The organism is Peribacillus sp. YIM B13477, from assembly GCF_042787955.1.
Taxonomy (GTDB): Bacteria; Bacillota; Bacilli; order Bacillales; family DSM-1321; genus Peribacillus; species Peribacillus frigoritolerans.
The window spans coordinates 865,074-922,744 of the sequence record NZ_JBHZPD010000001.1; the positions used below are offsets into that span (position 1 = coordinate 865,074).

52 protein-coding genes and 7 pseudogenes (2 of these 59 cut by a window edge) are annotated in these 57,671 nt (G+C 39.2%); 40 read left to right on the forward strand and 19 right to left on the reverse strand.

Annotated features, from left to right (window positions below):
* The 5 genes and pseudogenes from araA to ACFX4H_RS04335 form a co-directional block, all read left to right on the forward strand.
* Positions 1–906, forward strand: the 3' portion of a protein-coding gene (gene araA / locus ACFX4H_RS04315; protein WP_377434108.1) for an L-arabinose isomerase. The gene continues 519 nt to the left of window position 1, outside the view; 906 of the gene's 1,425 nt are visible here — the last part of the coding sequence; the start codon falls outside the window, past its left edge; the stop codon is at positions 904–906.
* A 308-nt stretch (positions 907–1,214) separates the two neighbouring features.
* On the forward strand, positions 1,215–2,609 hold the full coding sequence (locus ACFX4H_RS04320) for a sugar porter family MFS transporter (RefSeq protein ID WP_063590904.1): 1,395 nt from the start codon (positions 1,215–1,217) through the stop codon (positions 2,607–2,609).
* A 255-nt stretch (positions 2,610–2,864) separates the two neighbouring features.
* Positions 2,865–3,920, forward strand: a complete 1,056-nt coding sequence (locus ACFX4H_RS04325; RefSeq protein WP_377434111.1) for an aldose epimerase family protein — start codon at positions 2,865–2,867, stop codon at positions 3,918–3,920.
* Positions 3,921–4,734: 814 nt separating this feature from the next.
* Positions 4,735–5,418: a C40 family peptidase gene (locus ACFX4H_RS04330; RefSeq protein WP_034307347.1), complete on the forward strand. Its 684-nt coding sequence runs from the start codon at positions 4,735–4,737 to the stop codon at positions 5,416–5,418.
* A gap of 210 nt (positions 5,419–5,628) precedes the next feature.
* A pseudogene (locus ACFX4H_RS04335) lies at positions 5,629–5,751 on the forward strand (hypothetical protein); the annotation flags it as partial.
* Between the two features lie 745 nt (positions 5,752–6,496).
* Here the strand turns inward: ACFX4H_RS04335 and ycaC are convergent.
* Together ycaC and ACFX4H_RS04345 are read right to left on the reverse strand one after the other, a co-directional pair.
* Positions 6,497–7,141 (reverse strand): isochorismate family cysteine hydrolase YcaC, encoded by a 645-nt coding sequence (ycaC, locus tag ACFX4H_RS04340; RefSeq protein WP_034307344.1) that lies wholly within the window; start codon positions 7,139–7,141, stop codon positions 6,497–6,499.
* A gap of 161 nt (positions 7,142–7,302) precedes the next feature.
* Positions 7,303–7,872, reverse strand: a complete 570-nt coding sequence (locus ACFX4H_RS04345) for an NADPH-dependent FMN reductase (RefSeq protein ID WP_034307342.1) — start codon at positions 7,870–7,872, stop codon at positions 7,303–7,305.
* Between the two features lie 268 nt (positions 7,873–8,140).
* Here ACFX4H_RS04345 and ACFX4H_RS04350 point away from each other — a divergent pair.
* The 10 genes and pseudogenes from ACFX4H_RS04350 to ACFX4H_RS04395 form a co-directional block, all read left to right on the forward strand.
* Positions 8,141–8,486, forward strand: a pseudogene (locus ACFX4H_RS04350) (low temperature requirement protein A); the annotation flags it as partial.
* A pseudogene (locus ACFX4H_RS04355) lies at positions 8,474–8,708 on the forward strand (alpha/beta hydrolase); the annotation flags it as partial. The pseudogenes ACFX4H_RS04350 and ACFX4H_RS04355, both read left to right, overlap by 13 nt.
* A 379-nt stretch (positions 8,709–9,087) precedes the next feature.
* Positions 9,088–9,924 (forward strand): alpha/beta fold hydrolase, encoded by an 837-nt coding sequence (locus tag ACFX4H_RS04360; protein WP_034307338.1) that lies wholly within the window; start codon positions 9,088–9,090, stop codon positions 9,922–9,924.
* 1,047 nt (positions 9,925–10,971) lie between these two features.
* A pseudogene (locus ACFX4H_RS04365) lies at positions 10,972–11,505 on the forward strand (FecCD family ABC transporter permease); the annotation flags it as partial.
* Positions 11,506–11,772: 267 nt separating this feature from the next.
* The gene (locus ACFX4H_RS04370; protein ID WP_069202748.1) at positions 11,773–13,602 is read left to right on the forward strand and encodes a sensor histidine kinase; all 1,830 of its coding nucleotides are present in this window, start codon (positions 11,773–11,775) and stop codon (positions 13,600–13,602) included.
* Entirely contained in the window at positions 13,580–14,746 is a 1,167-nt protein-coding gene (locus tag ACFX4H_RS04375) for a response regulator (protein ID WP_034307335.1), read from the forward strand. Before ACFX4H_RS04370 ends, ACFX4H_RS04375 begins: the two co-directional genes overlap by 23 nt.
* Positions 14,743–16,020 (forward strand): ABC transporter substrate-binding protein, encoded by a 1,278-nt coding sequence (locus tag ACFX4H_RS04380; protein ID WP_377434116.1) that lies wholly within the window; start codon positions 14,743–14,745, stop codon positions 16,018–16,020. The genes ACFX4H_RS04375 and ACFX4H_RS04380 overlap by 4 nt, the downstream gene beginning before the upstream one ends.
* A gap of 147 nt (positions 16,021–16,167) precedes the next feature.
* Complete coding sequence (locus ACFX4H_RS04385; protein WP_034307331.1) at positions 16,168–17,631, forward strand: glycoside hydrolase family 68 protein; 1,464 nt, start codon at positions 16,168–16,170, stop codon at positions 17,629–17,631.
* Between the two features lie 134 nt (positions 17,632–17,765).
* Positions 17,766–19,274 (forward strand): glycoside hydrolase family 32 protein, encoded by a 1,509-nt coding sequence (locus tag ACFX4H_RS04390; RefSeq protein ID WP_376708032.1) that lies wholly within the window; start codon positions 17,766–17,768, stop codon positions 19,272–19,274.
* Between the two features lie 408 nt (positions 19,275–19,682).
* Positions 19,683–19,860 (forward strand): annotated as a pseudogene (locus ACFX4H_RS04395) (SPFH domain-containing protein); the annotation flags it as partial.
* A 204-nt stretch (positions 19,861–20,064) separates the two neighbouring features.
* Here the strand turns inward: ACFX4H_RS04395 and ACFX4H_RS04400 are convergent.
* Both ACFX4H_RS04400 and ACFX4H_RS04405 read right to left on the reverse strand, forming a co-directional pair.
* Positions 20,065–20,337 (reverse strand): hypothetical protein, encoded by a 273-nt coding sequence (locus ACFX4H_RS04400; protein WP_053535268.1) that lies wholly within the window; start codon positions 20,335–20,337, stop codon positions 20,065–20,067.
* 198 nt (positions 20,338–20,535) lie between these two features.
* Positions 20,536–22,155, reverse strand: coding sequence for an ABC-F family ATP-binding cassette domain-containing protein (locus ACFX4H_RS04405; protein WP_034307325.1), 1,620 nt, complete (start codon positions 22,153–22,155; stop codon positions 20,536–20,538).
* A gap of 343 nt (positions 22,156–22,498) precedes the next feature.
* Here ACFX4H_RS04405 and ACFX4H_RS04410 point away from each other — a divergent pair, with 343 nt between their 5' ends.
* Positions 22,499–22,900: an RDD family protein gene (locus ACFX4H_RS04410; protein WP_377434119.1), complete on the forward strand. Its 402-nt coding sequence runs from the start codon at positions 22,499–22,501 to the stop codon at positions 22,898–22,900.
* Between the two features lie 213 nt (positions 22,901–23,113).
* On the opposite strand, the pseudogene ACFX4H_RS04415 reads toward ACFX4H_RS04410, so the two are convergent.
* A pseudogene (locus ACFX4H_RS04415) lies at positions 23,114–23,296 on the reverse strand (IS5/IS1182 family transposase); the annotation flags it as partial.
* Positions 23,297–23,798: 502 nt separating this feature from the next.
* Positions 23,799–24,038 (reverse strand): hypothetical protein, encoded by a 240-nt coding sequence (locus tag ACFX4H_RS04420; RefSeq protein ID WP_057277417.1) that lies wholly within the window; start codon positions 24,036–24,038, stop codon positions 23,799–23,801.
* A gap of 348 nt (positions 24,039–24,386) precedes the next feature.
* On the opposite strand from ACFX4H_RS04420, the gene ACFX4H_RS04425 reads away from it, so the two are divergent.
* Positions 24,387–26,645: a HelD family protein gene (locus ACFX4H_RS04425; protein ID WP_377434121.1), complete on the forward strand. Its 2,259-nt coding sequence runs from the start codon at positions 24,387–24,389 to the stop codon at positions 26,643–26,645.
* Between the two features lie 40 nt (positions 26,646–26,685).
* Here the strand turns inward: ACFX4H_RS04425 and ACFX4H_RS04430 are convergent, their stop codons facing one another.
* The gene (locus tag ACFX4H_RS04430; RefSeq protein ID WP_241636397.1) at positions 26,686–27,207 is read right to left on the reverse strand and encodes a GNAT family N-acetyltransferase; all 522 of its coding nucleotides are present in this window, start codon (positions 27,205–27,207) and stop codon (positions 26,686–26,688) included.
* Positions 27,208–27,348: 141 nt separating this feature from the next.
* On the opposite strand from ACFX4H_RS04430, the gene ACFX4H_RS04435 reads away from it, so the two are divergent.
* Positions 27,349–27,540 carry a hypothetical protein gene (locus ACFX4H_RS04435; RefSeq protein WP_034307314.1) on the forward strand — a complete coding sequence of 64 codons (192 nt, stop codon included), beginning with the start codon at positions 27,349–27,351 and terminating at the stop codon, positions 27,538–27,540.
* A 78-nt stretch (positions 27,541–27,618) separates the two neighbouring features.
* Positions 27,619–28,032, forward strand: coding sequence for a hypothetical protein (locus ACFX4H_RS04440; protein ID WP_241636396.1), 414 nt, complete (start codon positions 27,619–27,621; stop codon positions 28,030–28,032).
* Positions 28,033–28,126: 94 nt separating this feature from the next.
* On the opposite strand, the gene ACFX4H_RS04445 is transcribed toward ACFX4H_RS04440, so the two are convergent.
* Positions 28,127–29,317: an alanyl-tRNA editing protein gene (locus ACFX4H_RS04445; RefSeq protein ID WP_377434124.1), complete on the reverse strand. Its 1,191-nt coding sequence runs from the start codon at positions 29,315–29,317 to the stop codon at positions 28,127–28,129.
* 396 nt (positions 29,318–29,713) lie between these two features.
* Here ACFX4H_RS04445 and ACFX4H_RS26815 point away from each other — a divergent pair.
* The 3 genes and pseudogenes from ACFX4H_RS26815 to ACFX4H_RS04460 all read left to right on the forward strand — a co-directional run.
* Positions 29,714–29,836, forward strand: a pseudogene (locus tag ACFX4H_RS26815) (histidine kinase dimerization/phospho-acceptor domain-containing protein); the annotation flags it as partial.
* 67 nt (positions 29,837–29,903) lie between these two features.
* Positions 29,904–30,311, forward strand: a complete 408-nt coding sequence (locus ACFX4H_RS04455) for a response regulator transcription factor (RefSeq protein WP_483878264.1) — start codon at positions 29,904–29,906, stop codon at positions 30,309–30,311.
* A gap of 121 nt (positions 30,312–30,432) precedes the next feature.
* Positions 30,433–31,305: a CvfB family protein gene (locus tag ACFX4H_RS04460; RefSeq protein WP_328138294.1), complete on the forward strand. Its 873-nt coding sequence runs from the start codon at positions 30,433–30,435 to the stop codon at positions 31,303–31,305.
* 44 nt (positions 31,306–31,349) lie between these two features.
* On the opposite strand, the gene cotJC is transcribed toward ACFX4H_RS04460, so the two are convergent.
* Genes cotJC through ACFX4H_RS04475 form a run of 3 tightly spaced genes read right to left on the reverse strand, consistent with a single transcriptional unit; the run spans position 31,350 to position 32,432 of the window.
* Positions 31,350–31,919 (reverse strand): spore coat protein CotJC, encoded by a 570-nt coding sequence (cotJC, locus tag ACFX4H_RS04465; protein ID WP_230137225.1) that lies wholly within the window; start codon positions 31,917–31,919, stop codon positions 31,350–31,352.
* A 12-nt stretch (positions 31,920–31,931) separates the two neighbouring features.
* Entirely contained in the window at positions 31,932–32,198 is a 267-nt protein-coding gene (locus ACFX4H_RS04470; RefSeq protein ID WP_063234474.1) for a spore coat protein CotJB, read from the reverse strand.
* Positions 32,199–32,432 carry a spore coat associated protein CotJA gene (locus ACFX4H_RS04475; RefSeq protein WP_063234475.1) on the reverse strand — a complete coding sequence of 78 codons (234 nt, stop codon included), beginning with the start codon at positions 32,430–32,432 and terminating at the stop codon, positions 32,199–32,201.
* A gap of 256 nt (positions 32,433–32,688) precedes the next feature.
* Here ACFX4H_RS04475 and ACFX4H_RS04480 point away from each other — a divergent pair, with 256 nt between their 5' ends.
* From ACFX4H_RS04480 to ACFX4H_RS04495, 4 genes are all read left to right on the forward strand, one after another.
* Positions 32,689–33,522 (forward strand): LysM peptidoglycan-binding domain-containing protein, encoded by an 834-nt coding sequence (locus ACFX4H_RS04480; protein ID WP_377434130.1) that lies wholly within the window; start codon positions 32,689–32,691, stop codon positions 33,520–33,522.
* Positions 33,523–33,678: 156 nt separating this feature from the next.
* Complete coding sequence (gene recQ, locus ACFX4H_RS04485; RefSeq protein WP_377434724.1) at positions 33,679–35,805, forward strand: DNA helicase RecQ; 2,127 nt, start codon at positions 33,679–33,681, stop codon at positions 35,803–35,805.
* Between the two features lie 124 nt (positions 35,806–35,929).
* Positions 35,930–36,136, forward strand: a complete 207-nt coding sequence (locus ACFX4H_RS04490; RefSeq protein WP_377434133.1) for a cold-inducible protein YdjO-related protein — start codon at positions 35,930–35,932, stop codon at positions 36,134–36,136.
* 856 nt (positions 36,137–36,992) lie between these two features.
* Entirely contained in the window at positions 36,993–37,187 is a 195-nt protein-coding gene (locus tag ACFX4H_RS04495; protein WP_034307294.1) for a cold-shock protein, read from the forward strand.
* An 83-nt stretch (positions 37,188–37,270) separates the two neighbouring features.
* On the opposite strand, the gene ACFX4H_RS04500 is transcribed toward ACFX4H_RS04495, so the two are convergent.
* Positions 37,271–38,185 carry a YitT family protein gene (locus tag ACFX4H_RS04500; RefSeq protein WP_222619851.1) on the reverse strand — a complete coding sequence of 305 codons (915 nt, stop codon included), beginning with the start codon at positions 38,183–38,185 and terminating at the stop codon, positions 37,271–37,273.
* 373 nt (positions 38,186–38,558) lie between these two features.
* On the opposite strand from ACFX4H_RS04500, the gene ACFX4H_RS04505 reads away from it, so the two are divergent.
* The 7 genes from ACFX4H_RS04505 to ACFX4H_RS04535 all read left to right on the forward strand — a co-directional run bounded on the left by ACFX4H_RS04505 (position 38,559) and on the right by ACFX4H_RS04535 (position 46,848).
* Positions 38,559–40,691, forward strand: a complete 2,133-nt coding sequence (locus tag ACFX4H_RS04505) for a PAS domain S-box protein (protein ID WP_377434136.1) — start codon at positions 38,559–38,561, stop codon at positions 40,689–40,691.
* A gap of 64 nt (positions 40,692–40,755) precedes the next feature.
* Complete coding sequence (locus tag ACFX4H_RS04510; protein WP_084737711.1) at positions 40,756–41,952, forward strand: MFS transporter; 1,197 nt, start codon at positions 40,756–40,758, stop codon at positions 41,950–41,952.
* Positions 41,953–42,432: 480 nt separating this feature from the next.
* Positions 42,433–43,227 (forward strand): SGNH/GDSL hydrolase family protein, encoded by a 795-nt coding sequence (locus tag ACFX4H_RS04515; protein ID WP_377434138.1) that lies wholly within the window; start codon positions 42,433–42,435, stop codon positions 43,225–43,227.
* A complete protein-coding gene (locus tag ACFX4H_RS04520) occupies positions 43,224–44,135 on the forward strand; it encodes an ABC transporter ATP-binding protein (protein ID WP_048678272.1) in 912 nt (303 codons plus the stop codon). Before ACFX4H_RS04515 ends, ACFX4H_RS04520 begins: the two co-directional genes overlap by 4 nt.
* Entirely contained in the window at positions 44,128–45,108 is a 981-nt protein-coding gene (locus ACFX4H_RS04525; RefSeq protein ID WP_034307282.1) for an ABC transporter permease, read from the forward strand. The genes ACFX4H_RS04520 and ACFX4H_RS04525 overlap by 8 nt, the downstream gene beginning before the upstream one ends.
* A 391-nt stretch (positions 45,109–45,499) precedes the next feature.
* A complete protein-coding gene (locus ACFX4H_RS04530) occupies positions 45,500–46,336 on the forward strand; it encodes an MBL fold metallo-hydrolase (protein WP_328138300.1) in 837 nt (278 codons plus the stop codon).
* Between the two features lie 80 nt (positions 46,337–46,416).
* Positions 46,417–46,848: a CBS domain-containing protein gene (locus ACFX4H_RS04535; RefSeq protein WP_105718815.1), complete on the forward strand. Its 432-nt coding sequence runs from the start codon at positions 46,417–46,419 to the stop codon at positions 46,846–46,848.
* Between the two features lie 42 nt (positions 46,849–46,890).
* Here the strand turns inward: ACFX4H_RS04535 and ACFX4H_RS04540 are convergent, their stop codons facing one another.
* Positions 46,891–48,864: a S9 family peptidase gene (locus ACFX4H_RS04540; RefSeq protein ID WP_377434140.1), complete on the reverse strand. Its 1,974-nt coding sequence runs from the start codon at positions 48,862–48,864 to the stop codon at positions 46,891–46,893.
* A 168-nt stretch (positions 48,865–49,032) separates the two neighbouring features.
* Positions 49,033–49,353, reverse strand: a complete 321-nt coding sequence (locus ACFX4H_RS04545) for a YckD family protein (protein ID WP_249597693.1) — start codon at positions 49,351–49,353, stop codon at positions 49,033–49,035.
* A 277-nt stretch (positions 49,354–49,630) separates the two neighbouring features.
* On the opposite strand from ACFX4H_RS04545, the gene ACFX4H_RS04550 reads away from it, so the two are divergent.
* Positions 49,631–49,777: a lmo0937 family membrane protein gene (locus ACFX4H_RS04550; RefSeq protein WP_106027466.1), complete on the forward strand. Its 147-nt coding sequence runs from the start codon at positions 49,631–49,633 to the stop codon at positions 49,775–49,777.
* Positions 49,778–50,061: 284 nt separating this feature from the next.
* Here ACFX4H_RS04550 and ACFX4H_RS04555 read toward each other — a convergent pair whose 3' ends face one another.
* Both ACFX4H_RS04555 and catR read right to left on the reverse strand, forming a co-directional pair.
* Entirely contained in the window at positions 50,062–50,979 is a 918-nt protein-coding gene (locus tag ACFX4H_RS04555; protein ID WP_034307272.1) for an NAD(P)/FAD-dependent oxidoreductase, read from the reverse strand.
* Between the two features lie 138 nt (positions 50,980–51,117).
* Entirely contained in the window at positions 51,118–51,441 is a 324-nt protein-coding gene (gene catR, locus ACFX4H_RS04560; protein WP_034307270.1) for a catDE operon transcriptional regulator CatR, read from the reverse strand.
* Positions 51,442–51,704: 263 nt separating this feature from the next.
* On the opposite strand from catR, the gene ACFX4H_RS04565 reads away from it, so the two are divergent.
* The 3 genes from ACFX4H_RS04565 (at position 51,705) to ACFX4H_RS04575 (ending at position 54,782) form a co-directional block, all read left to right on the forward strand.
* Entirely contained in the window at positions 51,705–52,784 is a 1,080-nt protein-coding gene (locus ACFX4H_RS04565) for a nitric oxide synthase oxygenase (RefSeq protein ID WP_377434142.1), read from the forward strand.
* Positions 52,785–52,846: 62 nt separating this feature from the next.
* Positions 52,847–53,119 carry a hypothetical protein gene (locus tag ACFX4H_RS04570; RefSeq protein WP_377434145.1) on the forward strand — a complete coding sequence of 91 codons (273 nt, stop codon included), beginning with the start codon at positions 52,847–52,849 and terminating at the stop codon, positions 53,117–53,119.
* A gap of 724 nt (positions 53,120–53,843) precedes the next feature.
* Positions 53,844–54,782, forward strand: coding sequence for a magnesium transporter CorA family protein (locus ACFX4H_RS04575; RefSeq protein ID WP_377434147.1), 939 nt, complete (start codon positions 53,844–53,846; stop codon positions 54,780–54,782).
* Positions 54,783–54,994: 212 nt separating this feature from the next.
* Here the strand turns inward: ACFX4H_RS04575 and ACFX4H_RS04580 are convergent, their stop codons facing one another.
* A complete protein-coding gene (locus ACFX4H_RS04580) occupies positions 54,995–55,186 on the reverse strand; it encodes a hypothetical protein (RefSeq protein WP_241665090.1) in 192 nt (63 codons plus the stop codon).
* 95 nt (positions 55,187–55,281) lie between these two features.
* Between ACFX4H_RS04580 and ACFX4H_RS04585 the strand changes: the two genes are divergently transcribed.
* Complete coding sequence (locus ACFX4H_RS04585; RefSeq protein ID WP_161922473.1) at positions 55,282–55,446, forward strand: hypothetical protein; 165 nt, start codon at positions 55,282–55,284, stop codon at positions 55,444–55,446.
* A 125-nt stretch (positions 55,447–55,571) separates the two neighbouring features.
* On the opposite strand, the gene ACFX4H_RS04590 is transcribed toward ACFX4H_RS04585, so the two are convergent.
* The gene (locus ACFX4H_RS04590; protein WP_095392115.1) at positions 55,572–55,706 is read right to left on the reverse strand and encodes a YuzL family protein; all 135 of its coding nucleotides are present in this window, start codon (positions 55,704–55,706) and stop codon (positions 55,572–55,574) included.
* A 98-nt stretch (positions 55,707–55,804) separates the two neighbouring features.
* Here ACFX4H_RS04590 and ACFX4H_RS04595 point away from each other — a divergent pair, with 98 nt between their 5' ends.
* Positions 55,805–56,056, forward strand: a complete 252-nt coding sequence (locus ACFX4H_RS04595; RefSeq protein WP_034307261.1) for a YkuS family protein — start codon at positions 55,805–55,807, stop codon at positions 56,054–56,056.
* 55 nt (positions 56,057–56,111) lie between these two features.
* Here the strand turns inward: ACFX4H_RS04595 and ACFX4H_RS04600 are convergent, their stop codons facing one another.
* The gene (locus ACFX4H_RS04600) at positions 56,112–56,561 is read right to left on the reverse strand and encodes an OsmC family protein (RefSeq protein ID WP_377434150.1); all 450 of its coding nucleotides are present in this window, start codon (positions 56,559–56,561) and stop codon (positions 56,112–56,114) included.
* A 407-nt stretch (positions 56,562–56,968) separates the two neighbouring features.
* Here ACFX4H_RS04600 and ACFX4H_RS04605 point away from each other — a divergent pair, with 407 nt between their 5' ends.
* Positions 56,969–57,671, forward strand: partial view of an SDR family oxidoreductase gene (locus ACFX4H_RS04605; protein WP_048679861.1) — the 5' portion only. The gene runs 59 nt beyond the window's last position; the window shows 703 of its 762 coding nt (coding positions 1–703); its start codon is at positions 56,969–56,971; the stop codon falls past the right edge of the window.

Here is a 57,671-nt window from a genome sequence, read left to right on the forward strand (position 1 = left end):
TTCAACATTAAGGTCGCTCGCTTTGGAGACAACATGCGTAACGTTGGAGTAACCGAAGGGGATAAGGTTGAAGCGCAAATCCAATTTGGGTGGACAGTTGACTATTTTGGAATCGGAGACCTTGTTCAATATGTAAATGCGGTTACTGATGAAGAAATTGATGCTTTATTTGCAGTATACGAATGCCATTATGAATTTGATTATGGTACCTACAGTAGGGGAAATTGGGAGAAAAGCGTAAAGGTACAGGCAAGCTATGAAATTGCGATTAAACGTTTCCTTGATGATGGTGGTTACACGGCCTTCACAACGAACTTCGAAGATTTATATGGGATGAAACAACTTCCTGGTCTTGCCGTCCAACGTTTGATGGCACAAGGATATGGCTTTGCGGGTGAAGGAGATTGGAAGACGGCAGCACTTGATCGCTTACTGAAAGTGATGAGCCATAACCAATCAACTGGATTTATGGAAGATTACACATATGAATTAGCTGCAGGACAAGAATCAATCCTTCAATCACATATGCTCGAAGTCGACCCATCTTTAGCAAGTAACAAACCAAAAATTGTCGTATCTCCATTAGGTATAGGTGATCGTGAAGATCCAGCACGTTTAGTATTCGACGGCAAAGCAGGAGACGGTGTCGTTGTTTCCATGGCTGACTTTGGTACAAACTATAAACTTTTGATTAATGAAGTTTCTGCATACGAGCCAACAGTTCCAGCACCAAACCTGCCAGTGGCCCGTGTACTTTGGGAAGTGAAGCCAAACTTCCAAGATGGAGTGAAAGCTTGGCTTGAGAATGGTGGCGGTCACCATACAGTTGTGTCATTGAATTTAACAACAGACCAAATCATAACCTATGCCAAACTTGTTGGGTTGGAATACGTAGTTATAAAGTAATGTCTCTCCCTCCAAGGAGGCTCCGCTTCATTGGAGGGGAAAAATAGGTAATCCAGAAGTTGAAGAATGGAAATAGTGACCATTAGTATGATCCCTTTATTTTCGTAAGCGTTTTCGTGGTTTTTAGGGGAAAGATGAAAGCGTTTTAATAGACAATGACGACACGGAATTCATCCTAATATATAACTTTTACGATGGAAACTGGCATGTATTTGTGGTTGAAAACACTATTATTATTTCTCAAAAAGCAATCAATATTTTTAGTAGTGGGATTAAATATAATTTTAAAACCTTTAGGGGGAACTTAAATGGTTAATGAAAAGAAAATCTCAAGTGGATTCATTTATTTTTTTGGGGCTTTTGGAGGCATTCTCTTCGGTTATGATATCGGCGTTATGACGGGTGCTTTGCCTTTTCTGCAACATGATTGGAACCTTCAAAACAACCCAGGTGCCATTGGCTGGATTACCTCTTCGTTGATGTTTGGAGCTATTTTTGGAGGTGCCATGGCCGGACAACTTTCCGATCGTTTAGGACGGCGCAAAATGATTTTAATATCTTCTATCATTTTTGCTGTTGGATCCATTTTGGCAGGAATATCCCCTCATAACGGGATCCTTTTTATGATTGTTGCCCGGATTTTATTAGGCTTGGCTGTTGGAGCTGCTTCTGCGTTGGTCCCAGCCTACATGTCGGAAATGGCGCCTGCACGTTTACGTGGACGTCTGTCAGGAATTAATCAAACAATGATTGTCTCAGGAATGTTACTTTCGTACATTGTCGCTTATTTATTGAAAGACTTACCAGGAACAATGGCATGGCGGTTGATGCTTAGTTTGGCTGCCGTACCTGCTTTGATCTTATTTATTGGAGTGTCCAGGTTACCCGAATCACCACGTTTTTTAATTAAGAACAATAAAATGGATGAAGCTCGTAGGGTGTTAGGTTATATTCGCCCTAACAAAGAACAAATTGATTCTGAAATAACACAAATACAAGAAACTGTTAAAGAGGAAGCAAAGGTAAATCAAAAAGCATCATGGGGTACTCTTTTAAGTAATAAATACCGTTATTTAGTAATGGCTGGTGTGGGTGTTGCTGCGTTTCAACAGTTCCAGGGAGCAAACGCAATTTTTTATTACATTCCTATGATTGTGGAAAAAGCAACAGGGCATGAAGCTAGCTCAGTATTGATGTGGCCAATTATTCAAGGGGTTATTCTCGTACTAGGTTCATTAATATTCTTAATGATTGCTGATAAATTTAATCGCCGTACTTTATTAACAATCGGCGGAACGATTATGGGGCTATCCTTTATTTTGCCGGCCATATTGAATGTATTAATTCCTAATGCAAACCCGATGATGATGGTTGTTTTCTTAAGTATCTATGTAGCTCTTTATTCATTCACTTGGGCTCCATTAACTTGGGTCATAGTTGGAGAAATTTTCCCGCTGGTAATTCGCGGGCGGGCGTCAGGAGTGGCTTCATCATTTAACTGGATTGGTTCTTTCTTGGTTGGCCTGCTATTTCCGATCATGACCGCTTCGATGTCTCAAGAAGCTGTTTTTTCAATCTTCGGTGCTATTTGTTTACTTGGTGTTTTATTTATTCGGACATGCGTTCCTGAAACTCGAGGTCATACTTTGGAGGAAATTGAAAAAATTGGGGAAAGTAGACAAGCTAAGGGGAAAAGTGCTTAAATTAGACCTATTAAGGTTTGGAGCGGAATTAAAAGAAGCTATACCAGAATAGAAGAGATTTTAAATCAGGGGGCAATAAGGAAAATACTTCATTAAGAATATGTTGATTTACTCATATGATTCCTTTTCTTAGGCCCGAGGTTGCTACTTCGGGCTTTACAATTATTAAAAATGTTAGCTGAACTTTTTATGCAATTTATGGTGTTTTAGCTTTTATTTATATGAAGGAATTTAATAGGGAAGGAGCCGATAAAAATGAAAGTAGCACAAACCTCGTTTGGAAATGATGTCTTGCTGTTTACGATAGAAAATGATCATGGAGTAAGAATGGAAGTTACAAACTTTGGTGCAAGAATCGTCAATCTGTTCGTCCTAACGGAATCGGGTCGTAATAATATCGTATTGGGATTTGACTCGATTGAGGATTACAAAAAAGAAACGTATTATGGAGCAACAATAGGAAGAGTCGCTGGAAGAATAAAAAATGGCGAATTTTCAATTGGTGAATCACGTTACCAAACGTCTGTAAATCAATTAGGGAATACATTACACGGTGGCAGCCCTGGATTCGATGAAAAAATCTGGGGTTATGAAGTGAAGGAGACGGATGAAAGTGCTTCGATCATCTTTTCAACCGACTCACCTGATGGCGAGAATGGTTTTCCGGGGAATTTGAAAGTAAGTGTGACTTACACATTGGACAACTTAAATATTTGGTCAGTGAGCTATCAAGCAAAAAGTGATAAAGACACAGTTTTTAATCCAACCAATCACGTCTATTTTAACTTAACGGGGCATCCCAGCCATCCAATCGATGATCATTTCTTACAAATCTTTTCTGAAGAATTTGCACCAGTAAATGACGATACCACGGTAACTGGGGAAAAGCGAAGCACAATTGGCACGCCTTATGATTTTCGAACCCCGAAGAAATTAAAATCAACCTTTGAAGCCGCGGACGCAGAAGTTAAAAAGGTTCAAGGGATCGATCATCCATTCTTCCTTACGTGCCCAGGGCTTCATCAAACTGCAGCCAAATTAATTAGTCCTGACCAGAAAATAACAGTCGAGGTATACACAGAAGAGCCTGCGGTTGTCATTTACACGGCAAACTTTGTGAAAGGTGTGCCACTTATGCACGGAGAAAAATTAATTCAACACGGCGGAATAACGTTTGAAACCCAAGCTGCTCCAGGAGCGATTGAGTTTAAAGATTTTGGAGATATTCTTCTTTTAGCAGGCCAAAATTATACTTCCCAAACAAAATACAAAATTGAGGTCAGTACCCACTCATCTGAAGGTTCCAGTTAGTGTTAAAGAGTAGAATTGGTTGATTTCATTTCAATAATTTTACATAGATTCGGTTGCTAGTTGGGATCAACATCCGTGACTGTCAGAACGATCGAGCATAGCTCGTGACATGTAGCAGGTAGGATTCCCGCCGAATAAGAGTCAGCCATTCACTCGAACTGAGTTTTCGAGGATAGAGGATAACTTATATCTTTAAGCGTAAACAGTTAGATAGTGGGCTGTAAAACTAAGGTTAAAGATAAGCCCTCATTTAAACAGCACATATTCTATACGTAGCACCTCCTGATACTATCCTTGTATCAAAGGAGGTGCTTTTCCTATGCCACAAAAAAATTAACGATTGTTGCCGACAAATCATTCACCTGATTGTTTTGTACGAAACACGGCAGAATTGTCCAAGAATGGAATGACATCACGAAAATTATTCAGGCAGTTATTGTCGTGAGCGATATGCCTTTATTAGACACCACCTAATTTAAGGTTGAGAGGATTAAATCGAATATCCCAAATTAATGTCAGAACTTCGATGTATTTAATAAGCTCAAGGATTTGTAACTAGTGAAAATAATAAAATGTAAGGAGTGAAAAATATATCACAGTACGAGGAGGCTATCCAAACCGGATGGTTACTACTATAAAAAGCAAGGAATTTACTCTTAATTACTATCTTTCGAAAGAATAGAAATATTTTGGTTATTTTGTATTTTATACTCACTTTATGTATGCATTTGTAATAATAATGTAAAATTAGGTAAATATGTGTGTCACTTAAAGATGATAAAATGATAAAAAAGTGATTTAATCGGGGGAGAAAATGAAAAAAATCATAGCATCTTTTGTTGTTTCTGGATTGTTACTATCAAATCCGTTGGTTGGTAATGCTGCATTGGGCGATCGTACATTAAAAAGTGGAATGACTCATACAGAAGTAAAACAATTACAAGAGGTTCTAAAGAAAAAACAATATTTTAAGAGTAATAATACAACTAAATATTTTGGGACCGTTACTAAAAGTGCAGTCGTAAAGTTCCAAAAAAGTAAAGGTTTAAAAGCTGATGGTATTGTCGGTCCGAATACATATAAAGCTTTGGGAGTAAAAAAGAAGACCTCCAACGTAGCTAATGTAAATAAAACAAGCAATAAATCTACTGCGATAGTGAAGGAAGCAAAAAAACATTTGAATGTACGGTATGTATGGGGTGGAACTACACCAAAAGGTTTTGATTGCAGCGGATTCCTAAAATACGCTTTCGATAAAGGCGCAAATGTCACATTACCAAGAACGGTATCGGAAATTTATAAAAAGGGGACAAAGGTGTCCAAACCACAAGTTGGAGATGTGGTCTTTTATGAAACCTATAAACCTGGTGCCTCACATGCTGGTATTTATATAGGCGGCAATCAATTCATACACAGCTCCTCATCAAACGGTGTAAGCATTTCCTCCATGGATAATAGTTATTGGAAGAAAAGATATGTAGGAGCAAAAAGAATGTAATAGGGAAGGTTGCCAGTTCTTTTTTGAAGAGACTGGCTTTTCTAGTTCTACCAATAGGTTAGGATACTAAGAAGTCCTATGGATGGTAGAATCGGTATTGATACATAAAATATTTTTAAGACACAATTTTAGCTTTTATTGCTCCCGGAAACACTTGGGTATAATGGATACTCTATATACCACATATAATTTCTTTAATTCTCACATAAGACAGTCGAGGAATTTTATAAAAACCATGAAAAGTTTTCCCAGGAGGTACAGAGGGTAGCCTCGCTGGACTTAGCTAAAGTTGGACTCTTTATCGTAGCGTTCACCATTAAAGATGTTTGGGATTTTTATATACCTTATGTACACGATATATTAATAGTGTACATAAGGTATTTTATCTTTTAATAGTAAGAATGAATAGGTATACAAGTTTAAGAGGTGTATACTTTACAAGAAATATCTAATGCAGCCAATTATGTTCGATAAAGGTGTTATCGTTTGATTTATCACAGAATCTTCGACTTACTTAATGAAAATCAAAAAGATGGCTTTCACCATCAGGGTTCCTGTTGGGGGTATCGGGGCGATCTCCCCGTTTAATTCACCATATACAAGGTAGCTCCTGAATTGGCAGCGGGAAATACAATTGTGTTGAAGCCGGCATAAATGACGCCACTCATTGCATGCAAGATCGCAGAAATTTTTTCTGAAGCTGGATTGCTGCAGGTTTTCTGAATGTGGTTTACGGGTTTGGGCAGGAAACAGGTAAATACCTTTTGGAGGATGAACGAATTGCGAGGTTCACTTTTATAGGGAGTCCCGGTTAGGGTGGCATATTAAGAGCAGTCGGGAATTCGTAAGGTAACTTTGGATCTCCGGAGTTAACAATTCTAAATTACTCATAATAAAACACTCCTTTTTTAAAATTGTTTCATCTAAAAGGCAATTATAAGTTTCAGCTGTAATCGAAAAAATAAAAGCCTTGCTATACTTCTAATTTAAAAAGGAGCGCTGATTAAATCAGCGCTAAATTTATACTATCCATTTTTAAAAAAAGTGATTGATTTATAGCTATTTCTTAGGAATAAATTTATGCATTTTGTTTACTAAGATCTCGCTGAGCTCCCATATAGCTTCCAATTACATTTTGATAACCTGGAAGATTACTAGCAAGTAAATTGCCAAAACCTTCGACATCGTTGCGCCAATCGCGTTGTAGTTCGCACGCTACGCTAAACCAGTTCATAAGTTGCACGCCATTATGTGCCATACGCGTATTGGCAGCTTCTGCAACTTGTTTACTGAAAGTTCCTGAAGCATCCGTAACAGCAAAAACTTCATACCCAGCTTTTATAGCGGAAAGTGCAGGGAAGGCAACGCATACATCCGTAACTACGCCCGCGATAATAAGTTGTTTTTTTCCAGTTTTTTCGATTGCTTTTACAAAATCGTCATTATCCCATGCGTTAATTTGTCCAGGACGAGCTATTTTTGGAGCGTTAGGAAAAAGATCAACCAATTCTTGCATAAGTGGTCCATTAGGTCCGTTTTCAAAGCTTGTTGTTAAAATAACTGGTAAATCAAAAAACTTAGCAGTATGAGCAAGAGCCAAAACATTGTTCTTAAATTCATCAACACCATAGTCACGAACAAGTCCAGCCATAAGGCCAGTTTGATGATCCACTAAAAGAACGACAGCTTCATCTTTATTAATACGAGAATAGAGATCAGACATTATGTATTCCTCCTAAATTAAAGTAATGAAGAAAGTTTAAACATTGGATTATTTACCATAAATTTCTTCATTTTCCGCAATCACTTTATAACTAAACTAATATTTATGCCAATAATTTTCTTGAAAATCAGAAAAAACGTCAGATTTATTTTTAAAAATGCTTACTCTACTTCTTTATCTAAAACAAGAGTTTTATCTATCCAATTTATAAATTGTTGTAAATAACGCTGAAGATAACGTTTTGTTTGTTCGTCAGTAAGCACTTTCTGATCGGAATCAATCTTTTCATGTACTTGAGAAATCAGTACTTTTTGAAATGGAAGAACATGAACTTGCATAGTTTCTAGTATTTCTCTGATTTGCATCTGAGCATAAACAGTACCTAACCCCCCAGGAGTTGCTCCGATTAGGCCAACCGGTTTTCTGCTAAGAACTGCGGATTCCCGGGGTCTTGATGCCCAGTCCAATGCATTCTTTAATACGCCTGGAATTCCAGAATTGTACTCTGGACTTACAATAATGATACCGTCAACGTCCTGGATAGCAGATTTAAATGATGTCACTGTTTCTGGAACACTTATTTCTAAGTCTTCATTAAACAAAGGTAGATTATTTATCTCTATCCAACGAAATTGATGGGAATCATCCATCTCTGTTAATGATTGAGCAATGATTCGATTATAAGAGTTTTTTCGTAAACTACCACAAATAAGGCCTATGGTTTTTGTCATATATTTCCTCCTCTGTTAAAATCACCTCATCATACCATGATATACCAACGTAAAAAAAGTGGCTTTATGCCTAATCATCAAACTGTTTAATTTAATGAGGTGTTTAGTACAAATAATCTAGGATGTAAGGGTTTCTTATTAGTTTTCTTATTATTGGCTTGTGTTTGCAAGCTATGGCAAATAGACTATGTCTATATTATTCCTTCTTTGAATAACCATATATTTCCATAATACTATTAACTATAAAAAAATTGGAGGGAGTGCAGAAATGGAAGAAAAGAAAGTTGCGTGGTTAGAACTATTTTAGATTTGTTGTTTGTGGCGACGGTTGCGGTTGCAACTCATGTTTTACTTCATGTTGAAGATGGTCATATCCATATAGAGTATTTAGTGAAATTCGTCTTAATTTTCATTCCGATCTGGTGGGTTAGGGAGAGGCAAACCATCTTTGTTAACCGTTTCGGAAAAGATTTATTTTATTAACGAATCTTTTTGATCCTGCAAATGTTTTTGTCCTAATAATGACATCAAGCTTGTCAGCAGATTTTGATCCTTATTATCTTTCTTTTTTAATAGGTTATATTAGGTTAAGGGCCGTGACCATCACCCGATGGTACCGAAAAAAAGGAATTGTTCTTCCTGATTTGTCAGGAAAATCAGTATTTATTGCTGCTGGTAAAAATGATCCTATATGTTCGCCGATGGAATCTACTGAACTTCAATCCTTATTTGAAAAGGCTAATGCAAAAGTTGAAATTCATTGGGAAAATAGGGGGCATCAATTGACTGTTGATGAAGTTGAAGCTGCGGCTTACTGGTATCGTAGGGTCTTTTAAACTTTAGTAATACAAATTAATTTTTTTGTAAATAACTTAAAATTTGCAGAGTGAAATCGATAAATAAGCCTTGATGTTTTAGGAAGGGCTGTGATTCCTAATTCCAACTTAATTGGAGATACCCCAATTGGAGTTGCTTAGAAATCTTTAATTCGATTTTTCAGTTTAGTTTTTTCAATATTATTTAATAATTTACACACCTTGGTTTAAACAAATAAATTGTAATCTAATAATATTTTTTGAATAATTTTACAATTTAGATAGTAGGGAATATAATAATCCTATAAACATTTTTGCAAAAAATATGTTAAGTGTTTTGGAGTGAAGAGTTTTTTTAGAGAAGCAAAAATATAGGTTTAATTCATGGGAGGAAATTTATATGGCAAAATTTACTGTAGGTAATGAAAATCATGCTCCAATTGAACTTTATTATGAGGACCAGGGTTCAGGGAAACCTGTTGTCTTAATACATGGTTGGCCTTTAAGTGGACGCTCTTGGGAATATCAGGTGCCAGCTCTTATTGAAGCAGGTTACAGAGTCATAACATATGATCGTCGAGGATTCGGAAAATCATCCCAGCCATGGGAAGGATATGAATATGAAACATTTGCTTCCGATTTACATAAACTGTTAGAACATTTAGATCTTCAAAATGTCACACTTGTTGGTTTTTCTATGGGTGGAGGTGAGGTAGCTCGATACATTAGTACGTATGGAACAGATCGTATTGAAAAGGCTGTTTTTGCTGGAGCAGTTCCTCCTTATTTATACAAATCAGCGGATAATCCTGAAGGAGCATTAGATGATGCAACAATTGAAGAATTCAAAAGTGGCGTGATAAATGACCGCCTTGCATTTCTTGACAAATTTACGAAGGGATTTTTCGCGGCGGGTAATCAAACAGATTTAGTTAGTGAGCCATTCCGTTTATATAACTGGGATATTGCAGCCAGTGCCTCACCTAAGGGTACGCTCGATTGTATAACGGCCTTTAGTAAGACAGATTTTAGAAAGGACTTGGAAAAGTTCAATATACCTACTCTTATTATTCACGGAGACTCTGATGCAACTGTACCTTTTGAGTTAAGTGGAAAACGTACATATGATTCCATTCCTGGCAGTAAGCTCGCTCTAATAAAGGGTGGACCGCATGGGTTAAACGCAACTCATCCAAAAGAATTTAATGAAGCATTACTAACATTTTTAAAAGATTAATAAAGTAATGACGATCCTATTTCAAATGAGAAGGAGGGGCAGTCTTTCTTTTTATAAGGTTGTAGGAAAACTCTTAATATGAGGCAGAAGTAGAGTGTTGCTAACTTTTAGTATAAATGACTCGTAGCCATTATTATTACACTGATATCAGGGGTTTATTGGATAATTCTACACTTTTCAATACCCTTTTTGTTAACTGCAATTGCATTTTTGGGTTCTGCTAATAAAAAAGTTAGCTGTGATATATACAGTATTATAGCTATTAGCAGATCTAGGGCACCCCGAGATGTACTTGACCTTAATTGTTATAAATGTATTTCTAAAGGAAAAAGGCAGTCTAATACTTTCCTAGTTAATAGAAGAAACTCGTCAAAAAAGGAGCCTTTGCCCATAGTGGTAAAGGCTTATTTCTATATTTATTTCCCATTTCCGTCCTTGCATCGAGACCGTGCTTTAACTGAAAGAGTGAATGACTTTTTCTTCTTTCAGTCTCTCTATCAACTGTTTATCAATTCTATCTCTACTTTGAATTATTCGATTTGTTTTAAAGTTATATTTATGTGAATGTTTATTTAATTATTTTATTTAAACTAACAGCTACTCCTATAAGTGTTAATAGAATCTTCGATATTCAAATGCATACTTGTAGGAAATTTATACTTTGTATAAAACACTACAGCCGTTCCCCATACTAATATAGTCCAGACATATCCTTTTCATAATTCATCATATTTTGACCAATATTTCTAAAGTTAAGGTAAATGGAAGATGAATTTTGCCTTAATATAGTTACTGAGTTAATTAATTTATTCTCGTAACTATAACAAATGAAGGGGAAACAGTATTGGATTGTTTTATGGGTTCAGGATGAACAGGGGAGGCTACTATAAATCTAAATCGGAACTTTATTGGTTTCGAATTAGACAATGATTACTTTAACGAAGCTTCGAATGCTTTACATAAAGATACGACAAGTTAAATGATGTTGTTGCTGTTTGAAACCTTCTGAAGCCATCGAATTACCACCTCTTGTGACAATTACGAAGAAGGACTGCGGGAATGCAGCCAGTCAATCTTGTATTAACCGGGGTGGGATTTTGTGTGGCCCTTTCAGGTCTGATGCTTGTCCTTATGTTATCTGCTGATTGACAAAAGGTGGATTTTATTGCAAATTGGCTGTCAGGGAACATATGGGGTTCAGACCTGCTATGCTCATTTCCTTTACACTGTACAAAGCGACTCGGCTGAATCTTTTTGGGTTGAGTGAACCTGTGCCAATAGGCTTAGGTGTATCAGTTGAAAAAAAGGGCGATCCTGTTGCTGACATCGGTTGCGCTTGCAGCAACAGCTGTCTTTGCCACAGGAGGCAGCGCCTTCGTCGGGCTCAGGGTCCGCACTTTACAAAAGCTCTGGTCGGACCTCGAAATCAGCTCTTCCTGCCGGTAGCGATTCTGATCCGTGCCTAGCTGCTGCTTGTGGCAGATACCATTGGAAGAAACATACTTGAACCCAAAGACATACCTGCGGGGATTATGATTGCTTTAATAGGGGGCTCCTTATTTAATGTATTTGTTAATGAAGAGTAGGAGAAAAAGCATACTTTTTGTAAAAGCTGAAGATGTCTTCAGCTTTTTTTTGATTTTGCCTTATCATCTTCAAATCTCTGGCGCAGCGCAAATTGGAACATAATATAAGCCCGAACTGCGAAATATAACGATACATGCACTTACACGAATCCTACTTAAGCATGATTGACTTGGTTTTTGATTTGATATAGTTTTAGGATGCTAAAGTGAGAAGATAAGGTCAGACTAAAAAAATAGCCTTCTGCGAAAGGGGGTGCCTCCTTTGAAAAGCATACAAAGCCGTTTATTGATCATGCTGTTGATTTTCATCGTTCTGCCCTATTTCCTGTCCGTTTTTTTCATCTACACTTATACAAAAAACAGTGTGGAGCAGTATGAACTTGAAAACAGCCGGGAGCAGCTTCAGAAGAATGCGGATGAACTGGAGCAGTATTTTGACGACATGATTGATTTTCCATATATTCTGTACCGCAACCCTGATCTGTTTCGGATTTTTAAAAACGGCTTCGAAGACTCCATATATTTCAACCCTATGACCATGGAAAAGAGTCTCGAAACCTTTTATCTAATGAGAAACGAATTCCGGCAAATCCGTTTCTATATTGCTAAAAACAATGAGTCATTTACTGTCTATAATGCAATGATCAGCACACACAGGTACCAGCCGGATTTTCTGAAACAGGACCCGATCAAACAGCTGTATACATCTGACTCACAATATTTGATTGAGCCGCCCCACCCTCTTGAGAATTACAATAATGCAGCCATTGTTCCAAAATCGGACAAAACGATGGTGATGACTTTTCACCACAAAATTATAGACGTTCTTTCTAAAAAGTTTCTTGGGATGATTACAATCGACATTGATTTGGGCGAGTACGCCCGCATTTGCAATAACCTTGTCCAGGGAGACGCATCTTCAGTTTTGCTTATTGATTCAAAAGATCGCGTCATGTATGCAAATGATCGTGCCCTGATTGGAAAACCTCTTCCTGCCGATGAAAAGCAACGTCTTGACGGGAATAGGAGCCGGCAAGATGATGATATTCTCTTATCAAAAGAGTTATCAGGGTCACTGAACGGCTGGAAATTGATTAAGGTCATGTCGAGCCAGGCTTTATATGAAGATGTTAGGAAAACCGCCTATACCAATATCCTTGTCGGCATCGGCGTAGGAATACTGGGTTTGCTGATGATAGGCATTATCTCAAATAGGATTACCCGTCCCATTACGAGGCTGAGCAGCAAAGTCCGTTCCATTGAAGGCGGAAATATGAATGTCCCTTTTGATGATACCAAAAGCGATGAAATTGGCCATTTGGAGTCACACATGAAGGACATGATGAACCGGATCAATTCCCACATTGACCGTGAATATAAGCTTGAAATTGAAAACAGGAAGAACCAGTTCAGGGCGTTAAAATCACAGGTTAATCCTCATTTTTTGTTTAACGCTTTACAATCCATCGGCGCTGTTGCCCTCAGGTCGAATGGACCAAAGGTCTATCAATTGCTGACTTCGCTGTCCAAAATGATGCGCTACTCAATGCAGGCAGATCAATGGGTAAGGGTTCGGGATGAAGCTGAGTATACAAAAGCGTACCTCTCCCTTCAAACAGAGCGTTTTGGTGAAAATGTAAGGTACTCGGTCAATATCGATGAGTCCATTTTGGACATGACTATTCCAAGTATGATTCTGCAGCCCCTGGCAGAGAATTTCTTTAAACACACGTATGAGGAAGGTTACAGCGACGCTCATTTGTCCATTAACGGGGAAAAACAAGGAAACGATCTGTGCTTTACTGTCGAGAATGATGGTCCGGGTCTGACGGAAGAAGAGCTTCAGACTCTACGGGAACATATCTATACAGCCCCTTACGAAGGGACTTATTCGCATGAACATATCGGCCTGAAGAATATTCGTGACAGGCTGCTTCTAGGGTATGGACCAAGTGCAGAAATGAAAGTAGATTCGAATGACGGACTGGGGTTTTCCGTCAGCATGAGGATCCCGATAAAGAGCCCCTTGGGAATGATAAAGACTTACTTCAGGAAAGGAGATGAACACGGTGAAAGCACTGATTGTCGATGATGAATTCAATGTGCGGGACGTCATACGCCATTTAGGCCAGTGGGAAACTCACGGCATCACCAAGCTATTGGAAGCCAAAAATGGCCATGAGGCAAAATCACTGATTGAAAAAGAACGCCCGGAGATTATCTTTACAGACGTGAAAATGCCCGGTATGGGCGGAATCGAACTGATTGAGTGGCTGGATTCCATTTCCTATCCTGGGAAAGTTATTTTCATTACTGGTTATAACGATTATTCCTATATGCGCAAAGCCATTCAGCACAGCAGCTTTGATTACCTGCTGAAGCCGATTGAGTATGAGGCGTTCAATCATACACTGGAAAAATCGGTACAAGCCTGGAAGGATGACTTTGAACATGCTGAAGTGCTGGAAGATGTGAAAAAACTGCGGAGAAACCAGTTAGCCACTGCGATATGTCTCGGGGACCGTTCAGATTCAATCAGCCTTGCCGAGTTTCTTCCTGAATCGGAGGGCTATATGCTGACGCTGCTCTCCTTTTACCAGATGCACAATCCTGATCTCTATATCGAAAAGCTTTCAGATGAGCTTACGGACCGCAAATTAGGAAATGCGTTTTCCCTGCAGACGGATCTTAACCTCTGCCTTGTTATCACCATTCGCGATCAATGGCTCTCCGTTGAGGAATGGATCAGCCAGGAGTTCGATATCCCGGTAAGGCTTGTAACTGAAGAGCAGGTCGAAACTTTATCGGATATCAGGACCTCGTTTCAGGCTCTGCAGAAAAAGCTCGAGGAACAAAACTTCCGTTCCATCCACCGTCTGGATGAAATAGATGCCGCTCGCCGCATGGAAGACATGGTTTCCTATGTTGACATGTATTATATGGAGGATTTGAGTCTGGAAAAGCTGTCGAATGTTTTCTTTTTAAGCCGCGAGCATATCTCAAGAAAGTATAAGCAAGAAACCGGAATGACCCTGTCAAAATACATCACGGAGCTTAGAATCAGCCAAGCAAAGTCGTGGCTGAAACAAAAAGACAAAAGCATTTATTCCATCTCTACCATGCTTGGCTATCAAGATGAAATCTACTTTTCAAAGCTATTTAAAAAGGTCGTCGGCATGACGCCTTTTGAGTTCAGGAACAGGAACGATCAACATGAATCTAAAGGGGTGACATGATGAAAAACAGGCTTTTATCCCTTTTGTTAATCGGAGCCGTCAGCCTGCCTCTTTCTGCATGTCAGGATGAAGCCCCACCAGAAAAAACAGAAAAGACAGAGCGGAAAATCACGCTGGATTTAAGGAATCCGAAAGTGGAAATCTCCACTCAATTTGAAGAAATGACGCGTGCCTATGAACGGGAAAATCCTCACGTCAATATCAGGGTACATACTGTTGGAGGGGCAATGGATGACCTCGCCGACCTAAAAGCCGAAATGGCGACCGGCACTGGTCCGGATATCTTTACTAACAGCGGCTATGAAAATGCCAAGCTGTGGCGGAACTATCTGGAGGATCTTTCAGGGGAGCCCTGGATTAATCAAGCATACAAAGAATCCCTGACGCCAGTCACATTGGACGGGAAAATTTACGGAATGCCGGTTAACCTCGAAGGGTATGGCTTTATCTATAATAAGGATCTATTTAAACAAGCCGGCATTACTAACCAGCCCGCCACTCTTTCTGAATTGACAGCAGCTGCCGAAAAGCTGCAGAATGCGGGCATTACTCCCTTTGCAACAGGCTACTATGAAGACTGGAAATTGGGAGACCATCTAATGAATGTTGCTTTTGCCCAGCAAAAGGATACTGATGCTTTTATAAGAAATTTAAATAACGGAACGGAAAAAATCAGTACCAATCAAACATTTAAGGATCTCCTTGCCCTGCTGGATCTCACCATAAAGTACGGAAACGATAATCCACTGTCTACGGACTATACAATGGAAGTGAACCTGTTTACCTCCGAAAAAGCAGCCATCATTCAGCAAGGCAACTGGATTCAGCCGATGATCGATCAAGCTTCGCCTGACATGAACATCGGTTTTATGCCGATTCCGATTAATGACCGACCTTTAAAGGAAGCCCTTGTCGTCAGCGTTCCAAATTATTGGGCCGTAAATAAACAGTCCATTCCTGAAAAGAAAAAAGAAGCCAAGAAATTTTTAAATTGGATGGTGTTGTCAGAACAAGGAAAACGGTTCATGACGGAAGAATTCAAATTCATTCCTGCGTTTAAGAACATTAAAACTGATGATATAGGGCCGCTCGCAGAAGAAACACTTCGAAATTACAAGGATGGGAACACCGTCCCATCTAACTGGTTTCACTTCCCAGTTGAAATTAGGGAAGAATTCGGAGCCGCGACTCAGCTCTATGTCGGGAAACAGCTGAACCGCAATCAGCTGCTCAATGAATATCAGAAGTCCTGGGAGAGGTTTTCGAAGGAATAGCCTCTTGCCGGGGCTTTTTTTGCCTTTTACAACTGCGATATCAATATACGACTAAATTCCAATCAATATGTGGCATACCTCTCTTTTCAGGAATCGCCTATAATTCTATTGTACTAGCAAACACATAAAACACGAGGAGGAAGATTTATGAACTTTAGCAGGCTTGCCAAACAGGCAACAGCAGGAATACTTAGTACTGGCATTCTATTAAGCGGTACTGTCACCCAATCATTTGCAGCTCCAAAGGATCCGGCAGATTTCAAAGAAACGTACGATACTTCACAAATCACTCGATCAGCTATGATAGATATGATTAATCAGCACGGTGATACTAGATATGCCGTTCCTAGGTTTGACGAATCCACAATTAAAAACATCCCTTCTGCCAAAAAAGTAACGGAATCAGGCGAAACCATTGATTTAGATGTGTGGGATACATGGCCATTGCAAAACGCTGATGGAACTGTTGCAGAGTACAAAGGATATCATATCGTTTTTGGATTAGCAGGCGATCCTAAAAATGCGAGTGATACGTTCATCTACATATTCTACAAAAAAGTGGGCGACAACTCCCTTGATGCTTGGAAGAATGCTGGAAGAGTATTTGATGACAATGATAAAAACGTTCCAAATGATCCTTACCTAAAAGAGCAAGCCGAAGAGTGGTCAGGTTCTGCAACCTTCACTGAGGACGGGGAAGTTCGCTTATTCTATACAAACCGTGAACCGTATATACCTGAGTCAGGGAATTATGGGAAACAAACCTTGACAACCGCTCAAGTAAACCTTTCAGAGCCAGATTCTGAAACATTAAAAGTGGATGGTGTTGAGGATTACAAATCCATCTATGAAGGCAAAGACAGCAAGTACTACCAAACTGTAGATAAATTTGTAGAGGACGGAAATTCCGCTGATAATCATACCTTCAGAGACCCTCACTATGTAGAAGACAACGGCCGCAAATACCTTGTGTTTGAAGCAAATACGGGTACAGAATATGGCTACCAAGGCGAAGAATCGCTATACAATAGAGCTTATTATGGCAACAGCAATAAATTCTTCCAGGGTGAGAAAAACAAACTTATGCAAAGCCCTAAAAAAGAGTTAGCTGAACTTGCAAACGGTGCAATTGGAATTATTGAAGTAAACGACGATTATACATTGAAAAAAGAAATGAAGCCATTGATTGTTTCAAATACGGTCACAGATGAAATCGAACGTCCAAACATCTTTAAAAAGGACGGCAAGTGGTATTTATTTACAAGTTCAAGAGGATCAAAAATGACCATTGATGGAATCGATAATCAAGATATTTACATGTTAGGCTACACGTCAAATTCCTTGACTGGCCCATATAAACCATTAAATAAAACGGGCATCGTCCTGCATCAGGATCTAAATCCATATGACATCACTTGGAACTATGCACACTATGCGATCCCGCAGGCTGGCAGTGATAATGTTGTAGTGACAAGCTACATGACAAACAGAGGTTATTTTGAAGACAATAAATCTACCTTTGCCCCAAGCTTCCAGCTTAACATTAAAGGGAAACAAACATCGGTAGTAAAAGACAGTATTCTTGAACAAGGCCAGATTACGGTTAAGTAGTTACCAGTGAAAAGAAAAAGAAAATGTCAGGAAAACTTGGCATTTTCTTTTTTCTATTTAAAAGAGAAAAGTGGTGAGTTTAAGTGAACAAAAAGAAATATAAGATGGTTGGATTATTCGTTCTTGGATTATGGATGGTTATTTGCATAGGAATTTTGATTCATTCATTTTATAAAACAAAAGAAGCTAATCCGCCAAATAAGGTAGAAAAGCACTCATACCGGGCTGCCTATCATTTTACTTCTCCTGATCATTGGAAAAACGATCCACAGAAGCCCCTTTACTATGAAAGAAATTATCATTATTTTTACCTTTATAATGGAGATTACCCGGATGGCAATGGTACAGAATGGAGACATGCCACCTCTAAAGATTTGATTCACTGGAAGGATGAGGGAATTGCCATTCCAAAATATACGAATCAAAATGGGGATCCATGGACAGGGTCAGTCGTGTTTGACAAGGAAAATACAGCTGGGTTTGGAAAAGAGGCTTTTGTGGCGATCGTAACACAACCATCTAAGGATGGCCAGAAACAAGAACAATTTCTATGGTACAGTACGGACAAAGGAAATACGTTTACCTCTTACAGTGACGAGCCTATTATGAAAAATCCAGGAACGAAGGATTTTAGAGATCCAAAAATCATCTGGGATAACGCGAATCAAAAATGGGTCATGACCATGGCCGAAGGATCGAAAATAGGTTTTTATGAGTCTTATAACCTGAAAGATTGGCGCTATACGAGCAGTTTTTCCACTAAGAACATTGGAGTTTTAGAGTGCCCTGACCTTTACCAGATCCGCGCTGATGACGGGAAAGTAAAGTGGGTGCTGGGCGTCAGTGCAAACGGAAAAGCAGCAGGGAAACCCAACACCTATGCATACTGGACAGGAACGTTTAATGGAACGGAATTTCTTCCAGATAACAATGAACCGCAATGGCTAGACTACGGTTTCGATTGGTATGGCGGAGTAACGTTTGAAGATGGCAAGGCAAGTGACAAATTAGACAAACGCTATGCCCTCGCTTGGATGAATAACTGGGCCTACGCCAACAATACGCCGACATTAAAAGAAGGGTTTAACGGAATGGATTCGATCGTCCGTCAAATTGAACTAAAGCGTGAAGGCGAGAATAAGTATTATCTTTCTTCACAGCCTTCAGAAGCATTAAAAGAATTGACAAGCTCAACGAATTCTTTTAATGAAATCGAAGTGGATGGCTCGGAAACACTTGATTTTAAAGGAGATGCCTATCAAATAGAGGCGGATCTCTCATGGTCGGATTTTAAGAATGCAGGATTTAGGCTCAGGGAGTCAGATGATCAAAAACGCCACGTTGACGTAGGCATCTCTGCAGAAGGGAATTACTCTTATGTCAATCGGGTATTCACAGATCAACCTGACGAAACGAATCAGTTGGTTGAAAGTACTGCACCATTTGATGTCGGTAAGAAGAAGGTACATTTAAAGATTCTCGTCGATAAAACGAGTATTGAAGTTTTTGTGGATGATGGAAAGGTTGCTTATTCAAACTTAATATTCCCTCATGCCGAAGATAAGGGAATTACTCTCTTCTCCGAGGGCGGCAAAGCGATCTTTAAGAATATGAAGGTTACACATTTTGATCCGATTAATTGAATCTCATCTTGGCAGATACCTTTCATATGAGTACACATACATTCTTTTATAAGAAAATAACTCTTCAAATATGAAAATTTACTAAAAGGGGCCCCACCAACATTTCGACATAGAAAAAGCCCGATTTCTATAAGCTAAGACTGTCTTAATGTACTGAAACTTATCTTTGTCATAGTAACTGATCATAGAAAAATGTATGAGTTATTGAACATAAACAGATGAGGAAAATCTTCATAAATCCTTCAGCTAAAATGTGTTAAGAAACTTAGGTTTTCTGAACAGAACCTTAGTTCTTAACACCTTACGGAAAAGATACAATTTTAGGTTTTATTTCTCCCAGAAACACTTGGGTTTAATGGATACTCATATACCATATAATTTCTCCCATAATACAACCCTGTGACAAGGAGGGGCATCTTCGGTTCGATGACAGTAAAGGAAATTTATAAAAACCATCGAAAGTTTTCCTAGTAAAGTAAAGGGGGTAGCCTCGCAGGACTTAGCTAAAATGGGACTCATTATCGTAACGTCCACCAATAAAGACGTTTGGGATAAAAATGGATATCATGAGTCGCTTGGAAAGCCGGAAAAATGGTTCTGTCTAAAAGTTAAACCAAAGTTGAGTGGAGAGGGTGCCTGGAGCAGAAATCAACATCTAAATCGTACAACCATAAAAAAACTGTAGGCAAACTCAATTTTAATCAAGTTTGCCTATAGTCTCAGGTAAGGGACGATTATACTCTTACCTTTTTTGAATAGTTTTGACAGTTTATCTGGCCTTTTATACTACTTAACAAATATGGTCGTCATACTCGGTTTTCAAGTAATTCATCATCCTTTGTTTCTGGTGTGAATAATGAAAGCAATTAAAGTAATAGGAAAAGTCGTCAAAAAAGAGAGGGTTTTTATCATCGAAGCCATAAGAATTTAAAAAATCCGAGATTACTTTTTCTTGTTCCACTACATCGAACAATCCGGATATATAAAAATGATAGCTGAATTTATCATATAAAAAAAGATATCCTGTATCATCAAAAATATTTTTCACTGTATGACCATCCAATTCTAACTCACTCCTTCCTTATCAATATACCTTTTTATCAATGAAATTATTCAGTGCTCATCTTTCAGGGAATATTATTATATTTATTGCAGCGTGTTTTTTATGCCTTCAATACATTAAAGGTATGGAATAAATGCAGGCAGCAAGAATAGGGAACGAAAAAAGCACATCCAATAAGGATGTGCTTTCATAAAAGTATTATTTGTACATTTCAGCTACTTGTTTTTGCAATTCGCCATTTTCAAGGTACTCATCATAACTCATTTGCTTATCGACTGTACCTTTTGGAGTAAGTTCAATGATCCGGTTCGCAATAGTTTGGATGAACTGATGATCATGAGAAGAGAAGATCATAGATCCTTTAAAGCTGATTAAACCGTTGTTTAATGCCGTAATCGACTCTAAGTCCAGATGGTTGGTAGGTTCATCAAGCATTAGGACGTTCGAACCGCTTAACATCATTTTGGAAAGCATACAGCGGACTTTTTCGCCCCCTGAAAGTACACTTGCCTTTTTTGTGACTTCATCGCCAGAGAATAACATTCTGCCCAAGAAACCGCGCAGGAAGCTTTCGCTCTGGTCATTAGGAGAATATTGACGGAGCCAATCTACAAGATTTAAATCGACACCTTCAAAGAATTCAGCATTATCTTTAGGGAAGTAAGCCTGAGAGGTTGTAACGCCCCATTTGAATGAGCCGCCATCCGGTTCGATTTCACCTGCCAAGATTTTGAACATTGTTGTTTTAGCAATCTCATCTTTACCGACAAATGCAATTTTGTCGCCTTTATTCATCGTGAAGCTGACATTATCCAATATTTTTACGCCATCGATCGTTTTCGAGATTCCATCTACACGAAGCAGGTCGTTCCCGATTTCACGTTCAGGAGTAAAGCCGACATATGGATAGCGGCGTGAAGAAGGCTCGATGTCATCCAAGCTGATTTTATCCAATAATTTCTTACGGGATGTCGCCTGGCTCGATTTGGATGCATTGGCACTGAAACGCGCGATGAAATTTTGAAGCTCTTTGATTTTTTCTTCTTTTTTCTTATTGGCATCTTGAGTCAGTTTTAGGGCAAGCTGGCTTGATTCATACCAGAAGTCATAGTTACCGATATAAACTTTGATTTTACCGAAATCAAGATCTGCGATATGTGTACAAACCTTGTTAAGGAAGTAACGGTCATGGGAAACTACGATAACAGTGTTTTCAAAGTTGATTAGGAATTCTTCCAGCCATTTGATCGCTTTTAAGTCCAAGTGGTTGGTAGGCTCATCCAGTAATAGAACATCCGGTTTACCGAATAGTGCCTGGGCAAGCAATACTTTAACTTTGTCGCCACCGTTCAATTCAGCCATTTTCTTCGTATGAAGGTCTTCTGTAATCCCAAGGCCTTTTAAGAGGATTGAAGCTTCGGGTTCAGCTTCCCATCCGTTCAATTCGGCAAATTCCCCTTCAAGCTCGGCCGCTTTCATTCCGTCTTCGTCGGTGAAGTTTTCCTTCATATAGATGGCATCTTTTTCTTGCATGACTTCATATAATCTTTCGTGTCCCATAATGACGACTTTAAGGACTTCTTCCTCTTCATAAGCAAAGTGATCCTGCTTTAGAACGGCAAGGCGTTCGCCTGGCCCCATATGGACATCACCGGATTGTGCTTCAATTTCACCTGAAAGGATTTTTAAGAAAGTGGATTTACCGGCACCATTCGCACCAATCAGGCCATAGCAGTTACCAGGAGTGAATTTTATATTAACATCTTCAAACAGTTTACGATCGCCATAACGTAAACCAACATTATTTACTGTAATCATTTATTTACATTCCTCCAAAATACTTTTGTTTCAACGTGTTCAACACTTTGTTTCATTAGTTTTACGCTGATTCATACAAACAGCAGTTTACGATCTTGTATGTTTTAAACTGTGCATCATTTAAATTGTATCTTATTTCTTAGGAAAATTAAAGGCAGATTAGTAAAAACAAACGTTTATAAGCAAAAATTACACAAGGATTTAATTTTGTTTATAAATTGCAACCTATAAATGTAAGTACTATTTTTTTATTGACTACGATTATGGGTATAAAGTCTCATTCGCAACAACCTTATAATTGGTAATATAGGTAACTGTAACTAATACAATGGGAGGAACATATATGAGTGATTCAGTAGGTTTTTGGAAACGTCTTTTTGCAGGTGTTTTGGACGGCATAATAGTATCAGCACCATTAGCGATAATTTTCGGGGTGATTACCGGTGATTGGGAAAATGAAAATTTTTCAACTCTTTTTAACTTTCTTTACATGGTGATTGTCCCGATACTATGGTATGGCTATACAGTTGGTAAAAGGATTATGGGAATACGCATAGTAAGGATGGACGGCAAAAAATTAGGCATAGGCACTATGCTATTGAGGTATTTAGTTGCTGCTTTGGTATATGCCATTACATTAGGGATAGGGTTTATTGTCAGTGCATTCATGGTTGGCATAAGGAAAGACCATAGATCGATACATGATTTCATAGCAGGTACATACGTGACATCAAATGAACTATGAATAACGGATAAGCAGTTTAATAGCTGCTTTTTTTTGCGAAAATACAGATTCAAACCCGATATGATTTTTTAAATATGGAGGAAATTTAGCCGATTACTTTATTGTACGGTATTTAGGTATAAATATTACATTGGAAACCACGATAGAATATCTATATCGGTAATACAGTGGCAGTTAGGAAGCTAAAGAGCACTTAACCTTAATGGTCAAGTGCTTACGATCTTGATTTATTTCATTTTGAAGATGTCCTTGATATGCTCGTGTTTCTTTGCGTACAATTTTCTTTTCAAATTTGCGCTTATTCGCATTGGCTTTCACATGTGTGGAATCGACGAATACGTGTTCAGCACTTATTAACTTTCTATCAGCGGCTGTTATTCGATAGAAAATCTGTTCTATCCAAGTTTTTAAACCTAGTTGATTGGAGCGAGTGCCTGGAGTGGAAATAACGATTAGATTTACTAACCCTCAAAAACGTTCGAGTTGATTTCAGAAATCCGCTCCCTTTCCGCCGACTGCCTGCCAAGCCTCCTCGACGCAAGCGTCTGTGGGGTCTCAGCTAGCCAGTTATTCGGCAGGAGTGTCGCAAATTTCTTCCATCCAATAAGGAGTACAGGAGAAAAATTCAAAGGATAAAATAAACTTGGTTCGGAATATACCAGCCTGCAGTTTTTATTTTAAAAAACGTTCCAGTTGATTGGAACGTAAGGTACGAGACTCCTGCGGGAAAAACGTGGCCAAGGGAGACCCCGCAGGCCATGCCGAGGAGGCTCCCGGACCGCCCGCGGAAAGCGAGTGCCTGGAGTGGAAATCACGTCCGAGCTTGTACAAGAAAAAAATGTAGACAAACTCAATTTTCATTGAGTTTGTCTACATTCTGAGCACTTAACCTTAATGGTCAAGTGCTTTTGTTATTCAAAACCTCTTTATTTTGATTGATGATGATTTTATTTCTTAAAATCATTTCTTTATTATTAAGCCCAACATTGAGTTCTTTGGTATCATTCACTTTTTCCAGCAGTGAAATTACGGATATTTCCAGTAATTCAGAAATAGGCATTTGTGTTTTGGATGATAAAATTTCAAGTTCATGGATTAATTTAGGGGATAGCATTGGTTGTTTTTGATTTATTTCCATGACAGAACCCGCTTTCTTAAAAAAGTTATGTAATTGTCACTTAAGTATATAATGTCAGTTTCCGATAAAACATTAAAGTTGCGTTATTTATGTTAAGAGTTGATGACAATTACAGAAGAAAGGCATAACCATGAATGTCTCAGCATAAGTCAACATACCAAAGCCAAATCCAATCTGGAATATATCGTGTATTCTTCGAATTATATGAAATATCAGGGAAGGTACATTACAACTATATAATTCTATGTCTCCAGATTTGTCAACCATTGGCTTTTCTGATAGTATAAATGTCCATTTCGTCTTAGCATCGGCATTTTAATAAGTTTGATCAATATAAAAGGAAGGGGAGTGATTTCATTGGGTAATCACCCTGATTTTGAACAGGAACGACAGCGGCTGGATTTTACAAAACGTTATATCGATGTAGTCATCAAAACATCAGAAACAAGCAAAGATCAATTCCAGCGGAATATGCAAGAAGCCTTTGGCGATGCCGATTGGTCTGAATCAGCGTTATATTCACAGCTGCTGACGACGGCCAACTTTTTTGAGATGTCCAAAACCGAACTTGAAAGTTTACGTAAAGCAAGTAAAAAACCTTACTTTGCAAGAGTGGATTTTGAAAGGAATGATGGGGAGAAAGGCGAAGTCCTTTATTTCGGAAAAGCATCTCTTTATCAGAGGGAAAGCCAGGAACAGATCATCGTCGATTGGCGTTCACCGATTGCAAATCTGTATTATGAGGGACGGATTGGTGAAATAGAATATGAAGCGGAAGGGGAGACATTCAGCGGGAACATCACTTTAAAAAGACAGCTAATGATAGAAGAAGGTGTCTTGGAGGAGATAAGGGACATTGATTTGACAACAACGGATGAATTGTTGCAGGAATCCCTTTCCAAGAGTTCCAGCAATCGATTGACGGATATCATCACCACGATCCAGGAAGAACAGAATAAAATCATTCGGGCAGATTTGAATAAACCTATCATTGTCCAGGGCGCAGCGGGCAGCGGTAAAACCACAATCGCTTTACATAGGATCTCTTATTTCATTTACCACTATAAAGACTTGTTCGATCCGCGACAATTAATGATTCTTGCTCCGAGCCGGGTATTCATTGATTACATATCTGAAGCTTTACCTGAATTGGGTGTCGAAAAGGTAAAACAATTCACGTTTTCCGAATATGTTCAGGCAGCGATAGGAAAGGAAGTGAAGCTTATAGCGGATGATAAATTAACGCGATTGCTGGAAAAGGATGATGAAGAAATTAATTCAGCCGTCTGGATATCAGGTCTGAAGGGATCCCCTGCCTTTAAATATATATTGGACGAATATATAAAGGATATTTTCAGTGGGTTTCATCCGGATGCTGATTTTTATTGTGATAAATATCGCCTCTATTCCGCTAAGAAGTTCATTAGATTATTGGAAGAGGATTATTGGTATTTACCGTTATACAGCAGGCTGGACAAACTGAAGGCCATTTTACAAAATGAAGTGAAATTAAAAAAGAAAACAATGCTTGAACGTGTTGTTGATCTTTATGATGCCAAAATCGAGAAGGCGCTCTATAAGAATATCGATCCAGTCATACGCAAGGAATTTGTTACAAAATGCCTCGATAAAAAAGAGGAAAGGATAGGACAGATCCAAAAGGCGATCCGTTCTTCTGTAAAAGCGTATTTTAAGCAATTCAAAAGTAAAGATCTCCTGGACTACTATCAGGAATTATACCAAGATCCGGAGCGCCTCGCCTCATACAGCAACGGTAAGCTTACTGTTGAAGATGCCAGGGTTTTATGTGAGTACAATCATAAATTATTTTCTGCTGATAGTTATGAGATGGAGGACTTAGGAGCATTATTATATCTTCAGGAGCGACTTTTCGGTGTCGATAAAGAAAACAAAGCAAAAAATGTTGTCATTGATGAGGCACAGGATTATAGCTTCATGCAGTTACAGGCCCTAAAGACGGCAGTGGATACCGATATGTTCACACTTGTAGGCGACCTTGCACAAGGCATCCATTCATACCGCGGACTTCAAACATGGGAAGAGGTTCACAGTCGTATTTTCCCTCGGGCGACGTATACTGAATTACAAAAAAGCTACAGAACAACTGTTGAAATCATGAAACAAGCGAATGAAATACTTCAGTTGTTAACATACGATTTCCCGGAAGTTGAACCCGTGGTCCGGCATGGCAAGGATCCAGAATTCATTTACATTGAAAAGGAAGGTTGGGAAGAAGAACTGATCGAGCTGATCGCAACCCTTAAAGGAGAAGGTTTTAAAACGTTTGCCGTTATTGCCAAAACGATGAAAGATTGCAAGCTGGCAAATGAGAAACTAAGTGAATTCCATCAAGGCTTTCATTTAATAGATGAAGCGGGAAACATCCCTAAAGATAAAACATTGATTGTTCCTTCCTATCAAGCCAAAGGTCTCGAATTCGATGTCGTATTTGCAATATCCCTCGAAGAAGCGTATTGCCACGAAAATGAACTTGATATCAAATTGCTGTACGTAACAATGACAAGGCCATTGCACAGGCTATATTTTTTAGGTAAAGAGAAAAATGCTTTCCTTATTGAGACATGAAAGGGGGAGGGTGGAATGCCACCACCTCCTCGTGAAATGCTCACAGATGCAAAAGGATATCCTGAATATCTTCCCATCCGAAACCTACTTGGATAAGCTCGACGCCTGCCATTTTAACGGTTTTTTCAGCTATCACTTGACCTCCAAGTGCTTTGTAAAAACCGCATGATGGGTTATCCTTTAATGCCCAGATTATTAAATTCTTATGTTCCATTTTCATAAGCTCATGTATGACCGCTTTTATCATTTTTCGTCCAAGTCCCTGTTGCTGATATTCTTTTAAAAAATAAATGGCATATACTTCACCTTGAAAATGCGGATCATTCGTTTGTTCTGGTCCCCCGGCAGCGAAACCGATGATATCCCCATTGGCGTTTTCCGCAACAAAGGTAGCATTATGCAGCATTTTTAAATTCCTTAGCCAGTTTTTCTTTTTGGCTTCCAGATTCATGGAAGACAAATATTGATCCGGAAGGATTCCTTTATAAGTTGTTTTCCAGCTGTTTATATGTACAATTGCTATTCCATCTACATCTTCTTCCATGGCTTTCCTTATCTTCATAAAAAACACCTTCAGATTTTCATATTTCTCCCTAGAATATCATGGAAAAAGTGAATAAGCATTTTATTTATGTTTATAACTGCTTGAGAAAGGATAAGAAATAAAAGAGTGATCAACCAGATGAAGGGAAGGATGACAAAGATGAAATTGAAAGTTGGTTTTTATTTTCCGGGCGGCAAAGAACTAGAGCATGAGGTTGAAGGCGATGATTCAACTCAAATGATTTCAAATATACAAAAGCACCGTTATTATAATTTAGTTAAAGGCGATTGCCATTATGTCGTAGATACGGAAAAAGCAGCATATTTTTCTGTAACCGAAATATTGGATTGAGAATGAACCGCATTGGACTTTTGTTCCATTGCGGTTTATTCTTTTTGTTGTAAGGAAACCGGAAAAGGAGTATCGTCAATGAAAATCAATTTTACCAAGAAACAGTATGAAACATTATTCAAAATGGTTCAGTACGGATATTGGGTTGCTTCCGATACTGAAGATAATAAAGAATTCAGTGAGATGGAACAGTATATCAATTCCTTTGCGAAAGATTTCGGCATGGAAGGAGTACAGTTTATAAAGGATTACGAAATGTATGATATGAGCAGGGAATTGGAGGATCAACTTCATACAGTCATAAATGAGTATGAGGAAGGGGTGTTCAGGGATAAGCTTGCCTACCATTTGGCCAGGAAAGAGTTCGCCTTGGAGTCGGAAAACCATGAATACAATCAGGAGGATGCGTTTAAACGTATCATGGAGCTCGAGGAAAAATATCATCTTCATATTGAAGAACACGGGTTAGGGAAATTGAAAATAGAAGAATAAAAAGAGAGAGGACGTAATCTGTCCTCTCTCTTTTCTGATTTTGAGAGGTAATGATTTCCATAATCATCACGTATCCATCCATTACGGATCGGTTTTATGCACGAGGATTTTGACCTAATTTTTCAACTGAGTATTGATAAAATGCAATTAAGTCATTTTGTAATGCAAAGCCTGCTTGTGCGGTACGTCCGTTCCCTCCGCCTTTTCCATTATAGGAGCCCAGTTCCGCTTTGAAATATTGTCCGCAATTAAAGGGATTGTCCCCGCTGTGCGAGAGGATGACCTTTTGCTCCTTACGTGATGCTAATAATACAGTAACCTTTTCTTTTTTTACAATCGTACCTGCAAGGTAAAGCAGTTCTTTCATTGAGCTATCTTCGAAAATATGAGAGATGAATCCCCCTCCATTTTCTGCAAGCAGGGAGTCAGCAAGAAAATTTGCATTTTCAAGTTTTAAGTTTTCATTTGCCGATAGCAGCTGTTTATAGTCATTTTCAAGTTTTTCCACCCTATTCAGGATCTCTGTACGTCCGGTATTGAATTTAGTCGATAATGCAGAAAGAATTCCTAGACTTTCGGAATAATCATTCAATGCCCTGAAGCCACACTTAAAGTAGAGACTGGTAAGCTCTTTCTGCTTCTCCGCTTTGAAAATTTTTATTAACCCAATCTCACCGGTACGCTCTACATGAGTTCCACCGCAAGGGTTATATTCAATTCCTTCTATCTCAACAATACGGATATTTTCAGACACTTTAGGCATTTTGACGACAGGAAGTGTCTGTAGTTGCTCGTTTGTCACGTTATAGGTAAGTAATTCGCGATTCTCGATGATATATTGATTAACTAGCTTTTCAGCAGCAGCCGTATGTACCTCAGTCCATTGAAATCCTGCCATTATATCGATCGTTAAATATTCCTTTCCAAGGTGAAAGCTGACCGTATTAGAGTCAAACAGTTCCCTGCAGACAGCAGAGAGTAGATGCTGGCCGCTATGCTGTTGCATATGATCGAAGCGGCGGGGCCAATCAAGTTCACAGTGGACGATCTCTGAATCTGGCCGTCTCTCCATCTTATGAAGAATCTTTCCATCATTGTCTTTTATAACGTCAAGAACGGTGATTCCTTCTATTTTACCAGTATCTGCTGGCTGACCGCCGCCTTCGGGATAAAAAGCGGTTTCTTCAAGAGTGATATAGTAAAAGCCATTTTCTACAATGGTCTCCCGAATTTCGGTATCCCATTGGGAGGTCTTGGTGGACGTGTAATATAATTTTTTTGTCATGAATGATTTCTTTTTCCTTTCAGTTGATCATTAAATTATATCACCGAAATACTAGAGTTTAAAATCGCGGGTTTTAGAAGATTAGTCAGGGATAAAAGCAAAACTTTATGACAAATTCTAAATAAATTGTGCAAGATGGCAATAACTATTTATAGACTGCCCTATTGATCGTCCTGATTCATTTCCTGATCAAATAATGGACTTGCCATGGGAAACGTGGAGTGCTGAAATGGCTGTTCAAATGGAGGGGGAGAGGTTTACATGCAATGGATGAAGCGATTGATAATCTGGAAGGAGTAAATTATGAAGGACGAAGTTTTACATTCAAAAAGGAAGAGACGAATCAGGTCATAAAGTTTTATTTTTGAGACACTGCTTTATCGCGAAGAAGGATATGGCACAATTTTGGTATATTGTGATATCACAAAAGAATATGAAGTGGATCAAATGAAATCCGAATTTGTCAGTACAGTTAGTCATGAATTAAGGACACCGCTTGCAAGCGTCCTTGGTTTTACCTAGAGTTACTCTAAAAGAAGTGGGGCTTAACAATGAAGGACAGTCAAGAAAACTGAGCCATGAAATTATGGTCATTGAAGATGATATGAACTTAGCGGAACTGCTAAAATATGAATTGATGGACAGTGGTTTCCATGTCAGCTATTTCAAAAGTGGTAGAAAGGCTTTTCAAAAGCTGAAATCCTCATCTCCGGATGCCATTGTACTGGATATCCTTTTTGAAGAGGGGGAGATGGACGGCTGGGCGATCCTGAGGGAATTAAAAGGATCCGCTGATTTGAATGAGATTCCCGTTTTTGTTTCGACATCACTTGACGTAAGGGAGAAGGGGATTTCCTTGGGAGCTAAGGATTATTTAGTTAAACCTTATAAACCGAGCCAATTATCCAAAGTGATCATGCATACCTTGTTAAGTAACGGTAAACAAGCGCAGATACTAATCCCGCAGGCATTTCATGGAGAAAACAAGGGTTAAAAAATAAAAAACCGTAATAGGTATACAGAACATCAAAAAAATGATAAATTCAAATATGTTGGAAAAATAAATAATTGGGTACAATTGTAGGTAAAGGTAAGTTACAGGAGGATTTTTATTCATGCAAAAAATTCAGGCCGGCATGGCTGTAGAGTTAGAAGTGGAACGTAAGGCTGATTTCGGATGGTTTTTAACGGATGGTTCAGAAGATGTCTTACTTCATCATAATGAAATGAATGAAGGAACGGAACTTGAGATTGGCGATGAAGTAACTGTGTTCATCTACCATGACAAACAAGCAAGGCTAACAGCGACAATGAAGATACCCGAAATTCAGATTGATCAGTATGGCTGGGCGGAAGTTGTCAATGTGAAAAGGAAACTTGGTGTTTTTGTTGACATCGGTCTTTCGAAAGATATTCTTGTATCCCTGGACGACCTTCCGAATATAGATCGATTATGGCCTGAGGTTGGTGATCGTCTATATGTATCCCTGAAGACAGATCGTCATGAACGCCTGTTTGGTAAACTTGCAACCGAAGATGTCATTCAGGAGATTGCAGTAACAGCTCCATTAAAAGGGATTCGTAACACCAGTATTAAGGGAAATGTCTATCGTTTGCTTATGGTTGGATCATTCTTTATTTCAGAAGAAGGGTACCGCTGTTTCATTCACGAAAGTGAACGCAAGGAGGAGCCCCGTCTTGGTGAATTAGTTGAAGGGCGCGTCATTGATAGTAAAGAGGATGGAACGCTTAACGTTTCCTTAATCCCCTTTAAACAAGATTTAATGGGGGAAGATGCTGATGTCATTTTCACTTATTTAATGAATCGCGGCGGTGCAATGCCTTATGGTGACAAAACGCCACCTGATGATATCAAGTTTCACTTCGGTTTGAGCAAGGGAGCGTTCAAGCGTGCTCTCGGCAAATTGATGAAAGAAGAAAAGATTTACCAGGAAGATGGATGGACATATTCTTCAGACCGTAAATGAAAAAGGCAGCGGATGTATCCGCTGCTTTTTTCTTGTGAATTTCATTAAAAAAACTTCTTTTTACCTTTTTCTTCTTTTAAAATCTCCACAGCTTCCCTGAACCTCATCGAATGAATAATTTCCCTCTCACGCAAAAACCTGAGTGAATCATTGATATCAGGATCATCCGAGATGTCGATCAACCACTGATAGGTCGCTCTGGCCTTCTCTTCAGCGGCGATATCTTCATATAAATCTGCAATCGGATCTCCCTTTGCCTGGATATATGTGGCCGTAAATGGATTTCCTGCTGCGTCATGATAAAAAAGGGCACTATCATGATTGGCATAATGGTCACCTATGCCAGCTTCAACCATCTGCTGAGGTGTGGCATCTTTTGTTAGCTTATAAATCATCGTGGCGATCATTTCCAGATGGGCAAATTCCTCAGTTCCGATATCCGTAAGCAGGCCAATGACTTTATCCGGAATTGTATATCGTTGATTTAAGTATCGGAGTGCTGCAGCCAACTCGCCATCAGCACCTCCGTATTGTTCTATTAAATATTTTGCCAATCGAGGATTACAGTCTCTTACTTTAACTGGATATTGCAGCTTCTTTTCATAAACCCACATAGATATCTCTCCTTATACCTGCCATGGCCAAGGGCCTTGGCCCCATTCCCATTTATTTTCACCGCCTGGACTGTTTCCAAAACCCAATAATGGACCATATTTAGGCTCAAAAACCGATTTCAATTGTTTGGAGTATTCATGAAATTGATTGAATTGCTGTAATGCTTGCTGATCGTTAGGATGTGTATCCAAATAAAGAGTCAACTCGACAAGTACGAAATCGGCAGCCTGTATTTGTTCAAGCAACTGATAATATTCATCATCCAGTTTCTTATTCATTTATGTCTCCCTTTCCCGATATGGATTATCATAAAAATCATAAAAGAATTTCCAAAGTGTACCGTATTTCAAAGCTTCCTCCGGTGTGAACTGCTCCAAATTCGGCGGTTGAAAATTAATATACAAATTAGGAGGTGTTCTGTAGTACTTTCTCCCAATAGGCGGGCACGGATCGAATTTACTATGGAAAGGTTTATATGACTTAACTAAGGTAAAAGTCTTTTCGCGAGTCAAAAAAATACCTCCTTTGTAAAGATATAGCCTTTAATTTTTATGCCTGGGTAATGCATAATATGACTGCATTGGTCTGGAAAGGAAATTATCTGGAAAATGATGTTTTTTCAGAATATTATAAAATCTTGTTATGGTCCCGTTATCTTACTGTGATGTTTGTCATCTATTCTTTATCTGTTTGTTCTTTGTATAGAAAAAAACTATGTTAAGATTTAACTCGTAGCTTATAAAGCAGCTCACAAGGAGGTAACAACATATGAAAAAATCAATCTTATCGTTAGCGGCAGCGGCTGCTATATCCGGTGCATTCACAATTCCGGTACAAGCAGAGGATGTCAAAGTGAAAGATGGAGACACATTATGGGGGATATCTCAAACATATAAAGTATCAATAGAAGATATTAAGTCTTGGAACGATTTGTCTTCAGACACGATTTATGCCGGAGAAACCATACATATTTCTCAAGAAGAGCATTATAAAGTAAAGTCAGGGGACACATTATCGGGAATTGCACACAAATATGATGTAGCGGTAAATGATATTAAATCTTGGAACGGTTTAAATTCAGATACAATCCATCCTGGTCAAGAACTGGTCATTAAACCGGCAGCTAACAAAGTCGAAGCTGCAAGTGTAGAGCCTGCACAGAAATCAGAGCAAGCTGCACAAGCAGAGCAATCCGAACCAGCAGAACAATCCAAGCCAGCAGAACAAACAAAGCCGGTTGAACAATCGGAACCAGTTGAACAATCGGAACCAGCAGACACAAACAATGAATCCCAAGATCAAGCAGAATCTGGAAAAGAGATTACTGTTAGTGCAACAGCCTATACGGCTGATTGTCAAGGCTGCAGCGGAACAACAGCCACAGGAGTGGACTTGAAAGCTAATCCTGATGCAAAGGTGATTGCCGTGGACCCTTCAGTCATTCCACTAGGATCAAAGGTTTATGTTGAAGGTTATGGCTACGCAACGGCAGCCGATACAGGCAGTGCCATCAAAGGGAATAGAGTGGACATATTTGTTCCAAACGAACAGGATGCCGTGAATTGGGGCGTTAAAAACGTTAAAGTGCAAATCCTGAATTAATTTAACCATGCAAAACATGTTTATATATTGAAAAAGCAGACACAGACATGATGTGTCTGCTTTTTTTGTCCTTTAGGTTGTCGTGAAAAGCAGGTACAATGGAAGAAATAGATCCTTATAAATCCTTAGAAGGTAAATAGGAGGAATAGTAAATTGATGGAAAAAGCACGTGAATATTTACAAGAATACTTTGGTTATGAGTCATTCCGAAAAGGTCAGGAACAGATTATTGAACAGGTGTTGGGAGGAATAAACACAGCGGGAATCATGCCTACCGGCGGAGGTAAATCAATATGTTACCAAATTCCAGCCCTTCTGTTACCAGGTGTAACACTCGTTATATCCCCACTAATTTCCTTGATGAAGGACCAAGTAGATGCCCTCGAACAAACTGGGATTGATGCCACATTTCTTAATAGCTCCATTTCTGGGTTGGAATCATCCAATAGAATGAACGATATTAAACACGGTAGATATAAGTTGGTTTATTTGGCGCCAGAACGATTGGAAAATCCTGCATTTCAACAGGATCTATTTAATGTGGATATTTCATTGGTAGCCATCGATGAGGCCCACTGTATATCTCAATGGGGTCATGACTTCAGACCAAGCTATTTAAAAATCAAAACCTTATTGAAAAACATGCCATCAGCCCCGACAGTACTGGCATTAACCGCAACAGCCACACCGCATGTGACGGACGATATATGTCAGTCGCTCGGAATATCAGAGCAGCATACAATATCAACGGGATTTTCCAGAGATAACCTGTTCTTTTCCGTAGTGAAAGAAGAAAATCGCGGCCGGTTTTTAATGCGCTATTTAGAGAAAAACAAAAATGAATCGGGTATCATCTATGCAGCCACTAGGAAAGAAGTCGATTCCTTGTATGCGAAGCTTATAAAAGCGGGATTCAAAACAGGTCGATATCATGCTGGCATGAATGAAAAAGAGCGGTCGGAACAGCAGGATCAATTCATTCGTGATGACGTTCCCTTGATGGTAGCGACATCTGCCTTCGGGATGGGAATCGATAAGTCGAATGTTAGATACGTCATCCATTACCAAACTCCAAAGAACATGGAGAGTTATTATCAGGAAGCGGGCCGTGCAGGGAGGGATGGTTTGGATAGTGAGTGTATCCTCTTATATTCCCCTCAGGATATGCAGATACAGCGTTTCTTGATTGATCAATCAAATCCCTCTCAGGAGTGGCAATCCCAGGAATTGAAGAAATTGAACAGAATGAAGGATTATTGTTTTACCGAAGGATGTTTGCAAGCATTCATTCTTAGATATTTTGGAGAAGAAAACCCTGAAGATTGCGGTCATTGCGAAAATTGTACAGATAAACGTGACTCTGTTGATGTAACTACACAGGCACAAATGGTCCTTTCATGCATGTTGCGAATGGGGGAGCGATTCGGTAAAACGATGATTTCCCAAGTGCTTACGGGATCACGCAATAAGAAAATTGAAGAGTTCGGATTCCAGAAGCTTTCAACCTATGGTATCATCAATGATCAAACTGCGAAGGATGTTGGTGATTTCATTGATTTCCTGACAGCAAAACAGTACATAGAAATGACAGGCGGCCAGTTTCCGGTACTCAAGGTTACCAATGCAGGCAGGGAAGTGCTATTGGGACAGAAAAAAGTCCTGCGTAAGGAAATAAAAAAAGTAAGCAGCATCATCGCAGATAATGGATTGTTCGAAGAGCTAAGACAGTTAAGAAAAGAATTGGCAAGCAAGGAAAATGTACCTCCATTCATTATTTTTTCCGATGCATCTTTGAAAGATATGGCCATCAAACTGCCGAGGACGGAAGAGGAATTCCTGGAAGTCAAAGGGGTAGGCATGCAGAAATTCGAACGCTTCGGAAATCTATTCTTACAAGGTATTTCCAAGTATGTACAGGCACATCCTGAATTAGATACGAATACTATGATTACAAAGGAAACGGTAAAGCGAACGACTAAACCATCTCACTTAGAAAGCTATCGCTTATATCAGGAAGGCAAATCAATCAAGGAAATAGGGGCATTGAGAGGGCTGTCTTCCATTTCAATTGAAAATCATTTATTAAAGTGTGCAGAAGAAAACTTGGATATTAAATGGGATGAGATTTTCTTGGATAAAGAGTTTGATCTTGTTTTGGAAACTGCGAAACAATTGGATTCAGAAAAATTGAAACCACTTAAAGAAGCCCTGCCCGAACATATTTCCTACTTTATGATCAAAGCGATCTTGGTTAAAGCAGGGCTGGAAAACGAAAGGTGTTAAGGTTTTTTGGATAATTTCTTCATTGAATAAATAAGAATTTGGTTTAATGCGTATACTAGGAATGATAAAAAGGTGAAATTTCGCTCCTTTAATCAGAGTCTTTATAAAAAAGAGGAGGTTGCTCATGTATTTTGGTAAAAAGAATTCAGAGGAACCAGAAATAGTTATGGAAGATACGATAGTATATGCATGCGGAGCAGCGGATTGCAATGGTTGGATGAGAAAAGATTTTGCCTCGGAAAACTATGATTGCCCAATGTGCGGAAGTCAATTGGTTGAAGAAATCAGGGAGCTCCCAAAAATTGAAAATGAGTATAATGCGTTTAAATAAAAGAGGTGAATCATAGCCTCTTTATTTTTTATTTTGAGAAGGAAGGATGGCGGAGTGTTTTTATCCTGGGATTAATGCTTTACATATAAAGATATGTATGATATTATTAGATTTCAGTGTTATGAAAAGAATGCACTGGAGGGTAATTTAAAGTAACATTTTTATTAATAAAATAATTTTTCATCATTTTCATGATGAAGTAGAAACGAGTTAAACACATTTAGAAAAAAGAAATACATGTTATCACCAAGTATTTTCCTCGATCCATTTCTGTTCTTCATTAACTTACTTCTATGTACCATTTGTCTTTTGGAATTTAATCTACCCAATTGGAATTACGGACGGTTTTAATTAATAAACATGTACTTACAAGCTTTTATCTGATTCTCGCAGGCACGGTCTAGGAACCGTATGGATGGGAGAGAGGCAGGGCTTTCATTGTTTTAGGTTTTGGCATTAAAAATTACTCTCGTGCTCGCTTCGATTTGAAATGTTCAACGAACGAGCAGGAAGAACCATATGGAATGGATTCTTAAACAGGCGCAGTCTCGATTATCTGAAGGGTAAGTCAGGGACTGTGTTTCATTTTGGGGAATACTTTCTTTTTTAGAATCTTTCCTCAAATATATAAAGCATATATATGATATAATGGTAACTGAGATATGAAAAATTCATGCCGTAATCTCAAGTTCTTACCATTCAAAAAGTTTGGTTGAAAGAACAATAATCATACTTAGATTTGCGAATGGTTATTTACTCACAATTTAGATTAAACGCCATCTATTCTTCTTTTATCTTTATGGCTTGTGATCTGTTATGCAGGACGGAGTCAATTCAATTCTAAGGAGTGAGATATATGTATAGAAGAAATAATACGGAAGAAATCATTCCTGAAGAAACAAAGGTGTGGGAATGTACATCAGAAGATTGCAAAGGTTGGATTCGCGATAACTTTACAAGTAATGATGAACATGTTTGTCCGTTATGTAGCAGCGAGATGAAACCCGGCACCAGAATGCTTCAAGCAATTAACAATCCAAGAAACTATTAAGGCTATAAAAAAAGCTGAAGGGGATTCCCTTCAGCTTTTTTTATCTTTCTGCCAATTGGATGAAGCAAAAAGCAGATGAATGATTAGTGGATATCTTTTTTCTTGAATCGGCCGCCTCGGACTTCCGCGATATCCCCTACAGCAAGAAATGCAGATGGATCGAAGCTTTTGACTATCTCTTTAAGTTTAGCTTCCTCAAGCCTGTTTATTACACAAAAGATGACTTTTTTATCATCACCGGAATAAGCACCTTCACCAGCTAAAAAGGTTACGCCCCGTCCAAGGCGATTCATTATAGCTTCACCGATATCATTAAATTCATCACTGATAATCCAGACAAATTTGGATTCGTCCAAACCTGCGATGACGATATCCATCGTTTTATATGCCACGAAGTAAGCTATGATCGAATACATGGCACGATCCCACGAGAATACGAAGCCCGCACTTCCCAGGATGAATAAATTGAAAAACATGACGATCTCCCCAACGGAAAAAGGGAGCTTCTTGCTAGCGAGTATAGCAAGTATTTCTGTACCATCCAATGAGCCGCCATATCGAATGACCATTCCAACACCAATGCCAAGAATCATTCCGCCGAAAGCGGACGCTAGGAGGATATCTTGAGTGAAAGCTGGTACATGATGAAGCAATGTAGTGGTTATGGAAAGGATTAAAATTCCATAAAGGGTAGATAATGCGAAGGTTTTGCCGATTTGTTTATAACCGATAAAAAAGAAAGGAAGATTCAAAATGAAAAGAAAGATTCCGAGCTTCCATCCAGTGATGTAAGATAACATAATCGATATACCCGTTATGCCCCCGTCGATTACGTTATTCGGCACTAAAAAAATCTCGAGGCCGACAGCCATCAAAACCGCACCGATTGTAATTAATAGACCTCTCTGTAAAATTTGTCTCAGTGTTAATTTTTTATGCTGGGTCTTCTTTTGCATAATTTCTGTTGTACTTGCACCTGCCAGGTCTGACATAATCATGCCACCCACTCCTTCTCTCTATATAGGTTCTATTTAATTATAAACCTATAGGTATAATTAAATAAAGAAATTAACATTCTGTTGCATATATTCCTGAATAATTATTGGTATCATTGATAACGTCCTGTAATGAAGAAACAGGGTTGTTAATGCTTGTCATTACCATGTATTCTTATTCTACTCCATACAAAACAATAGTATTTCTAATTTTATTGAATTTATGAAAGAAACCTGCATTTTCTTGAGATATGGGGTGCACTGAAAGAATCGATGTGTAAATAAATAGGAATAAGGAAATAAAAAACCTTTGAGGTACTATGAATTTCCTTTACAATATAGGAGAATAGAACGTTTGAGGTGATCAAGTAAAAAAATGGAACAATCAATTGTAGCATCAAATCCTGTTCTCTTTATGATTGCAGTACTTTTGATAATAATGGCTTGTTATACGGCGTTGGATTTACTGACAACATTACTGACGATAAAGAGATATAAACGCCTTGTGTATATAGGGAGCAGCTGCTCTATGGGAGTGGCTATTTGGACGCTTAATTTTGTTGTTATTTTCACCCTCGATAATTCAGGAATGGCAGCATACAACTTTTCTACAATAATTTTTTCGTTAGCATTAGCCATCGCTCTCGCAGGGGTTGGGTTATTGGCCATTTCGTATAAAACACAAGTCCTGCAAATCGTTTTTTGCGGTTTCATGTTTACGATGGCCATATTATCCAATTATATAATGGGAACATCTTCATTAAACCACTCTTTGCACTTTAACCCATTATTGGTCTTCAGTACGCTTTTCAGCATCTTTATTTTATTTGTAGCAGCACTTGCCATCTTATTTCATTTTAATAAATTAAGTCAATCTTCGCTAAAACCAGTCAGTACTCTTTTTATGAGTGGTGCAATCATTGAAGGCTATTATCTTTTTGTAAGGGTGTTACCGATGAACGCGAAAAATGAAGCGGGTGAATTTGTTCCACTCACTCCATTTATGCTTTATCTTACATGCTTCGTTTCATTATTCATCCTTGCCAGCTTGATAGCTTCAAGTACGATCGTGGGCCGGCGGTTAGCAAAAAGTGATAATACTGTAAGCGATATCCGTTATGCTTTAGATCAATCGGCGATCGTCGCCATCACGGATGCAAATGGGATCATTACATATGTTAACGAAAAATTCCTGGAAATATCTCAATATGAAAAACATGAACTAATAGGAAAAAATCATTCCATAATCAATTCTGGTCATCATCCGAAAGAATTTTTCACTGACTTATGGCTAACGATCAGCCATGGGAAAACATGGCATGGTGAAATATGCAATCGGGCTAAAGATGGTAATGTATATTGGGTGGATACAACTATCGTTCCTTTTATGAAAAAGGGTAAACCATATCAATATATTTCCATCCGTTCGGATATTTCCAGTCGTAAAAAAGCAGAAAGTGCTTTAAAGGAGTCAATTAAAGAACTGGAAGATATGCATTATGCAATCAACCAATCCTTGATTGTGGCGATTACCGATGATAAAGGAGTCATTATCGAAGTGAATGAAAAGTTCTCGGAGGTTTCTGGTTATGGGAGAGGTGAATTGATAGGTCAGACCCATAAGATCGTTAATTCTGGATACCACTCAAAGGAATTCTTTGAAAAAATGTGGATGACCGTCCGTGAACGCAAAGTTTGGAAAGGTGAAATTAGAAACAAGGCGAAAGATGGCAGTTTTTATTGGGTCGATACAACTATTGTTCCATTTTTCAGCGAAGAAGGTAAACCATTTCAGTATTTAACCATTAGATATGACATAACCGAGCGTAAACAATCGGAAGAGATGCTCCATCGGCAGGATAAATTAGCCGCTGTCGGTCAGCTTGCTGCAGGAGTGGCACATGAAATACGCAATCCGTTGACCTCCATGAAAGGGTATACGGAATTTTTGCAATTGGATGAAACGGACGAAAATAAACAAGAATATCTGGGAATAATCATGGACGAAATCAATCGTGTGAATGAGATAGTTGAAGAGTTCCTACAATTGGCCAAACCACAGGCCTTGAATTTGGAGATGAAGAATCTTGTGCCAATCATTCAAATTGTTGTATCTTTGACGGAGTTTGAAGCCAGGAAGAAGAACATCACGCTGATTTCGGATTGTAATGACGAAGAGATCTTTGTTCGTTGTGATGAGAATCGATTAAAACAAGTCTTATTGAACTTCATTAAAAATGGTATGGAAGCTATGCCTGACGGTGGGTTCATAAAAGTCATGACTGAAATTAAAGAGGATAAAGTGCAAATATCCATTACCGACACAGGAATTGGGATTCCACCAGAGCAGCTTAAGAGACTGGGAGAACCATTTTTCACAACGAAAAAATCTGGTAATGGGTTAGGTTTAATGATCAGCTTTAAAATCATAGAAAGCCATTTCGGAAATGTCTTTGTCGAGAGCGAGGTCAATAAAGGTACAGTCTTTAATATTGTGCTCCCTATTTAGCCTAATAGGACAATGAAAAAATATCAACAAAATTGTAGAAGATGTCTGCATGGGGGAACTGGATTTGGAAAAACAAAAGCAAGTCAATATCATTAGCTTGAAGGTGTTTTACCTTTTTTCATTTTTTGCAGTAGGAAGTTTAACACCGCTATTAAGCGTTTATTTAGCCAATGAGGCAGGTTTGTCAGGTATTGAAATAGGTACGATCATGTCCGTTGGACCGATAGTGATGATCGTTTTTCAACCTTTTTGGGGAATTGTCTGTGATTGGAGCGGGAGACCGGCAAAAATACTGGCAATGACATCGTTGCTTGCTGGTGTATTCGGTTTAGGTTACTTGCTGTTCGATCATTATTTACTTATAGTATCCGTTGCTGTCGCTTTGGCTATTTTTCAAAGTGCGATAATACCTGTTTCAGATAGCATCACCCTTCAATATACAACGAAGATCAAATCGAATTATGGGAAAATCCGTTTATTCGGATCACTTGGTTACGGTGTGGCCGTTTTTGTAATGGGGAAATTATCTGAATCCTTCATGGGTCCTTCCGTGATATTTTATGCTTTTTTCTTCGGTCTTTTGATCTCGGCTAGTCTGGCTCTTCGTTTGCCCGAAGAGCCGCCTGGGGAAAAGGTGAAGCTTTTCGGCGGAATGAAAGAATTGATCACCATGAAACGATTCCTTATCTTTCTAGCTATAACGTTCTTGCTTTTTGGTCCTAATCTTGCAAATAATGTATACTACGGTTTGTTTGTAGAGGCAAGGGGAGGGACATATACAGGAATTGGCATTGCGTTCCTTTTAGCTGTATTATCGGAAATCCCCTTTATGAGAATCGCAGGTACCTGGATTCATAAGATAGGCCTGCTGCCAATTACCTTATTGGCTGGAACGGCCTCATTGGTCCGCTGGGTTTTATACTTCACCGAACCGAGTTTGGCTACCGTATATGTGTCTTCGATCATTCAAGGGTTTTCACTTGGCTTATTCATTCCTGCAGCTTTACAATATATCAGGGAAGTTGTCCCTGTACGTATTACAGTAACGGCAATAACGCTTTATTCCGCCATAGGCAATGGATTGGGTAACTGGTTCAGTACCTTTAGCGGCGGAATAATCTTGGATAAATCAGGAATATATGCGGTCTATTTATTTTATGGTTTACTCACCCTGATCGGAATGCTACTTACAATATGGCTCATGAGGTATGAAAAAAAATTAAAAGTTATGGGGAGACCCATAGGTATAATAGAAAAATGATGGAAAATAAAGCGAGGGACCTCTTTGCCTATCATGGTGAAGAGGTCTTTCTCTATTCTATTTACAAATTTGAGAGAACGCAGGGTAAATGATCAAGCAGAATGAACATACTTTGAAAGGGCGTAGGGGTTCATTAAAATTCCTCAGTAGACAAACTCGGTGAAAATGGATTTGTCTCCAATTTTATAAGGGTTTGTATAATTTACACGTTGATTGGAATGAAAGGCACTCGCTTTCCGCGGCACTTTAGCCTGCCAGGTCTACCTTGGACAAGCTTTTTCCTCAGAAGTCTAGAACGCCCGTTCCAATCAACTTTGTTTGAAGTTTAGAGAGAACCCCTTTTGTAATCCCATTCCGCGGTAAGTTTATAAAAGATATGCTTTTGTGTATTGGGAATTTTAACCAAAACAATCAGTTTTTTATTTTTGGAAATAATATGATTTAATGGAAGATAGAGAATGAATGGAAGGGTGAGTGTTTTTGAGCAAACCAAAAGTGTTGGCTATTACCATCGCATCAGCTTTTATCGGTCTGTTTTTTTTATTTTGTCTTGGATGGGCGATTATGGACCATTATGGAAAGGGAACTTCCGATAAGGAAGTGATTGAAGAAACCGCCATTAAAAAAAATGATTTTCCCGATGGTTTTACGGTGGTAGCGATAGGCGATTCATTGACCCGCGGCACAGGTGATGAAACAGGGAAAGGTTACGTTGGACTTGTTATTGAAGATTTAAAGAGTGAATACAATAGAAAACCAATCATTCATAACCTGGGAATTAATGGACAAGTGTCTAAAGAATTGGTACAGCAAGTGAGACAACCGGAAGTGAAGCGCCAAATCCAGGCTGCTGATGTTATTTTAGTTACAATCGGGGGTAACGATTTATTTCAAAAAGGCAGGACCCTGCTTGAATATGATCGTGAAGCTATTACTGTATCACAAAAGAGTTTCTTGGGAAATTTACATGAAATTTTTAAGGATATCAATAAAGTCAATGATACAGCTACCATTTTGTTGCTTGGGCTGTATAATCCGTTTATAGATTTGGATGAAGACTTTGATACGAACCGAATCGTACGGGACTGGAATAATGAAACGGCGGAAGTCGTGGCTCTTTATGAAAATGCAATTTTCGTTCCAACTTTTGATTTATTTCAATTGTCGGTAAATGAGTATTTGTATTCAGATAAATTTCACCCCAATAAGAAGGGATATCGTTTAATTGCTGATAGAGTTGCTCCTTTAATAAAATGGGAGGATGTGGAACGATGAAACAGGTGACATTATCTGTCAGGGATTTAAAAAAAAGGATTGGCAAAAGGGAAATTATTAAAGGAATTGATTTTGAGCTGAACGAAGGGGAAGTTTTCGGCTTTTTAGGACCGAATGGAGCAGGCAAGACGACGACGATCCGCATGTTGGTCGGTTTGATTAAGCCAACCTCGGGTTCCATCCATATATGCGGGTATGATGTTCGTCAGGACTTTACGAAGGCTATGAAGCAAATGGGCTGCATCGTCGAAAATCCAGAGTTATATCCATTTTTGAGCGGGTGGGATAATTTGCTCCACTTTGCAAGAATGTTACCTGATGTTGATGAAACAAGAATGGACGAGGTTGTTGAACTCGTCGGTTTGCAAGCGAGAATTCACGATAAAGTGAAGACCTATTCGTTGGGAATGAGGCAGCGTTTAGGAATCGCGCAGGCCATGCTGAACAGCCCTAAACTATTGATTTTGGATGAACCGACTAACGGGCTAGATCCTGCCGGAATCCGTGAAATGCGGCAATTCATCAGAAAGTTGGCTGAAGAAGAAGGTATGAGCGTTCTGGTTTCCTCACACTTGTTAGGTGAAATCCAGCAACTTTGTGACCGGGTCGCAATCATTAAAGGTGGGGAAATTATTAAAACGGATACAGTGGAGAGCTTATTATCCACGCAGGAGCGGATATTTTGGCGGGTTGAACCTATTCAAAAGGGCGCGGAAATACTTAGCAGCTTCACCGAAATTACCTTAGATCAAAAATATATCATTACAGCCTATGATGAACTTAAGACACCTGAATGGAATGCTGCTCTTAACCAAGCAGGCGTGAGGGTGCATGAAATGAATCGAAAGCTCCCGGGATTGGAAGAATTGTTTTTGCAAGTTACGGGGGGAGGTGCGGGCATTGAATAACTTGGTCCAAAATGAAATGATGAAGTTGCTGGCAAAGAAACGGTTAATCATAATCGGTCTCATCGTTGGAATTTTAGTCCTGATGTTTACATATGCCCAATACAAACAAGTGGAAGAGCAGCGGGAGAAGTTGGGAACGGATGATTGGCGTGCAGCTCTTCAGCAGCAAATCATTGATACTCAAAATCGATTGGGCTCCAATAGGATGCTCGATGAGTGGCGTGAACAGCTGCAAGTTAGTCTGAAGCAGCAGCAATATTATCTCGATCATGATATCAATCCCTCAGAACCAGGCGCAGCCACTTTTACACGCATGTTTTTGGAAAATGCAATCGATTTGTTCATTCCGCTATTAATCATGATTGTGGCTAGTGATATGGTTTCTTCCGAAAATAGTCAAGGGACAATCAAGCTTTTGCTGACACGGCCAGTGGAGCGCTGGAAAATCTTATTGAGCAAATATGTAACATTATTATTATCGGTTTCGATTATCGTGGCGGTGACAGCCTTATTGTCTTACCTATTATCGGGTATCGTTTTCGGATATCAAGGTTGGGGGGCCCCTGTAATAACCGGATTTGAATTGAAGGGTGCTGACGTGGATGTCAGTCAAGTAAGGCTAGTGGAACAATGGAAATTCCTATTGATGGATTTGGGACTTGTCTGGCTGGTGGCGGTTGTGGTAGGGACCCTTTCTTTCATGCTTTCGGTACTGGTGAGAAGCACCCCTGCAGGCATGGGCATCATGCTGGCTGCATTGATTTCCGGAGCTATATTGAACAATATGGTTTCATCATGGGAATCAGCGAAATATTTCTTTATGGTGAATTTGAAATTGACCGCTTATATTAGCGGAACGGCTCCGCCAATAGAAGGGATGACTTTATTATCCTCCGTCATTACTCTGCTCGTTTGGTGGGCGCTTGCTTTAATTGTATCTTTTACAGTATTTACACGGAGGGATGTATACTGAGAAACAGCCTATAGAAATTATAAGTTGTTTCAGTTTGTTGACATAATTGGTTCGGAAGTGTCGCTTTTAAAACAAGACCTGATTATCCACATGAAATTTTACTTTAGATGAACTGAAACCCTCAATGGATGGAAGAAAATTGCGACACCCCAGCCGAATAACTGGCTAGCAGAGACCCCGCAGACGCTTGTGTCGAGGAGGCTTGGCAGACAGTCGGAGGAAAGGGAGCGGATTTCTTAAATCAACTCCACCTTTTTAAAGAAAAAAATTGTAGGCTCGCTTTCGAATTTGCCTGCAGTCTGAACAGCCTATATAAATTATAGGTTGTTTTTTATTTTCTCGTACAGGGTATCCTTTAAAAAACAGTATGTTCAAAATAGGAGGATTATAAATGGATGATAATCATTTGAACGAAAAATTCCTGCCAATGACTTCAATTTCCAGTGGAGATGTACAGATAATAAATGAGGATATATATTGTCTGTCCGTCCAAATCGTTAATGTAATTTTTGTAGGGTCACCAAAAGATGATAAATGGGTATTGATTGATGCAGGGATGCCGCGTTCAGCAGAGGCAATAAAGAATACTGCTGAAGAAATATACGGACCGCAAAATCCACCTGCTGCAATTATTTTGACACATGGACATTTCGATCACGTTGGTGCACTGATTGAGTTAATGGAGTATTGGGAGGCTCCTGTTTATGCCCACATTAAAGAAATGCCTTATTTAACGGGACAGGAAAATTATCCCGAACCGGATCCAACTGTTGAAGGGGGGATGGTCGCCAAAATCTCATCGATATTTCCGAATGAGGGAATCAACCTTGATGAAAAAGTTCAGCCATTGCCTGATGATCATAGTGTTCCCGGGCTTCGTGATTGGAAATGGGTTCACACCCCAGGCCATTCGAAAGGACATATTTCACTTTTCCGTGAAAGTGACCGAAGTTTGATTGTTGGAGATGCTTTTGTGAATGTCAGGCAAGATTCCCTGTACAAGGTTTTCACTCAGGAGAAAGAAATAGCAGGACCGCCGCGGTATTTAACAACCGATTGGGAGGCTGCCAAAGAATCGGTACGTCTATTGGAAAGTCTGAAGCCCGCTGTTGCCATAACGGGGCACGGGTATCCTGTTGAAGGGAAAGAACTGGAAATGGGTTTAGCGAAGCTTGCAAAGGAATTCGATTCATTAGCTAAACCGGATCATGGGAAATATGTGGAATGAAGGGTGACCGTGTTTAATGAATAATTTCTCTGCAGAAGTCAAAAATAAACAAGCAACTTATGAAAAATGGAGGGATTTCCGTGACTAATTTAAGAGATATCATGACAACAGACGTTGACTGTTGCACTGCGGAAGATAATATATATGAAGCAGCAGTCAAAATGAAGAATGATGATGTTGGTGTCATTCCTGTATTGGAGAATAACCATTTAATCGGTGTCATTACAGACAGGGATATCGTCATTCGCTGTGTTGCCGAGAAAAAGCCGAACTCGACTAGAATTACCGATGTCATTTCCACCAATCTTGTAACAGGTACGCCTGATATGTCAGTGGAGGAAGCTGAGGAGTTAATGGCTACCGAACAAATCAGAAGGCTCCCTATCATTGAGAATGAAAAGCTGGTCGGTGTCGTTGCATTAGGTGATCTTGCTGTACACCAACAGACAAATTCAATGGCGGGAGATGCTTTAAGTTCAATTTCCGAAGACAGAGATCAAATTCAGCACTAAAAACCAAAACTCTGTTAGCTATTGCTAACAGAGTTTTGGTTTTTAAAGATACTTATTGAACCAGCCCTTGATTTCCTCAACATGTTGCAGGCGCATTTTTGGAGATCCACTTCGCGATACCTCATGAGTTTCATTTGGGAATGAAACAAGTACGGCTTCTTTATTTTGCCGTTTTAAAGCGACAAAAAATTGCTCGCTCTGTTCAATGGGACAGCGGAAGTCCTTTTCTCCGTGAAGTAAAAGTAAAGGCGTATCCACATTGGAGACATATTTTAATGGAGAGTGCTGCCATAGTTTTTCAGCAGAGTTAATGATATCGCCGCCAACTTCCCACTCTGTAAAATAATAGCCAATGTCGCTGACCCCATAAAAACTTAGCCAGTTACTGATACAACGCTGAGACACAGCCGCCTTGAAGCGGTTGGTATGTCCGATGATCCAATTTACCATGAATCCTCCATAACTTCCTCCGGATACCCCTAAATCTTCATCGTCTATAAAATCATATGTAGCTAGAACGTGATCGACTCCAGCCATTAAGTCCTTATAATCCATGCCTCCATAGTCGCCACGGCAGGCGTTTACGAAGTCCTGGCCATATCCTACACTCCCTCGCGGGTTAGTGAACAATACAGTATACCCTTCATTAGCCAAGGTCTGGAATTCATGAACATAGGTATTAGCATACATCATATGCGGTCCGCCGTGGATTTCTAAAATGAGCGGATATTTTTGACTACCATTAAAACCGTTCGGTCTCATGATCCAGCCGTGAATGGTAAGCCCATCGACTGATGGAAAAGTAATGGGTTCAGCCATGGACAATTGTTTATCCTTCAAAAAAACCTCATTAACAAAACTGATTTGTTCCTTATCACCATTGGTAAGGTTATAAGCAAAGAGATCGCCAGGATGAACAGGTGTACTGATGGCCACGACAGCACGGTGGCTTTCGGGATCTATAGTCAGGCCGTATATATGCTGCGGGTCAAGGATTGATGGATACATAGCTCCTTCAATGGAACCATAATATACTCCGGTATTTCCATAATCACTTATTAAAAAGTAAAAACCTTGACTATCGTTTGTCCACAAAATACCTGGGTCGACGGCTCCGATTTGGAAATCCCCTATTGCGGAATCTCCAATTTGCACGTCCCATCCGTCGGTCAAACACTGAGTCGTTTGGTCCATGATGGAATATAACCAGATATTTGAAAAGGTGGCACCGGCAAATTCTTTATTATGGCCAATGAAAGATAGATATTCGCCATTTGGAGACCATTTAGGATCTCTAAAGAAACCTGTACTATCCGTAATTTTCTCTAAAGATTTCGTATCAAGATCCATGATGAATATATCTGAAAAAAGTTCATCATCACTTCTTTCTGCATCCCCGCTTATGAATGCAATACGCTGTCCGTCTGGAGACCACGCATTCGGAAGATGATCAATATTGTTTTCCGTCAGCAATGTGAATTCTCCTTTAAAAATGTCCGCTATAACAAGCTGCTGATACAACTGATCAAAATAGCCTCTCCCATCCCATTTATACTTGATCCGGTCATACCTATTAACTTCTTTGAATAGATCATTTTCCTTGGCCGTATTAAGGTTTTCGCCTTCCTTTAACCTGGTAGAAAGCAGTAACTTGGTGGAACAAGGGGACCAAATAGGCTTTGAAGCGCCGTTAACGAAATGGGTGAGCTGGCGAGCTTCCCCGCCAATGCTCCCGATAATGTGGACTTGTTTTTTTCCTGATCTATCTGATATAAAGGCGATATGCTTGCCGTCGGGGGACCAGGCTGGTGATGTATCACGATTATCCCCAAACGTCCATTGCTTTGTTTCATTCGTAATCAGGCTGAACATAAACAGATTGGAAATGTATTTTTCCGTTTTTTCATCTATTCTGGTTTGGACATAAACCGCCATGCTGCCATCCGGTGATAGCTTTGGATCGGTTACTGATTTCAAGTGAAATAAGTCTCTTGCTGTTATACCTATTTTGTTCATCCTTTTCACCCTTTCATTTCTCATAGTTATGTATTTCGCTAAAGAGAAATAAAATCCTTTAGTAAATGGTAAACGCGTCATGTTTATTTATCAAGGACGAAAGAAATGAAAATAATCCGGCCTTTTTATCAGGTCGGATTATCTGGATATATCGGAAAAAACTTACAATTACTTATGCATATGTCCTGTATGCGGACGGTGCGGCGGTATTTGGAAATTATGTTCTTCCATCATTTTATAATGTTTTTCAAAATGTGAAACCATTTTATCGGCTTCTTCTTTCGAAAGCGCGCCATACTCAACATATTTTTCGATCAATCTCTTTTTGTCAGCGAGTATTTGTTTTTGGATCTTAGCGATTTCCGATTTTTGAGCATCAGTGAATTGTACACTTTCAGTCTTTGCTTTATTTTCCTGTGCAGCCGGATGATTAAGGTTGACTAGGAATAGGGAACAAGCTGTTAAACAGATGACGAAAAACTTTTTCATGAATGAACGACTCCTTCTTTTTAATGATTTTTTCTGCCTAATTGAAGAACTGTAGAACCTTTAAAAACCTGAAAGTCTCTTCCTAATGGTGAATAATATAATCAATATGGAAGATTCCTTATTTCTTTATTATCATTTACAGCATTTACAGTTTTATGTAAAAAATAAGGGGGAGGTTTGTTAGAGAAAGATATGGGTATTTTAAATGTAAGTGAAAATATTGTTGTAACTTCTTATTAATAAAAAGTCCTTTAAAAGGGAAGAAAGGGGGATTATCATGATTTGGACGATTATTGGTGTAATAATATTATTATGGGTTCTTGGTTTAGTCTTCAAAGTGGCTGCAGGCTTTATACATATCTTGCTTATCATCGCGGTCATTCTCATTTTGGTTAAGGTTTTTAAGGGAAGGAATCGAATGTAGAGGTGTATTGAATGACTGACCTGGAAAAGCTTTTAAATAACAATGTAAAAGGCGGCCTGGTGAATAGGTCGCCTAAAATTGTAGACAATTTGATCTCCACTCCAGGCACTCGCTTTCCGCGGGCGGTCCGGAAGACTCCTGCGGGGTCTCCTTTGGACACGTTTTTCCGGCAGGAGTCTCGAACACCCGCTCCTATCAACTTTGTTAAAAATTCAGATATAACCCCTTTTGTCTACAAACTGAGGCGCCCTGGTGAACAGGGCGCCTTTTAATTCAGTAAACTGTCAATCATAAGGAAGTGGATGGCCTAACAGTCTCTTATGAATCCATATCGCTGACTGGGTGCCATCTCCCATGGATATGGTGACTTGTTCGGAATGGGCAACGAGGTCGCCGCCTGCCCAGACTCCTTTAATATTCGTTTCTTTAGTCCGGGGATGAACCACGACATGATTGTTTTCATTGACCTGCACACCCAATTGTAAGGCTAGGCCATTATTAAGCTTGTTCCCTTTAAATGCCGTAAATGCCTTTTCAGCTCTGATAATTTTACCAGATATTAATTCTATGCCCGTTAACTCCTGATTGGCATCGACATGAACCTCACAAACTTCCTCTTCAATTACGGGAATGTGATTTGCCGTTAACTTTTCTCTATACTCATCATCAATTTTAGATTTCAAATGGTTTACGTAAATGATATCTTTTGACCAATATAATAGAGTAAGCGCCATGCCTGCACCCGTATTTCCGCCACCAAGAACAACGGTTTGCTTATCCATGATCTCATACCCATCACAGTCAGGGCATATATATGTGGATGTCCCAAGAGTTGAATGGATGTTTTTGATTGGAGGAATGTTATCGGTAATGCCGGTACCAAGAAAAATCATTTTTGCTTGATATTCCCTGTCATTTTTAGTTTGGATAAAAAACTTGTCCTGCTTTTTTTCTAGAGATGTCACTGTATCATCCGTGAATTCGACACCGAATTTTTCAGCGTGCTGCCTGCCAAGCGTCCTTAATTGTTTCCCGCTTACCCCGTCTGGCCACCCAAGAATGTTATGGTATGCCTTGGCAATGGAGGAGCGGCCTTGAGCAGAATCAATGACGATAATATCATGTTTATATCTTCCTAGCTGGATGGCTGCCTGAATCCCGGCTATACCTCCACCAATAATAATGCAATCTGCTTGTTTCATGAATTCACCGCCCACAAATTTGGAATAAACCTAGTGTTATTCTATCTGTAAAAAATATACCACTAGTCGCTGGAGCTTAAACAAAAAAAGGAGGAAGTCCGCATTTGGCAGATCTTCCTCCCTTATCTTTAGCCTATATCATTGATTCTGTATTGGGTCGAGCCATTCTTGTGCCCAATTTTGAATTTCGTTCATAACCGGTGCAAGGGCCTTGCCTTTTTCAGTTAAAGAATATTCAATCCTGACCGGTGTCTCTGGATATACGTCCCTTTTAACAATACCTTCAATTTCCAAGTCCTTTAAACGTTCAGAAAGAATCCTGCCGCTTATCGGGAATGCAGATTCAATATTACAAAACCGTTGAGGGCCATTAAGTAATTGATTGACAATCAATCCAGTCCAGCGTTTACTCAAGATTTGCATTCCTTTTTCAAATCGTGGACAAAGTGTCGTATTATTCATCATATCACCTCATTATTAATATATTATAATGCATTTACCTCATATGTAACAACTTTACCGAAAATTATTTAGTTACTAGAGATGTTATAGTATAAGAAATTCACGAGCTTACTTTAAGTATCATGAAAAGGATTCCGCCTCGGATTTGCCACATTTTAAAAAAAAGCGTGCTTTTAAAAATGTGTTGTTTAGAGATACCAAGAAAAATATGTTATTTTAATATTGAAGTCAAAGTTTTGCAAATGGAAGGATCCGTGGGAAAGATGAGTGAGTTACTGCAAGAGGCCGTATCCTTTATCAGGACAAGTTATCCGGAATTATTGAAAACGGAAGAGGACATAAATGGCAGGATCGAACAAATTAAAAAGGAAATAAATGAAACAGGCAGATATGAACATACATATGAAGAATTGGTATATGGTGCTAAATTAGCTTGGCGAAATAGCAATCGCTGCATTGGTCGCTTTTTTTGGGAATCACTAAGGGTGATTGATAAAAGAATGATTCAAAGCGAGGAACAAATTGTATCGGCCCTCTTCGAACATATCGAATATGCTACGAATAATGGGAATATCAGACCGGTGATTACAATTTTCAAACAGAAAGATCATGATCGAAAAGTGGATATTTGGAATCATCAACTTATTCGTTATGCAGGATATGAGACGGAACATGGAGTAATCGGCGATTCAAGTTCAATCGAATTCACCAAGCGATGTATGGCATTAGGGTGGGAAGCGAAATTCGGACCTTTCGATATATTACCCCTTGTAGTCCAAGTGAACGGAAAAACCGCTAGTTTTCATGATATACCTGAAAGCCTCGTTAAAGAGGTTCAAATCACCCACCCTGAACTGATATGGTTCGAAGATCTTAAACTAAAATGGTACGCAGTTCCAATCATATCTGGTATGAGGCTGGAAATTGGCGGTATTACTTATTCAGCTGCACCATTTAATGGGTGGTACATGGGAACGGAAATCGGTGCGAGGAATCTTGCTGATGAAGAACGCTACAATATGCTGCCGGCAATCGGGGAGAGGATGGGCCTGGATATTAAACGTGATTCGAGTTTATGGAAAGATCGAGCCCTTATCGAACTGAATGAAGCAGTCCTTCATTCGTATAAAAAACACGGAGTCAGCATTGTTGATCACCATACAGCAGCTAAGCAATTCAAGAAATTCGAAGAAAAAGAAGCCTCATATGACCGGAAAGTAACTGGGGATTGGACCTGGTTAATTCCACCGGTGTCACCAGCCACGACCCATGTTTTCCATCAGCCATATAACAATGAAATAATGAAACCTAATTTCTTTTATCAAATTCCTCCATATAAATAAAGGTTTACATGAACTGGCGGCGGGTATATATATAGCAAGCCAAATAAATAAGGGGGAAGGTAATGATGGCATTAGGAAGAAACGCAGTATTACTAGGAGTCGGAGTTGCCGGAGTCTCATTTTTATCGAATAAAACGAACAGAGGAAAAGTGAAGGACATGTGGTCCAATGCAAAAGCAAAAACGGCAGGCTTTTGGAATAGGACGGCTTCCGAGTTGGATCCTGTAATTGAAAAGGCGGGTCACCCTGATCCATATGATCATGATGACAATAAAATGGTGGACGAAGGCGCCATGTACGGTGTTCACTATTATAATAATGCAAAGCATGGATAAAGCAAATCGCTTGGGAGTACCCAAGTGTCAGACTGTAGACAAACTTGTTTAGTTTGTCTGCAGTTTTTTTTATTAAAAGATTGTTTTGATTTCAGAAATCCGCCGCTCCTTTTCCGCCGACTGCCGAAGCCGCATCAAAGCAGGCGCCTGTGGTGTCTCTGCTAGCCAGTACTTCGGCAGGAGTGTCGCAAATTTCTTCAATCTAATGAGGGTTTCATAAAAAGTAATAAAAATGAATGATAACCAGGGCTTCCATGGTTCAGGATGAGACCATTCCGAACCATGATTTTAAACAAACTGGAGTGGAAATCAACATCTGAAAATTGTAATCATGCCCGAGGAGTTGAAGGTGTGTTTTGATTCTGGTGGTTTAGGAACATCAGTTACGTTTTCCGAACCCTTTTTGCCTACTAACTATCGCTTGGGGCTACCCAGGCGTTTTTTTTGTAGTGGCATTTTATTTATCAATTGATAAATGTCAGATGATTACGAATTCTGAACAAGGATTCAAGGTATTAAATTCTTTATTGTGCTTTAAATGAATAAGGATTAAGATAAAAGAATCGAAAGGAAGTGGATACGAGTGAGCAGCAGTTCTTATGATCCTGAACCCAGAAAGCAAGAGGAAGCCAATATGATGCTAGAAGTCGAGACTGTTATTCTCCCTGAGTATCTGCTCGAAGAAGGTAAATAAGGCTTTCTCTATAGAAGAGGAGGTCAAAAAATGATTGAAATCTACAAGACGGATGATAACCGTCACCTGAATAATATCGAGGAAATGACAAAAGGTTCCTGGGTGAACATTGTCGCGCCCACAGAAGCCGAAATAGATTATATATGCTTGACTTTGAAGTTACCGATCAATTTCATGAAAGATCCACTCGATGATGAGGAAAGGCCGCGAATCGAAAAAGAGGATGATAATGTTTTAATAATTGTCGACTTCCCATATTTGACCAGGGATGAAGCCGACTTACCGATTTTTGAAACGATTCCCATAGGCATGATCTTTACCAAAGACTGTTTCATTACGGTATCTCTGAAAGAAACTCCGATATTGGCGAATTTCAAAAACAATAAGATCAAAGGATTCTTCACCAATAAGAAGACGAGATTTGCTTTACAAATATTATTCGAGATTTCATCCTATTATTTACGTTACCTGAAACAGATTAACAAGATGACAAATGAAGCCGAACGTGAATTACATCAGTCAATGAAAAATAAAGAATTATACACTTTCCTTGCTTTGGAAAAAAGCCTTGTTTATTTTACGACATCATTGAAATCCAATCGTGTAGTCCTTGATAAGATCCTCCGATTTAATTATCTGAAAATGTATGAAGAAGATAAAGAATTGCTTGAGGATGTAATCATCGAAAATGCTCAGGCTATCGAAATGGCAGAAGTGTATCTATCCATTCTTAGCGGTATGATGGATGCATTCGCTTCGATCATTTCCAATAATGTCAATAATGCCATGAAGTTTCTAACATCAGTGACCATTATATTAACGCTGCCGACGATGGTGGCAAGTTTTTATGGAATGAATGTGGAACTGCCATTTGAACATAATCAGTTTGCTTTCATTTTTACATTATTAATTGCCATCACTTTGGCGGGGACGACTGCATTCATTTTTTGGAAGAAAAAATATTTTTAAGATTAACCGGCTTATTAAGCCGGTTTTTAATTTGAACATTGATTTCCACTAAGGCACTCGCTTTGGGCGGGCTGTCCGCCCTCGGCGCATTTGCGCTTGTGGGGTCTCTCATGGACTCGCTTTTCCCGCAGGAGTCTCGCACCTTACGTTCCAATTATAGATCAACTGGTGCCTGCGAACCATTTGGTTGAGGCTGCCAAGCATGTTTTGTTTTATTCCTCGAAAAAATCAGAAAATCCTTCACTGTTAATGCGATTTGAATAAGGGTTTTCATCATTTACATTCTTTGCATCCAAATTGGTTTTAATCACTAAACGGGGACTCTCTGATGCTTCTCTTATGATACGATCGTTCAACTCTTTAAAATCCGGTACATTCTTATTGCCGGGTTTGTTTGGTTCCAATATAACCACCTCCATTTTTATCTTTGCAATAAATCATGGGGTGTATTCATGAATATTCTTAGGTTTGGGAAGGATAAAGGACTGAGGAGGAGATCATGATGACCAAATGGAACGAGCAAGCATCTCGCAATAATAATTTAAGGGCAAGTGATTTAAACCCAGATGGAGCCGATAAAGGAAAAATGGATTCAAAAAAAATTGATGGAGATCAATTGAATGATCTAAAGATCCAAGAGGAAATCAGAAAGCAAAATATGTAAGAGAAGTCCCTGATTTTAAAGTAAAGCAAAAAAGAATCATGCAGCAGAAAACGCTTGGCGGATAAACCAAGCGTTTTTTTCGTTTCATGGTTTGAATTTCATGTTTGATTTAGGATTCTCTTTTATCAGGTACGCTTTTGCTTTTTAAGTGAAGAGGGTTGAGTGAAGGACCCGGTTTCTTTTGTAGTGGTACCTTGCCCCTCTACCTGAGAAGAACCTAAACGAGTTTGTGAAGCATCTTTCTTGTTTTTTCCATTCATGTTTATCACCTCGATATTACTTTCCCTATTTCCTTTGCATCCTATACATATATTGAGGGTGAAAAGGACAGATTAAAAGGTAGAGGAGGTGTGTGTTGATGTCAAGAATCGGTGTTGAAGAATCATTAACGAATATTCAGGAAGCACTTCGTGAAAAAGGTTTTGATGTTGTGGAAATTAAACAAGAAGCTGACGCAAAAAACGTGGATTGTTGTGTGGTAACAGGTTTGGAAAGTAATGTGATGGGTATAAGCGATACTTCATTAAAAGCGTCTATCATTGAGGCAAATGGTTTAACGGCTGATGAAGTGTGCCGTGAGGTTGAAAATAAAGTGAATACCATTCAATAGTTCGAAAAGTGCCTAAACCGATATAGGGTTAGGCACTTTTTCTGTTTATTCAAGGTTACTGTGCTATGGAAATTGCCGCAATCAATTCCACTTCTACATTCCCTTTGATCGCCCTGGAAATCATACAGGATGTTTCGGCTTTTTCAGCAAGTCTCCTCGCTTTTTCAACCACTTTTTCAGAAGTACCCGGCACCAATATAAGTGCGGGGCGATGAATGATTTTCTTATAGGTGAATACACCATTCGTAACATCCACTAACGCTTCCGATTGCATGGTCAAGCTCACCTTTTCTATATGGGCCCGCTCTAACATGGCAGCATAGGTAATGATATAGCAGGTCGATGCCGCTCCAAGCAGCATTTCATCGGGATTAGTTCCAATCCCTGGTCCTTCCATTTCCGTAGGAATACTTATCTGTGTTTGAAGATTCCCCGAATGAATCGTCCCGCTATCATTTCTGCCGCCAGGCCACTCCGCAGTTAAATGAAAGTGATGTATCGTCATTTTTTTTAACCTCCTTACTATTCTATAGTGTAAACGACAAAACAGGTTAAGTATCCGATTTTGCTCAATCAGTCAAATAATCCAGCAATCGGCTGAGTTTTTAATCCGCCAGAAGGATGAAGAAATGCCGAACAGGTCGAATAATCCAACGCTGTGCGAAGCTAAGGTATGAATCGATCAAATAAATTACCGCCTGCCGAATTACGTTTCCAGTAGGTTCAATTTCTGCTAGCTGACAGAAGCATACTTATTAAATATAAGATACATGTTGATGAAACAAAAGGCAGAGGCATAAGGCTATTTTAAGCACAATATTGGATAGGCCTATCTATAATGATATAGACGGTTGTTTTATATAAATAATACTTCATTAAGGAAGGGCTGAAAAGTTGACTACATTGAGTAATATGTTCGATTTGACTAATAAAACGGCTATCATTACCGGCGGTGGCAGAGGACTGGGAAAACAGATCGCCATGGCGTTGGGAGAGGCTGGCGCAAATATAGTCATCGCTTCACGAAATCTGCCTGTCTGTAAGGAGGTATGTGAAGACTTGCAATCGATGGGTGTTAATGCCGTTGCCTTTGAATGTGATATCACCGATGTGAGTGCCATTGACCATGTCGTTCAGGAAACGGTTGCTCAATTCGGCACGATTGATATTCTTGTCAATAATAGCGGTACATCTTGGTCAGGTCCGCTTTTGGATCTTCCCAAGGACAAGTGGGAAAAAGTATTGAATGTTAACGTTACAGGTACATTCCTGTTTTCACAAGCCGTAGCGAAGGTCATGAAGCAGCAAAATTCCGGAAAAATCATAAATATTGCATCGGTGACAGGACTTGGCGGGACGTTTCCAGAGCTTTTGGATACGATAGCTTATAACACCAGTAAGGGTGCCATCATTACAATGACCAAGGATTTAGGAGTTAAACTTGCTAGATACGGTATCCAAGTCAATGCAATTGCACCTGGATTTTTCCCGACTAAAATCACAAAGAAAATTCTTGAAAAGTCTAACTATGACATATTAGGTAAAACTCCGGCTGGCAGGTTTGGCGATGAAGATGATTTAAAGGGTGCCGCCGTATTTTTAGCCTCCCAGGCTT

Bases quoted from the DNA above. Each gene is read 5' to 3' on its own strand.
- ACFX4H_RS04530 (WP_328138300.1), top strand. From the start codon at position 45,500: ATGGATGATAATCATTTGAACGAAAAATTCCTGCCAATGACTTCAATT.
- ACFX4H_RS04460 (WP_328138294.1), top strand. From the start codon at position 30,433: ATGCAAAAAATTCAGGCCGGCATGGCTGTAGAGTTAGAAGTGGAACGT.
- ACFX4H_RS04480 (WP_377434130.1), top strand. From the start codon at position 32,689: ATGAAAAAATCAATCTTATCGTTAGCGGCAGCGGCTGCTATATCCGGT.
- ACFX4H_RS04545 (WP_249597693.1), bottom strand. From the start codon at position 49,353: ATGAAAAAGTTTTTCGTCATCTGTTTAACAGCTTGTTCCCTATTCCTA.
- ACFX4H_RS04405 (WP_034307325.1), bottom strand. From the start codon at position 22,155: ATGATTACAGTAAATAATGTTGGTTTACGTTATGGCGATCGTAAACTG.
- recQ (WP_377434724.1), top strand. From the start codon at position 33,679: ATGGAAAAAGCACGTGAATATTTACAAGAATACTTTGGTTATGAGTCA.
- ACFX4H_RS04435 (WP_034307314.1), top strand. From the start codon at position 27,349: ATGAAATTGAAAGTTGGTTTTTATTTTCCGGGCGGCAAAGAACTAGAG.
- ACFX4H_RS04495 (WP_034307294.1), top strand. From the start codon at position 36,993: ATGTATAGAAGAAATAATACGGAAGAAATCATTCCTGAAGAAACAAAG.
- ACFX4H_RS04320 (WP_063590904.1), top strand. From the start codon at position 1,215: ATGGTTAATGAAAAGAAAATCTCAAGTGGATTCATTTATTTTTTTGGG.
- ACFX4H_RS04420 (WP_057277417.1), bottom strand. From the start codon at position 24,038: ATGGAAATAAATCAAAAACAACCAATGCTATCCCCTAAATTAATCCAT.
- ACFX4H_RS04385 (WP_034307331.1), top strand. From the start codon at position 16,168: ATGAACTTTAGCAGGCTTGCCAAACAGGCAACAGCAGGAATACTTAGT.
- ACFX4H_RS04410 (WP_377434119.1), top strand. From the start codon at position 22,499: ATGAGTGATTCAGTAGGTTTTTGGAAACGTCTTTTTGCAGGTGTTTTG.
- ycaC (WP_034307344.1), bottom strand. From the start codon at position 7,141: ATGTCTGATCTCTATTCTCGTATTAATAAAGATGAAGCTGTCGTTCTT.
- ACFX4H_RS04595 (WP_034307261.1), top strand. From the start codon at position 55,805: ATGTCAAGAATCGGTGTTGAAGAATCATTAACGAATATTCAGGAAGCA.
- ACFX4H_RS04540 (WP_377434140.1), bottom strand. From the start codon at position 48,864: ATGAACAAAATAGGTATAACAGCAAGAGACTTATTTCACTTGAAATCA.
- ACFX4H_RS04345 (WP_034307342.1), bottom strand. From the start codon at position 7,872: ATGACAAAAACCATAGGCCTTATTTGTGGTAGTTTACGAAAAAACTCT.
- ACFX4H_RS04380 (WP_377434116.1), top strand. From the start codon at position 14,743: ATGATGAAAAACAGGCTTTTATCCCTTTTGTTAATCGGAGCCGTCAGC.
- ACFX4H_RS04430 (WP_241636397.1), bottom strand. From the start codon at position 27,207: ATGAAGATAAGGAAAGCCATGGAAGAAGATGTAGATGGAATAGCAATT.
- ACFX4H_RS04555 (WP_034307272.1), bottom strand. From the start codon at position 50,979: ATGAAACAAGCAGATTGCATTATTATTGGTGGAGGTATAGCCGGGATT.
- ACFX4H_RS04325 (WP_377434111.1), top strand. From the start codon at position 2,865: ATGAAAGTAGCACAAACCTCGTTTGGAAATGATGTCTTGCTGTTTACG.
- ACFX4H_RS04550 (WP_106027466.1), top strand. From the start codon at position 49,631: ATGATTTGGACGATTATTGGTGTAATAATATTATTATGGGTTCTTGGT.
- ACFX4H_RS04565 (WP_377434142.1), top strand. From the start codon at position 51,705: ATGAGTGAGTTACTGCAAGAGGCCGTATCCTTTATCAGGACAAGTTAT.
- ACFX4H_RS04500 (WP_222619851.1), bottom strand. From the start codon at position 38,185: ATGATTATGTCAGACCTGGCAGGTGCAAGTACAACAGAAATTATGCAA.
- ACFX4H_RS04490 (WP_377434133.1), top strand. From the start codon at position 35,930: ATGTATTTTGGTAAAAAGAATTCAGAGGAACCAGAAATAGTTATGGAA.
- catR (WP_034307270.1), bottom strand. From the start codon at position 51,441: ATGAATAATACGACACTTTGTCCACGATTTGAAAAAGGAATGCAAATC.
- ACFX4H_RS04470 (WP_063234474.1), bottom strand. From the start codon at position 32,198: ATGAATAAGAAACTGGATGATGAATATTATCAGTTGCTTGAACAAATA.
- ACFX4H_RS04390 (WP_376708032.1), top strand. From the start codon at position 17,766: ATGGTTATTTGCATAGGAATTTTGATTCATTCATTTTATAAAACAAAA.
- ACFX4H_RS04570 (WP_377434145.1), top strand. From the start codon at position 52,847: ATGATGGCATTAGGAAGAAACGCAGTATTACTAGGAGTCGGAGTTGCC.
- ACFX4H_RS04330 (WP_034307347.1), top strand. From the start codon at position 4,735: ATGAAAAAAATCATAGCATCTTTTGTTGTTTCTGGATTGTTACTATCA.
- ACFX4H_RS04360 (WP_034307338.1), top strand. From the start codon at position 9,088: ATGGCAAAATTTACTGTAGGTAATGAAAATCATGCTCCAATTGAACTT.
- ACFX4H_RS04505 (WP_377434136.1), top strand. From the start codon at position 38,559: ATGGAACAATCAATTGTAGCATCAAATCCTGTTCTCTTTATGATTGCA.
- ACFX4H_RS04455 (WP_483878264.1), top strand. From the start codon at position 29,904: ATGGTCATTGAAGATGATATGAACTTAGCGGAACTGCTAAAATATGAA.
- cotJC (WP_230137225.1), bottom strand. From the start codon at position 31,919: ATGTGGGTTTATGAAAAGAAGCTGCAATATCCAGTTAAAGTAAGAGAC.
- ACFX4H_RS04575 (WP_377434147.1), top strand. From the start codon at position 53,844: ATGATTGAAATCTACAAGACGGATGATAACCGTCACCTGAATAATATC.
- ACFX4H_RS04520 (WP_048678272.1), top strand. From the start codon at position 43,224: ATGAAACAGGTGACATTATCTGTCAGGGATTTAAAAAAAAGGATTGGC.
- ACFX4H_RS04445 (WP_377434124.1), bottom strand. From the start codon at position 29,317: ATGACAAAAAAATTATATTACACGTCCACCAAGACCTCCCAATGGGAT.
- ACFX4H_RS04590 (WP_095392115.1), bottom strand. From the start codon at position 55,706: ATGAATGGAAAAAACAAGAAAGATGCTTCACAAACTCGTTTAGGTTCT.
- ACFX4H_RS04600 (WP_377434150.1), bottom strand. From the start codon at position 56,561: ATGACGATACATCACTTTCATTTAACTGCGGAGTGGCCTGGCGGCAGA.
- ACFX4H_RS04440 (WP_241636396.1), top strand. From the start codon at position 27,619: ATGAAAATCAATTTTACCAAGAAACAGTATGAAACATTATTCAAAATG.
- ACFX4H_RS04585 (WP_161922473.1), top strand. From the start codon at position 55,282: ATGATGACCAAATGGAACGAGCAAGCATCTCGCAATAATAATTTAAGG.